Raw genomic sequence first — 56,890 nt, forward strand, 5'->3', positions numbered from 1 at the left:
AGGCGTTGGTCTCGGCGCCGGTGCCCGCCGTGGTCGGCACGGCGATGATCGGCAGGCCGGCGCGGCGGAACTCGCCGCGGTAGTCCAGGTCGCGTCCGCGCTGCGGGTTGACCGCGGCCAGCGCGATGCCCTTGGCGGCGTCCATGGCCGATCCGCCGCCCAGCGCCACCAGCAGCTCGGCCCGCGCGTTCTCGGCGGCGACCGCGCCCGCGCCGATGTCATCGGTGGTCGGGTTGGCGTGCACGCCGGTGAAGACCGCGACGTCCCCGTCCGGGAGCGCGTTCCGTACGGCGTCGAGCACGGGGGTGGCGGCGATGCCGGCGTCGGTCACCACGAGGACTCGGCGCGACCCGGCGAGTTCGCCGAGGGCGCGGACCTTGCCGGGCCCCAGGTGGGCCGCGGGCATCGGAGTGAGGGCGAGTTCGTTCATGGTCATGCTCCCTGGGGTGCGAGCCGCAGGGGGACCTCCATCAGGTCCTCCCAGAGCTTGACGGGCGTCATCTCGCCGGCGAGGTCGCCGTAGCTGCGGCGCGCCCGCCGGTAGACCTGCTCGACGAGGGCCGCCAGCTCGGCCGGGACCTTCACCTCGCGCGCCAGGTCGTTGGCGAGACCGAGGTCCTTGCAGGCCAGCGCGATGGCGAAGGAGTCGTCGTAGTCGCCGTCGCGCAGCACCGACAGCATGTCGCGGTCCAGGAAGTTGCTGGCGGCGGGGCTGGCGAGCAGCGCGTCGCGCAGCACGCCGACCTCGACGCCGGCGCTGGTGCCGATGGACAGCACCTCGCTGGTGGCGACCAGATGCGCGAACCACAGCAGGTTGATCATCAGCTTGACGGTGTAGCCGGCGCCGTGGCCGCCCACCCGCATGACGCGTTCGGGGTCGCCGAGGACGTCGAACACGGGCCGGACCCGCTCGTACACCTCGCGGTCGCCGCCCACGAAGATCTGGAGCGTTCCGGTGCGGGCCCCGGCCGCCATTCCGGAGACGGGGGCGTCGAGCACGTGTACTCCGCGCCCCGCGGCGGCCTTGCGGACCCGGTCGGCCACCTCGGGCACCGAGGTGGACATGTCCACCCACACAGCGCCCTCGCCGAGGGCGCCGAGCAGTCCGCCGGGGCCCAGCAGCACGGACTCGACGTGCCGGGGCGTGGGCAGCATCGTGATCACCACGTCGCGGCCCGCGCCCGCCTCGGCGGGGGCGGCCGTCCAGACGGCGCCCATCCGCTCGGCCTCGGCGGCGGCCTCGCGCCGCGCGTCGTGCACCGCCACGTCGTATCCGGCGGCCAGGAGGTTGCGGCACATGGGGCCGCCCATGTTCCCCAGGCCGATGAATCCCAGTCTCATGTGTCCCCCGCGGGCTGCTCGTTCATGTTGATCCAGGTGGTCTTGAGGGCGGAGTAGGCGTCCAGCGCATGCAGGGACTTGTCCCGTCCGCTGCCGGAGTCCTTGAACCCGCCGAACGGCGTGATCACGTCGCTCGCGTCGAAGGTGTTGACCCACACGGTCCCGGCGCGCAGGGCGCGGGCGACCCGGTGCGCCGTGGACAGGCGGCCGGTCCACACGCTCGCGGCCAGCCCGTAGCGGGTCCGGTTCGCCAGCCGGACGGCCTCCTCCGCCGAGCCGATCCCCGTGGCCGTCAGCACCGGTCCGAAGATCTCCTCCTGCGCGACGCGGCAGTCGTTGTCGACGTCGCGCAGCACGGTCGGGGCGACGAAGTAGCCCCCGGACTCCGCACGGACGCGGTCGCCGCCGGTGACGAGCCGGCCGCCCTCCTCCCGGCCGAGCGCGACGTACCCGACGACCTTGTCCAGCTGCGCCCGGTCGACCATCGCGCCCATCTGCGTGGCCGGGTCGAGCGGGTCGCCGACCCGGATCCCCTCGGCGATCTTGGTGACGCGGGCCAGCAGGTCGTCCATGATCCGGGTGTCGGCCAGCAGCCTCGACCCGGCGTTGCAGGTCTGCCCGGCGTTGTAGAAGATCCCCCAGGCGACGGCGGAGGCCGCCGCGTCCAGGTCCTCGGCGTCGGCGAGGACGATCTGCGGCGACTTGCCGCCCATCTCCAGCGCCACCTGCTTGCCGTTGGAGTGCGCCGCGTACTCCAGGAACCGGTGCCCGGTCGCCGTGGAGCCGGTGAAGGCGATCTTGTCCACCTCCGGATGGCGGCCGAGCGCCGCCCCCGCCACCGGTCCGAGCCCCGGGACGACGTTGAGGACGCCGTCGGGCACCCCCGCCTCGGCCGCGAGCTCGGCCAGCGCCAGCGCGGTCTGGCTGGACTGCTCGGCCGGCTTGAGCACCACCGAGTTGCCCATCGCCAGCGCCGGGGCGATCTTCCAGGAGGTGATGAGCAGCGGGTAGTTCCAGGGGACGACCGCACCGACCACCCCGAGCGGCTCCCGCGTGATCAGCGCGAGGGCGTCGGCGCCGGTCGGGGCGATCTCGCCGTAGCGCTTGTCGATCGCCTCGGCGTACCACTGGACGCAGGCGGCGGCGCCCGGCACGTCCACCCGCAGGGACTCGCCGATGGGCTTGCCCACGTCGAGGGTCTCCAGCAGGGCCAGCTCCTCCAGGTTCGCGCGGATCAGCTCGGCGAACCGCAGCAGGACCTCCTTGCGGTGGCGCGGGCTCGCGCCCGCCCAGCGGCCGTCCTCGAACGCGCGCCGGGCGGCCCGCACCGCGCGGTCCACGTCCTCCTCGCCCGCGGCGGCGATCCGCGCGAGCTCGCGCCCGTCGCGGGGACCCGTCTTGGTGAAGGTCCCGCCGTCGGCGGCCGGCGTGAACGCGCCGTCGATGAACAGCTCCCGCCGCAGGGGCGGGTTCGCCGCCCGCTCCTGCCAGGTCCCGTACGTGTGCTCGTGCGCTGTCACGGTCGTTCCCCTCTCAGCCGCGGGCCAGCCGGCGCACCGCGGCGTGGTCGATCTCGGCCCCGAGCCCGGGCGCGCCGGGGACCCTCATGCGGCCGTCGCCGTCGACGCCGACCGGTTCGGTCAGGAAGAAGTCCCGCCGCTCGGGCGTCCAGCCCGGCGGGTCATAGGGGAACTCGACGAACGGCCCGCCGCCGACACCGGCCACGACGTGCAGGTTCGCCAGGACCCCCAGCCCGTTGCTCCATGTGTGGGGGGTGAACCAGCGGTGCCGCGCGAAGGCCAGTTCGGCGAGGGTGCGGGCGCGCAGCATCCCGACCGACAGGACGACGTCGGGCTGGTAGACGTCCAGCGCGTCGGCCTCCAGCAGGTGCAGCAGCTCCGGCATGGTGCGCACCATCTCGCCGCCGGCGACGCGGACGCCCGTCTGCGCCCGCACGGTCCGCACGCCCTCGATGTCGTACTGCGGCAGCGGCTCCTCCAGCCACTGCACGTCCAGCTCCGCCAGCTCGGCGGCCACCCGGCGCACCGACGCCAGGTCGAGCGCCGGTGCGATGTCGCCGGACATCCGCCACGACTGGTTGAGGTCCACCATGAGCGCGATCTCGTCCCCGACCGCCTCGCGGGCGGCGCGGACGGCGGCGATCCCCTCCGCCAGGCGCTCCCGGGCCACCCTGATCTTCATGGCGCGGAAACCGGCCTCCTTGGCCGCCAGCGCGGCCTCGGCGCGTGCGGCCGGGGGGCGCAGCTCGCCGAACGAGGCGTACGCGGGCAGCCGGTCCGTGGCCCCGCCGAAGAGCGCTGCCACCGGAAGGCCGCTGACCTTGCCGATCACGTCCCACAGCGCGGCCTCCACCGGCCAGTAGCGGCCCGCGTGGAAGTTGATCGTCTCCAGCGTCTTGACGTGGTTGACGATGGCCAGCGGGTCCCGGCCGACGAACAGGTGCTCGTGGCCTTCGAAGCCGTCCATCGTGTCGCCGGAGCCGTAGCCCACCACGCCCTCGTCGGTCTCGACGGTGACCAGGGTGGCGTCGAAATGACCGCGCGGGACGGGGTCCCAGGCCGCGTAGAACGGCGGGTCCAGCGGCAGTCGCATCCGGTCGAGCCGGATACCGGTGATCTTCACTCGTCCCCCGAGGGTGTGTAGAACGGGTTGGCGGGCGAGTGCCGGGCTTCGAGGGCCTCCTCGACACCCGGCAGCCCGGCCGCTCCCGCGCGCAGCGCCGCCCCGGTGGCGGCGCGGTTGTTGGCGTAGACCAGGTCGGCGTCGGCGGCCTCCGGGTTGACCCAGACGGCGGCGACCAGCACCAGGTCGTCGACCGCCTCGGCGGGGACGACCTGCTCGGCCACCGCGTCCATGACCCCCGCCGCCACGCCCGCCTGGGCCGCTCCCCACGTCAACTCGGCGTGGGCGACGGTGTCGGTGGCGGCCTTGTTCACGAACAGCGTCATGGGCTTGGCCGGCACCCCGGGCTTCAGCACGGCGACAAAGGGGACGTGGCCGGCGCGGGGGGTGGCGAGGGCCGTGGCCCAGGCGGTTCCCGCCGGTCCGGAGCGATGCCCGAGGACGGTGTTGATGTGGGCGGCCTCGGCGCCCTCCCCGACGAAGCTCTCGCCGATCTGCACGGCCGTCGCCGGGCGGGGCGCGCGGTCGGGGGCGCGGTCGGGGGCGTCCGTGCTCGTCACTTGAGGAACCCCTGCTCGTCGAGCCAGTCGTTGGCGGCCTTCTCGGGCTCCAGCCCCTCCGCGTCGACCTGGGCGTTGAGCTTGCGCATCACGTCGTCGGTGAGCTTGGCGGCGACCGGGTCGAGGTACTGCTGGATCTGCGGGTACTTGGCGGCGGTCTCCTTCCGCAGGGTCAGCGCCGCGTTGTAGACGGGGAAGAAGCGCTTGTCGTCCTGGAGGACGGTCAGGCCCATGGAGGCGATCCGGCCGTCGGTGGCGAAGACCTCGCCGAAGGTGCAGGTCTTCCCCTTCTTGGTCTCGCTGTAGATCACTCCGGTGTCGACCGACTTGACGCCGCCCTTCGGCACGTCGAGGCCGTAGGCCTTGGACATGCCGGGCCATCCGTCGTCGCGGGTGGAGAACTCGCTCTCGATGCAGAAGGTGGCGTCGGCCGGCTTCGACCGGGCCAGGGCCGCCAGGTCGGAGAGCTTCGTGACGCCGAGCGCCGCGGCCTTGTCCTTCTGGACGGCGAAGGCGTAGGTGTTGTTGAGCGGCGCGGGCTTCGTCCAGACGATCCCGTTCTTCTCCAGGTCCTCGCGGGCGACCGCCTCGTACTGGCGGCCGGAGTCGGGGATCGGTTCGGTGTGCTTGAGGTAGGTCACCCAGCCGGTGCCGGTGTACTCCCAGTACATGTCGATGTTCTTGGAGGTCAGCGCGGTACGGGTGTTGGTCGAGCCCTTGATGTTGGTCTTGTCGTTGACGGTGGCGCCGTGGGCGCGCAGCAGCGCGATGGTGATCTTGCCGAGCACGATCGACTCGGAGAAGTCCTTGGAGCCGACCGTGAAGGTCGCGCCCTTGAGCTCCTGCCCGAGGCTGCCCTGCTCGACCTCCGCCGACGAGCCGCAGCCGGCCAGCGCGGTGACCGCGAGCGCGGCCGCGGCCGCGGGGACGGTGAGGCCCCGCATCCTGCTGATTTTGGACATCACGAACTCCCGAGGGGTGATGGGGGGTGGGGTGAAGGGTGGAAGTTCCGGGCGCCGCGTCCGGGCGCCCCTCGCGGTGCGGGGTCTCAGACGCCTCCGGGACGCAGCAGGTCCTCGGCGACGCCGCCGGCCCAGTCGACCAGGAACGCGATGGCGGCGGTCAGGATGCTGCCGGTGACGAGGACGGGCGTCCGGTCCAGCTTGATGCCGTTGACGATGATGTCGCCGAGGCCGCCCGCGTTGACGAAGGTGGCCAGCGTCGCCACGCCCACGGCCATCACCAGCGAGGTGCGCAGGCCGGCCAGGATCACCGGGATCGCGAGCTTGAGCTCGACCCGGCGGAGGACCTGGGCGCGGGTCATGCCCATCCCGCGGGCGGCCTCGATCAGGGTCTGGTCGACCTGCTGGACGCCCACGATCGTGTTGCGGAGCACCGGCAGCACGGCGTAGGCCACCAGGCCGATCAGCGCGATCCGGAACCCCACCCCGAACTTGATGGTCAGCAGGACCAGCAGGCCGATCGCGGGGGTGGCCTGCCCGAGATTGGCCAGGCCGAGCACGAGCGGGCTCAGCCAGCGCGCCGCCGGGCGGGACAGGGCGATCCCCAGCGGGATCGCGATCAGTACGACCAGCAGCACCGCCATGCCGGTGAGACGCAGATGCTCGCCGACCCGGGCGGCGATGTAGCCGGCGTTCAGCGTGCGCCGCTCGATCGAGTCCAGGGAGAGGTTCGACACCCACAGGTAGAGGACTCCGAGCACCGCCGCCAGCAGGAGCGGGGTGAGCAGGAACCGCGGCGCGGCCCTCCGCACCCCGGCGCCCCGCCGCGGGGCGCGGGCGACGGCGGCCGTGCCGGCCGACTCAGCGAGCACCGGGCACCGCCTCGTCCTCGCGTGCCGGTGCGACCGCCGCGCAGATCTCCTCGTACGACAGGACGCGGCCCGCGCAGGCCACCTGCCGCGTACCGTTCGCGATCATGATGTCGAGCGCCTCGCGGAGCGTCGCGGTGGCACCGACCTCGGGAAGCGCTCCGGCCGGGTTCTCGGACGGGGTCCCGGCCGGCGGGAGAGCGGCGCCGTTCCCGGCGAACTCGCCGACGCTGACCAGCGCGAGCCGCTTGAGCGTGGTGTCGCCGCCGATGAAGCCGGCCACGTAGTCGTCGGCGGGGTCGGCCAGGATGCGCGCCGGGGTGTCGTACTGCGCGATGCGGGAGCGCTCGCGGAACACCGCGATCCGGTCGCCGAGCTTCACGGCCTCGTCGAAGTCGTGCGTCACGAAGATGATCGTCTTGCGCAGTTCGCGCTGCAGCCGCAGGAACTCGTTCTGCAGCCGCTCGCGGGTGATCGGGTCGGTGGCGCCGAACGGCTCGTCCATGAGCATGACCGGCGGGTCGGCGGCCAGCGCCCGCGCGACGCCGACGCGCTGCTGCTGGCCGCCCGACAGCTCGCGCGGGTACCGGCGGGCGTACCGGGCGGGGTCCAGACCGACCAGGTCCAGCAGTTCCTCCACCCGTGCCCGCACCTTGGGCCTCGACCAGCCCAGGAGGCCGGGCACCAGCGCCACGTTGTCCGCGATGGTCAGATGCGGGAACAGGCCGATCTGCTGGATGACGTACCCGATCCGGCGGCGCAGCCGGTCGGGCGGCATCCCCAGCACGTCCTCGCCGCCGATCCGGACCGAGCCGGAGGTCGGCTCGATCAGCCGGTTGATCATCTTCATGGTGGTGGTCTTGCCGCAGCCGGACGGGCCGACGAAGGCGACCAGCTCGCCCGCCGGGACGACCATCGTGACGTTGTCGACCGCTGGATCGTCCTGGCCGGGGTACCGCTTGGTGAGCCCGTCCAGTTCGATGCGGGCGCCACCGTTGCCGCTGTCAAGCACGAAGCCCCCTCGGGGTGGTGAGTAGGCGTACGACGAGGTAGAAGAGGTCGAAGGCGAGGGCCAGGACGACCACGCCCAGGGTTCCCGCGAGCGCGGCGTTCAGCGAGTTCACCGAGCCGAGCCGGGCGAGCCCGTCGAAGATCTGGTTGCCGAGCCCGGGGCCGGCGACGTAGGCGGCGATCGCGGCGATACCGAGGATCATCTGGGTGGACACGCGGATCCCGGCCAGGACGACCGGCCAGGCCAGCGGCAACTGGACCTTGGCCATCACCCGGGCCGCGCTCATCCCCATCCCTCGGCCCGCCTCCACCACGGCCGGGTCGACCGAGCGCAGCCCGACGATCGTGTTGCGCACGATCGGGAGCAGCGAGTACAGCACCAGCGCCACCAGGGTCGGCTTCCAGCCCAGTCCCAGGAACGGGATGAGCAGGCCGAGCAGCGCGAACGAGGGGATCGTCAGGAAGCCGCCCGCGGTGCCGACCGACAGCGCGGCCAGCCGGGGCCGGCGGTAGGTCAGCACGCCGATTCCGACGCCGATCACGGTGGCGACGAGGATCGACGTCGCGACGACGAGCGCGTGCTGGCCGGCCGCCCGGGCCAGCTCGTCCCCGCGGGACGACACGTATTCGCCGAACGTCATGCGCTACCTCCTGTCCTTCCGAGGGAGGTTTCGGCCGGGTCTCTCCGGCTCGCTGGCATGACCGTAGGACGGTGTTCATTTTGCTGCAATACTTGTTGCGCCAGCCGCAACAAAGATCTCGATCGGAGAACCCCCTTGGCCCTCCCCCCGCACACGACGCCCTCTCGGGACCCGGCCCCGTCCACCGGACTCCGGCGTGACCTGGAGATACTCGACCTGCTCGCCCAACCCGAGCACGCCGCGCGCGGTCTCGGCGTCAGCCGGATCGCCCGGCTGCTGGACCGGGAGAAGAGCCAGGTCTCGCGCGCCCTCAAGGTCATGGAGGCCGAGGCCCTGGTCGACCGCGACCCCGACTCGCTGGAGTTCCGCCTCGGCTGGCGGCTGTACTCACTCGCGGCCCGCACCACCGAGGCGCGTCTGACGCGTACGGCCGGGCCCTACCTTCGCCGCCTGGTCGCGGGCCTCAACGAGACCACCCACCTGTGCGTGCTGCGCGGCTCCGCGGTCCTGACGCTGCTGTCGGTGTCGCCGTCCCACGCCTTCCGGGGGCTGGGCTGGGAGGGCGTGACGGTACCGGTGCTCATGACCTCGGCCGGGCGCGTCCTGGTCTCCGACTGGGCGCCCGACACGCTGCGCTCCTGGGCGGCCTCCTGGCTCGACGAGCCTGGCCATGCGCAGGCCAGGCTGCGGATCCAGGCCGCCGACGACCTGCTGCGCGAGGTCGCGGCCATCCGCAGGCGCGGCTACGCGTCCGTGGACGAGGAGTTCGAGGCGGGGCTCGTCGGCGTCTCCGCCCCCGTGCGGGACTTCCGCGGCACCATCGTGGCCGCGATCAACGTGTCGGCGCCCAAGGCGCGCCTTGGCCCCCATCTCGACGAGGCCGGACGCCGCACGCTGGCGGTCGCCCGCGAGCTGTCCGCCGAGCTGGGCCACGAGCACGCTCCGGGAGTCGTCTAGCGCTAAGACGGACCGCCCCGGCGGTTCTCACTCCAGGTCGTCGAACTGGTCGAGGATGCCGCTGAAGTCGGCGCCGGTGAGGGGCTGCTCGGTCCAGATGGTCTTGCCGTGGGGGGTCTGACGGGTTCCCCAGCGCTGGGTGAGCTGGGCGACGAGCAGGAGGCCGCGCCCTCCCTCGTCGAGGAGGCGGGCGCGGCGCAGGTGCGGGGCGGTGCTGCTGCCGTCGGAGACCTCGCAGATGAGCGTCCGGTCCCGGATGAGGCGCAGCTGGATCGGGCCGCTGGCATAACGGATCGCGTTGGTCACGAGCTCGCTGACGATGAGCTCGGTGACGTAGGCGGCCTCGTCGAGGCCCCAGCGCGCGAGCCGCTCGCTCACCTGGTCGCGGGTCTCGGCGACGACTGCCGGGGTGGCCGGCAGCTCCCAGGATGCGTACTGGTCCTCGCTCAGGGCGTTGGTGCGGGCGATGAGCAGCGCGGCGTCGTCCACGGGGAAGTCCGGCAGGGCGGCCTTGAAGACGCCGTCGCATGTCTCGTCCAGGGACGCGGACCGGCGGCTCAGCGCCTGCCGCAGGCGTTCGAGCCCGGTGTCGGGGTCGTGGTCGCGGGACTCGACGAGGCCGTCGGTGTAGAAGGCGAGGATGCTGCCCTCGGGCAGTTCGACCTCCGTGCTCTCGTAGGGCAGGGCGCCGACGCCGAGGGGCAGGCCGACGGGCAGGTCGAGGAAGTCGACCGAGCCGTCCGGGGTGAGGAGCGCGGGCGGCGGGTGCCCGGCGCGCGCGAGCGTGCACCGGCGGGAGATCGGGTCGTAGACGGCGTAGAGGCAGGTGGCGCCGACCTGGTCCTCCGCCTCATCGTGATCGCCGGTGGCCTCCTCGGCGGAGAACCGGCTGACGAGGTCGTCGAGCCGGGTGAGGAGCTCGTCGGGGGACGGGTCGACGTCGACGAGGGTGCGCACGGCGGTCCGCAGCCGGCCCATGGTGGCGGAGGCGCGGATGCCGTGGCCGACGACGTCGCCGACGACGAGGGCCACCCGCGCGCTGGACAGCGGGATGACGTCGAACCAGTCCCCGCCCACGCCGAGGTTCGACCTGGCGGGCAGGTAGCGGGTGGCGGCCTCCACGGCCGACTGCTCGGGAAGGCCGTGCGGGAGCAGGCTGCGCTGGAGTGCGAGGGCGGTGGTGCGTTCGCGGGTGTAGCGGCGGGCGTTGTCGATGGACACGGCCGCCCGGGCGGTGAGTTCCTCGCCCAGCAGCACGTCGTCCTGCTCGAAGGGCTCCGCGGCCTCGCCGCGGACGAACGCGGCGACGCCGAGCGTGACGCCGCGGGCGCGTATCGGGACGGACAGGACCGAGCGGAGCCGGTACCTCTCGATGGCCTCCGCCCACGCGGGGTTGCGGGAAGTCGCCTCGACGACCTCGGGATCGTCGACGCTCATCAGGACCGCCTTGCCGGTGGCCAGGCACCGCGCCGGCGGCCACGGTTCGGGACGCAGGTCGAGGCCGCCCGGCCTCGCCTCGGGTTCGGTGCCGAAGGCGGCCCGGTACGCCACGCTGCGCAACGCGATCCGGCCGGTCAGCGGCCCCGGGCCCGGTTCGTCGCCGACGAGCACCCCTTCGAGCATGTCGACGAGGATGAGATCGGCGAAACGGGGCACCACCAGGTCGGCCAGCTCCTGGGCGGTCCTGGTGACGTCCAGGGTGGTGCCGATACGGGCGCTGGCCTCGCTCAGCATGGTCAGCCGCTGCCGCGCGCGGTACTGCTCGGTCCTGTCGAGGAGGCCCACCCCCACGGCCTGCGTCCGGCCCTCCTCGTCCTTCAGGGGGAACAGGAAGACCGACCAGTTGCGCTCGCGGGTCTGGCTGGGAACCCGCCGGTAGTACTCCTCGTGCACGGACTCTCCCGTGTCGAGGACGTGGCGGACGTGCTGCTCCATCAGCCTCCAGAAGGGCCCGGGCAGGACGTCGGTGAGGAGGCGGCCGCGCAGTTCGTCTTCCGAGACGTTGATCCTCCGGCACATGAGGTCGTTGACCCTGACGATCCGCAGATCGCTGTCGTGGATCGACATGGCGAAGCCCGACTGGGTGAACGCCAGGTCGAGGAAGCCCGCGTCATCGGCCGCACCGGCCATGGCGACGGGAGGGTCCGTCTCCTCTTCGCCGCCTCCTGAGCTGGTGTGCGCGTCCATAGTTTCGCGTCCGAGTTCGCGGGAGGTCTTCCCAGGGTGCCGCGGCCCCACGTCCAGCACTCCTTCCCGGGCAGACGGATTGCAACGGGTGCCGCATGGAAATTGGGGTTCCGTTTGCGATCCCCTTGCCGACCTCGCCGATCCGCCGAGCCCTACCCGGCCGGACGGATCGTCGCCCGGTCGATGACCTCGCCGTCGGCGGCCACGGCGGTGAGCTGGAGGGCGCCGGCGCGGAGTTCGACCGCGGTGAAGTGGTAGCGCTTGGCGGCGGCGACCCGCGGGGGCGTGGCGCAGCCGGTGCGCAGGTCGTAGAGGTGCTGCCCGCCGCCACCGGTCACCACGTAGGTGACCCCCTTGGCGGAGACGAACCTCTGGTAGTTGTGGTCGTGGCCGTTGAGCACCAGCGCCACCCGGTGGCGCTCCAGGATCGGCACCCACCGCTCGTCGACCGTGGGGGTCGACCCGTGCTGGGAGCACGACCAGGCCGGCTGGTGGAAGACCGCGACGCGGAACCGCGGGCCGGGCTCGGCCAGACGCGATTCGAGCCAGGCGCTCTGGGACGCGTCGGGGTGGTCGGCGTCCATGAAGAGGAACTGGAGGCCCGGCAGCCTCTTCTCGTACGGCAGGGCGGGCAGTCCGAGATGGCGGAGCTGGTCGGCGCCACGGCCGTCGCGGACGTCGTGGTTGCCAAGCGTGATCCACATCGGGCGGGTCGCGCGGAGCGCCGCGTAGGGCGCGTCGAGCCTCGTCCGGAACAGGGCGGGGTCGCCGTCGGGGTAGACGTTGTCCCCGGTGCCCACCAGCGCGTCGATGCGGTGGCCGGCCGCCGCCCACCGCAGCATGGCGTCCGCGACCTCGCGCTGCCGCGCGCCCCCCGTCCCGAAGTCGCCGAAGGCCGCGAAGCCCGCCGCCGCGCCCCCGGACGGCGCCGGCGTGATGCTCCGCGACCGGCCCGGCGTCCCCGCGCCGGGTGCGTGCCCGTTCCCGCCGCAGGCGCCCGCCAGCAGGACCGCGGCGGCCAGGCCGGCGGCCGCGGACGGGACCCTGCGCGGGCGGGCGGTCACGGCGTCTAGTCTCCGTCGGAGTCCTTGCTCCCGGTGCCCGCATCGTGCCAGACCGCCTTGGCGCCGCTGTGCCCGATCCGGGCCACCTGGACGCCCGTCGCGACCGACGTGCCCACCGTGAGGACGATGGCCACCACCGTCACCGCCCCGGTCCAGCGCGGCGGCCGATCCGCGTTCCGCCGGGCGTAGAGGCCGACGCCGATGAGGAGGGCGAGGGCCACCCAGAGCCCGGCCGCCAGGGGGAGCAGGGTGTCGCCCAGTTCCGCGTGCTTTTCCACGAGGGAGGATCGGCCGACCTGGTCTTCCAGGTGCTCGCCGCTTTCGGTGGCCACGGGGATCGTCAGGACGGCGATCGTCGCGACGCCGAGAATCCACGGCCCCAGCAGCCGCCGCACCTTCGGCCAGAGGGCCGCCAGCATGGCGGCCAGCACGGTCAGCGGAACCAGAAAGACCACGATATGGACGACGAACGGGTGGAGGGGCAGACCCAGGAGGGTGTTCGGCATGGTGGGCCTTCCGGGAGATCGTTGATCAGCACAAGCTAGCGGGGGGCCGGGTGCGCCACTACCTTCGCCGAGCGTTTCAGAGGGTTTTCATAGGGACCCTCCTCGACGTGTCCCAAGGCCGGGGTATCGGTCAATGTGAGGTGGTTCTCTCCAAGGCAAAAGAAATAAAGGAGCAGGTCGGCGAGACACTTCACCATGCACGGTTTGGAAAACGGACCGCAAATCCCTGATTCAGCTCGGGTGTCCTGCCGCCGGCCTCTCAGGTGCCCGCCTCGTCCTCCCTCTCGTCGAAGGCGTCGCGGGCGCGTTCGATCTCGGCCATGTGCTCCGAGGCCCACGCCAGCAGCACGTCGACGGGATGCCGGAGGGTCTTGCCGAGCGGCGTGATCCGGTACCTGACCGCCACCGGGCGCGTGGAGAGGACCTCGCGTTCGACCACCCCGTTGCGCTCCAGCCGCCGGAGGGTCGCGGTCAGCGACTTCTGGGTGACCGCGGGGACGGCCCGGCGCAGCTCGTTGAAGCGGCAGGGGCGCTCGCAGAGCTCGTTGAGGACGCTGAGCGACCACTTGTCGAGCACCTGGTCGAGCAGCTCGCGGTGCGGCGCGTCGATGCGCAGTTCGTCGTCGGTATCCATGCCGAAACCTGGTCTCGTTGAAGTGCCTTTTGGTTACTAAGTAGCTTACAGATACCTGAAACGACGAAGGAGAGAACCATGACCGTCCAGTACCTCTCGCCCGAGGGCATGATGCGGCCGACCCCGTACCACCACGTGGCCGTCGGGACGGGGGCGAGGCATGTGCACGTCAGCGGGCAGATCGCGCGCCTGGCCGACGGGACGCCGGTGGCGCCCGGCGACCTCGCCGGGCAGGTCGCCCAGGCCCTGCGGAACACCGCCCTCGGGCTGGCGGGAGCGGGCGCGTCGTTCGCGGACGTGCTGCGCCTGACGTTCTACGTGACCCGCTGGAGCCCGGAGAAGATCGGTGACTTCATGGCCGGCGTGGAGGGCGTCGCCGAGGAGATCGGGCTCCGGCTGCCCATGCCGCCGGCGTCCCTCATCGGCGTCGAGCACCTCTTCGAGGACGACGTGCTCGTCGAGGTCGAGGCCACCGCGATTCTCGACTGATCCCGGGCGGTCGGCGCACGCGGCGGAGCGCGAGCACGCGCTTGCACTGGGGGACGGGGGCCTGCTCTACTGGCGGTGTCATGGGGACGGCCCACTCAACTCAGCGTTCGCGTGGCCCGGAGCAGACCCGGAGGGCGATCACCGAGGCCCTCCTCGATCTTCTGCGCGAGTCCGGCCGGGTGCCGACCGCTGCCAGCATCGCCACCCGGGCCGGAGTGTCCCGCCGCAGCGTCTTCGTTCACTTCTCCGATCTGGACGAGCTGTACGTGGAGGCCGGGCAGCGGCAGGCCGAACGGCTGCTCGCCACGGTCGAGCCGATCAGCCCCGACCTCCCGCTCCCCGAGCGCATCGAGCGGTTCGCCGGCCAGCTCGAACGGATCTACGAGACCATGACGCCGGTCCGGCGCGTCTCCATCGCGGCCTCCACCTCGGGGGTGGTGGCCGGGCTGATCAACGAGGGCGACGAGTGGCTGCGGGGGATGCTCCGCGAGCTGTTCGCGGCCGAGTTCGCCGGACGCGACCCGCTGCTTCCCGACATCGTGGACGCCGCCGTCAGCTGGGGCGCCTGGTACCACCTGCGGCGGCTGAGCCTGGAGGACAGGCGCCGCTGCTTCCGCGAGCTGCTCACCACACTGATCCCCGCCTGACCTCCGCCCCCCGGCCTGACCTCCGCCCCGGGCCGTCAACTCGCTCCTCGGGTTCCCTCCGCCTGCGCGTACGCGTTCCGGCGCTTTTCCGTGCGCGCACTGGCAACTTTGCACTCTGAGTGCAATAGTGGGTCCATGCTGATGCGATATGCGGAGCGGATGTGGCACGGCGAGGTCGGGATGGAAGGGTTCTTCAACGGCGACGTCCCCACGGGAGTGGCCTTTGAAATCGCCGGCGGGGTCGCCGTGGTGCCCGCGTTCGCGAACGTCACCGCCTTTCGGACGAGCGAAGGGCTGGTGCTCTTCGACACCGGGGCGCCGAACACGGCCAGGAGCAACTATCAGGCCATTCGGGACTGGTGCCCCGACCCGGTCCGCTATGCCGTCTACTCGCACGGCCACATCGACCATGTCTTCGGCGTCGGCCCCTTCGACGAGGAGGCCGACCGCGGCGACGGGGAGCGTCCCGTCGTCATCGCGCACGAGGCCGTCAAGGCCAGGTTCGAACGCTACGCGCTGACCAGGGACTACAACCGGGCGGTCAACGCGCGGCAGTTCGCGAACCCGAGATTCCGCTGGCCGGAGGATTTCCGCTACCCCGAGATCACCTATCGGGACGAACACCTGCTGCGCGTCGGCGACCTCACCTTCGAGTTGCGCCACGCGCGCGGCGAGACCGACGACCACACCTGGGCGTACGTCCCCGAGCGGAACATCATCCTGGCCGGCGACCTGTTCATCTGGAACTCCCCCAACTGCGGCAATCCGCAGAAGGTCCAGCGGTATCCGGCCGAGTGGGCGGCCGCGCTGCGGGCCATGGCCGAACTGGACGCGTCGCTGCTGATCCCGGGACACGGCGCCCCCGTCGCCGGGAAGGACCGCGTACGCACGGCGCTGACCGATGTGGCGGAGTACCTGGAGTCGCTGGTCTCCCAGACCCTGGAGCTCATGAACGGCGGCGCGCGCCTGGACGAGATCATCCATGCCGTGCGGGTTCCGGAGAAGCTGGCCGCCAAGCCCTACCTGCGCGCCGCGTACGACGAGCCGGAGTTCATCGTCCGCAACATCTGGCGCCTCTACGGAGGCTGGTGGGACGGGGACCCTGCCGCGCTCAAGCCGCCGCGGGCGGACCGGCTCGCCTCGGTGCTGGCGGAGCTCGCGGGCGGTCCGCACGGCCTCGCCGCCCGGGCCCGCCGCGCGCTGGACGACGCCGAGCCGCGCATCGCGGCGCGCCTCATCGAACTGGCGCGCCAGGCCGCCCCGGAGGACGGAGAGGTCGCGGACGCGTACCGCCAGATCTTCACCGCGCTCGCCGACTCGGCCACCTCGCTGATGACGCGCGGTATCTACCTCGCGGCCGCCAAGAGCTGAACGCCGCCCCCCGCAGCGCGAAGGCGCCGCCCCCAGGTCACGGGGGCGGCGCCTTCCGCCATCGGGGCCGCGGGCTCGCCGCCGGGCCTGCCGGCCGGCCGCCGCGGCCGCCGACTCACCACCGCGGCTACCGGATCACGGCGTCGGTGACGACCTTGGACGCCTCGGCGGGGCCGAACGTCGGCGGCTTGGGCCGCGGTTCGGTCTTCCCGAGGCGCACCACGACGGTCCTGGTTCCCGGATCGATCTGGATGAGCTGGTTGCCGAGCCCGAGGGCCCAGTACATCCGGGGCGGAGCGCCCGGCACCATGGGGCCGCGCGCGGCCTCCGGCGCCCGCGCTCCCCCGAGGTCGGTCGCCGCGACCGGACCCCGGATGGTTCCGGGCCGGTTGAGCCACCAGAGGTATCCGTAGGCCGCGTTCAGCTTCGTCGACGGGCGGCCGGTGGCCGCTTCGACATAGGCGGCGGAGACGATCTGCCGGCCCTGCCATTTCCCGTTCTGGAGCATCAGCTGCCCGAACCGGGCCATGTCACGGCAGGTGGAGGTGATCCCCATGAAGGTCTGCGTGTTGCCGGCACGGTCGGTGCCCATGGCGGTGCGGCTCATGCCCAGCGGGTCGAACAGTCGCTCCTCGGCGAAGCGGGTGACGTCCTTGCCGGTGGCCTCTTGCAGGACGCGCTGCAACGTCTGGATCGCGGAGTTGTTGTACACCCAGACCTCGCCGGGCTCGTGCTGCTGTTTCAGGCCGATGGCGAACTTCGTGCGGTCCCGGGACCGGAGCAGGCGCCGGTAGTCGGTCTGGAAGCTCCATTCCCGGCCGGAGACGTTGCTGAGGAGGTCGCGGACCGTCACCTCCTCCGCGGGGGTCCCCTTCCACTCGTCGATCCATTTCGACGCCCTGTCGTCCAGGCTCAGGGCGCCGTCGTCCTGGGCGATCCCGACGAGGACGCTGGTGAACGACTTGGTGGCGGACCATACCGGCTGCGCCTTCTCCCGCCGTCCCTCGGCGAAATACCACTCGCCGGCCAGCTTTCCGTCGCGCGCGACGGCCAGGCAGTCCGACTTTCCCTTCTTGGCCACCGCCGCCACGTTCTCCAGCTTCGCCGCGTCCAGGCCGGCGGCCGCGGGCGCCGTCGTCTCCCATGGAGACGGATCGGCCCCCCTGGTCGCCGGATCGGCAGGTGTTCCCGCGTCGCCGCCGCCGAGTCCGGTCGAGCACGCGCCGGTGAGGAGCGCGGCGGTGAGGGCTGCCCCGAAGAGGCGGTTCGTTCTTCCCGACATCTGGATCATCCCGCGCTCCCGGTGTGCTGCACGGCGCCCCGGACGTCCCGCAAGGCGGCGAGCCCGACTCGTTCGGCGGTGGGCATGACCGGGGCATCCGCGAGCAGCCAGCGGAACAGGACCCATCCCTCGGAATGTCCGGCGGTGTCCAGCCAGTTCGGCACGCCGGGATCGGTTCCGGAAACGACGACTCGGACGTTCCCCTCCGGCCCGGACGCCGCGGTGCGGGCGTTCAGCGACGTCCGCCGCGTCCGGTGGTCCAGGGACTGTCCCCATCGGTTCGCCAAGTGGACCCCCCAGTAGCGGCATTCCGGAGGCCGCACGTCGATGACGAGCGCCTCCCCTTCGTCGAGCGAGTACCAGCAGACCACGTAGTCGTTGTCCGGCGTGCGGTAGGGACCGTGCTCGCCGGTCGCGACGAAGCGGTTCGGCGTCGCGCTCATCCCGTCCGCCCGCTGCGCCGCCAGCGACGCCGCCGCCTTGACGAACCTCGCCGTCGTGCGCGCGGCGCGGGCGAAGCCGTGATCGTCCAGCGGCGGATCGGGGGCCGGCTCGTCCAGTGCCTCGATCCGGTACCGCGCGGGCACCTCCGCGTCCCGGTCGAGGAAGTACTGCCGGGCGATCACCGCCCGGGAGCCGGCGTCGGCGCGGAGCCAGTCGCCCGGGACCTCCTCGGGCGAGAGGATCACCTCGAAGTCGCCGCCGGGCGAGAACCGGATGTCCCGGTCGGACAGGTTGACCAGCCGGGTCGTCCCGTCCCGGCCCATCGCGGAGTACACGCAGAACGCGAGGTAGGCGGACGTCCCGCGGTTCCCTCGGATGCGGTACCGCGAGGCGCCGCCGAGCACCGCGATGTCGTAGTCGGTGTCGGGGTTGTCGAAGAAGAACTTGCGCACGGGTGTGATGCCCGGGAGGAAGACCGGATGCCGGGAGCGCCGCAGCGACGCCCGTTCGAACTGGTCGGTCAGGACGTTGAGGAGGTAGCCGAATCCCTCCGCCACGTCGATGGCCGGCATGCCGTCCGCCGGTCCCGCCACCATCTCGCCCGCTTCGGCGAGCGTGTCCAGGAGCTCCCGCCAGGCCGCGATGCTCTCGATGGGACGGGAACCGTCCGTCGTGGGAGGTGGTTCGGTCACTGGTGTGCTCTCTTTCGTACGGGCAACGGTGCGGTGCGCGTCGTCATGCGTGCTTCTCGGGCTCGGGTGCGGGCTCGCGCGGGGCCGGAATTGCGGCGTCCGGGCGGGGGCGCCGCGCGGCTCGGGCCATGAAGTAGGCCGCCACCAGGAGCGCCGCGCCGAGGCCGGCCGAGGCGAGCGGCAGCACGACCCTGAGCAGCACGATCGTGCGGGCCGTCCGGTCCGCCCGGATCGCCCGGTCCCGCCGGTCGGCGTCGGACAGCCTCAGGACGAGGTCGGCGACGACCAGCCGATCGACCCCGTCCTTGGTGCGGAGCAACGTCCGGCTCTCCTGCCGCTGGTCGATGCGGGTGCCGGTACGCGGGTCGACCCAGGCCGTGACCGTCCCCTCGTAGACCTTGTCCACCGCGACGTCGCCGCGTTCGGCGTCATAGCCGGGGAATCCGGGGCGGGGCTTGTCCAGGTCGAGCAGCGACGCCGGGACCCGGGTGGGGGACGGGCCGACCACCGTCGGTTCGGTGCGCTGGACGAACTTGTAGACCCTGACGCCCTGAACGCGCTCGACGCCGGCGAAGACCATCGCCCGGCGCGTCCGGGTCTTGGTGTCGAAGACGTGGTAGGTCCGCTTCCGCACGCCGATCGGCCAGAAGGGCCCGATCCCCGACTGCCGGACGCGCGTGTCGCCGTCCACCGCGGCGCCGCGCGCGTTGACCAGCCGCGCCGTCCGGCGGTCGAAGGCCACCCGCTGCGACTGGATGTCGATCTCGGTCCCGGTGTCGGCGTCCCCGATCCAGGTGAAGGAGTCCCAGACGGCGGTCCTCCCGTCGCTCGCGCGCACATCGCCGCGGAGCGTGTTGACGGCCGTGATCCGGGCGCCGCGCCTGACGGTGCCGCTCCTGCCGTCCAGGTACGTGGCGTCCTCGGCGTGCAGCGTCGTCCGCTGGTAGACGTCCGCGGGCGCGACGATGATCCGCGGCGCCACCTGGAGGCGCAGGAGCGGCGCGAGGGTGAGCAGGAACGCTCCGGACGCGACGGCCGCCGGGCCGAGGGCGCGGGGCGGCCTCATCCCGCCGCCCCCCGTCCGGGGCGCGCGGCCCGCCCCGTGGTCATGAGCTCGCATCTCGACATGGAACCGACTATTGCACTCCCAGTGCAAATGCGCCACTATTCATCGCAAGGACCTCACCGAAACGGCTGCCGAGCGCGGACCGGCCCGGCTCGAAGGCGGGGGCGGAGGGTGCCTGATCGCCATGCCCGCGGAGTATGGGAAAGGCAAATGATCAAGGACTACTTCGACATCCGCCGAGCGGGGAGCCCGGCGCCGAATCGGCGTTCCCCCCGTCCGCCGGACGGCCGCGCGCCCTACGGCTGGAAACCCCTGGCGGTCATCGCGACGGCCGGGTTCATCGACCGTTTCGAGCATCAATTGCTCCCCGGCGTGCTCCCTTTCATCCAGGACGAGTGGGGCCTCAGCGACACCACCGCGGGGCTGCTGCCGCTGGGCGGGGCGCTGGCCGCGATCACCCTGACACCGCTGGCCGGATACCTCACCGACCGGTACCGCCGCACCCGCATCCTCACCGTCATCGTGCTGTGCTGGGCGGTCGCCACGCTCGCCTCCAGCCTTGCGACCGGGTTCGGGATGTTCTTTCTGATCCGGTTGCTGCTGGCGAGTTCGGAAGGCTTCTACGGCCCTCTCTCCGGCAGCCTCCTGGCCGATTTCTATCCTCCCCAGAGCCGGGCGAAGGTCTATGGCTGGAGAGGGCTGACCCCCTATCTCGCGGGCGTCGGCGTGGTGGTGGGCGGGGTGCTGGCCCAGCATTTCGGCTGGCGCGCCGCCTTCGTCATCGCCGCCATTCCGGGCCTGGTCGTCGCGGCGCTATGCGCGCGTTTGACGGAACCGCCGCGCGGCCTGCTCGACCGGACGGCCGGCACCGTCCCGCGCCCGCTCGACGGGGCGCCCGGCACCGCGCCGGACCCGCTCGACGCGATCGCGGGCGAGGACGATCGGCCCCCTGCCCCGGAGGGCGGTTCGGACGCCGCCCCCACCGGACGGCGCGAGCATCCGCGCTTCCGCCGGCAGCTCCGGCAGGTGCTGGGGACCCCGACGATCGCCCTGCTCTCGGCCGCCCTGGCGGCCCTGGCGTTCGGGCTCTCCGGCATCTCCTACTGGACGCCCAGCCTCATCCACCGCGACCACGGCGTCGCCGAGGGCCTCGCGGCGTCGGTGAGCGGCGCGGTGACCGTCGTCGGAGTCGTGGCGGGCGTGACGGCCGGAACCTGGCTCGGCCGCCGCTGGAACGACCGGCGCGGCGGCGGCCGGCTGCTGGCCGGAGGCACCGGGATCGTGGTCGGGGGCGGCTTCCTCGTCGCGGCGATCTCGATGCCCTCGGTCTGGGCGCTCGCGGTGCTCCTCCTGCTGTCGAAGGCGGCCATGGCGATGGCGATCCCCAACCTCACCGCGTCCATCGCCGACGTGCTGGCCGCGACCTCGCGCGGTCTCGGCTTCGCCGTCGTGCACGTGTTCGGCGCGTTCGGCGTCGCCTTCGGACCGCTCGTGGTCGGGGTGGTCTCGGACGCGACCGGCTCCATGGTCTCGGCCATGTACGGCCTGGCCGTCCCGCTGCTGCTGGGGGGCCTGCTGACGATCAGCGCGCGGCTGACCTTCGAACGCGACCGGGGCCGCGCCCCCGCACTCTGACCCCGCCCACTGCGACCACGTCCAATCCGGCATCCCACGCCCGATTCCCCTCCGAGCGCTCGCACGCCGTACGGCGTGCCGAGCCCATCTCGTCCTGCCTGGAAGGCCCCGGCCTCCAGGCGGGCCCACCCCCGAGGAGGCAGTCAGATGGAGAATCCGCTACGAGGAACCAACCCGAAGACGGCGGCGATCAGAGGTTCGATCCTCGTCCTGATCACCGCGGTCGCCATGCTCGTCGGGCCGACTCCCGGCGCGCTCGCGGCGGCGCCCACGCCGCCCCCGCAGCCCGCGTCCGGCCCAGGGGGCGCGGACTACCGGTGGTCGGCCACCACCGTCCGCAGCGTCACCTTCACCGACCACACCAAGGACTACTGGGTCTTCGGCCCCTCAGGCTGGCAGGGCGGCGGAACCGCGCCCTCGGCCGCGCCGCTGGTCGCCTTCCTGCACGGATGGACCGCCGACGACCCGAAGTACTACCAGGACTGGATCGACCACCTCACCCGCAAGGGCAACGTGGTCGTCTTCCCGCGCTTCCAGACGAGCGCGCTGACCCCGCCGAAGGAGTTCGCGGCCAACGCCATCTACTCCATCAAGGACGCGCTGGCCAAGTTCCCCGCGGACGCGCCCGTCAAGCCCGACACCTCCGGGGGCATGACGCTCGTCGCCCACTCCTACGGCGGGCCGACCGCCGCCAACATCGCCGCCCGCTGGTCGGCGGAGGCGCTCCCCCGCCCTAGCTCGATCATGTTCGCCATGCCCTACGACAGGTCCATCGACGCGTCCCTGGCGGGCATCCCGTCCACGACCAGGATCGACTGCGTCGTCGCGGACGAGGACACGACGGTCGGCCGCACCGGCTGCGACGCGATCTGGGACCTGACCGGGCACGTGCCGGCGAGCAACCGCAACTACCTGTGGATGTTCAGCGACGCCCACGGGTCCCCGGCGCTCACCGCCGACCACCGGGTGCCGAGCAGCAACAACAGCGCGTCCGTCCTCGACGCGCTCGACTGGAACGGCCTCTGGAAGCTGGGTGACGCCCTGCGCGACTGCGGACTGTCCGGCACCTACTGCGACTACGCGCTGGGCGGCACGGCGCGCCAGACCTCGCTCGGGACGTGGAGCGACGGCGTCCCGGTCCGCCCGCTCGCGGTCTCCACCACCAAGCCCGCCTGCCCGGCCGGCAGTGGCGCCAAGGGCTGCTGACATGCCGGCCAAGCATGTCGGCGGGGCGGCTCTGGCGGTCCTGCTGCTGGCCTCCGTGGCCGCGTCATCGCCACCTGCTCCGCCTCGCCGGATGGACCGGCCCGCCTCGGTTTACGGGGCGGGCTGGTCCACCGCCCACGCGGACGCGGGGAACACCGACTACTCGCCGGTGGTCGGCGCGCGGAACCTGACCCCGGCGTGGCAGCGCGGCTTCTCGGGCAGCATCTATCTGGGCGCGACGAACGATGCCGCCGGCCGGGTCTACGTGACGACGAACGGCACGGGATGCCACCTGCACGCGCTCGACACGGCGACCGGAAAGACGGCCTGGTGCTCCGGTGAGGTCGATCGCGAGGCCATCGCGTCGTCCGCCCTCCTCGACCGGGACGGGCGGATCTACCTGGCTGACGGCAAGGCGATGCACTCCTTCGACGCCGACGGGAACCTCCGCTGGGAGACGCCCATCGTCGGAACGCCGCTCTCCGCGCAGTTCACCCCCGCGGGCAACCTCGTCTTCATCACCCACATCGGACGCGTCTACGTACTGGATCGGGAGACCGGCGAGCCCGTCCTCCCGCCCGTGGAGCTCATCCCAGGCGCGCCCGACACCGACGACACACGGGCCTGCATGCGGGGCACGGCGGAATGCCCGTCCTCCAACACGCTCGCGGTCGATCTCGCCACCGGACGCATCTTCTTCACCTTCTGGGACAAGGGCGCCCCGGCCGCCGACATACGGGCGATGCAGCTGACCGAGGGAGACGACCCGTCGATCCGGCCGTTGTGGAGGAACGAGTCGCTGCCCGGCGGGAGCGCGACGAGCCCGGACCTGTCCGCGGACGGATCGCGCCTCTACGTCGGCGACAACGAGGGCGGAATCCACGCGCTGGACACCGCGACCGGCGACACGATCTGGAGCCATGACACCGGCTACGCGGCCGGCGGCAGCTCGTCGCTGTCCCCCGACGGCCTCATCATGCCGGCGGGCGGCGGGGACGGCGCCCTGATGGCGATCAGGGACGCCGGGGACCGGGCCGAGCGGGTCTGGACGAAGGAGGGCCTGGTGAACCGCGGCATCCCCGTCCAGGCCGCGGGAGGGGTCGCCTACGCGACGGTCTCGGCGGCGCTCGGCAACGACCTCGTCGTGGTCGACACCGCGACCGGTGCCGAACTCGACCGGGAGCGGCTGCCCGGGGCGACCCTCTTCTCCGTCGGCACGACCGTCGCCCCCGACGGGACCGTCCTGGTACCGACCATCACGGGAGAGCTGTTCGCGTTCCGGCCCGGCTGATGCCGGGACGCCGCCGTCCTCGGGCCCGTCCGCGCCATGCCGCGCGGGGGCCCGAGGGCGCGGCTGCTACGCCTGGTCCTGGGGCGGGGGTTGGGCGGCGCGTTCCCGGCGCAGGCGGGCGTTGATGCGCTGGGCCTCGGCCAGCTGGTCTTCCAGGATGATGATGCGGCAGGCCGCCTCCAGCGGGGTGCCCTGGTCGACCAGGTCGCGGGCGCGCTGTGCCAGGCGCAACTGGTAGCGGGAGTAGCGGCGGTGGCCGCCGGACGAGCGCTGCGGGACGATCAGCCGGGCGGTGTCCAGGCTGCGGAGGAACGCCGGGGTGACGCCCAGCATCTCGGCGGCGCGGCCCATGCTGTAGGCCGGGTAGTCCTCGTCGTCGAACTTGTCTTCGAGCCCGCCGGACTCTAACGGCGTGGACGCCTGCGGTCCGAGCGGGTCTGGCTGGTCGCCGGTCCGGGCCGGCTGGGGTGCTTTCACAGAACCTTCCGTACTGCCGTGGGATCGGCAGGCGGCGACGCGACAGGGGCCCCGGCGCCAGACTGCGGCGCCGGGGCCCAGAGGTACAACACCATCCACCGGCGCTAGTGAGCCGGTCTTCCGCGTCGGCCGACCACATGCCCGTCGGGACGCGGGGATCGCGAATGCGTGACCGTAGACCACCGTCCAATCTGTGGAACTCCGGTACCCGCGCGGCGTGACTGGAGCCTGCTGCGGGCGATCCTGATGGCGCCGAAACCTCCCTTCCTCGACATCACTACCTGTACTGCGTGCACTACCTGTACTGCGTGTACTGCGTGTTTTCCGTGTTCTTCTGCTTCCGGCGGCTCTGCGGCCACCGGCCCGACCGGCTGCCAGGGCCCCTTTCACTGCGTCGGCCCCGGCACGTCCGGTCGGCGTCATCCACACCTTCCGGCAGTTCGTCCTCTGCCGGTTCTCATGGACCCGTCTCTCTTCGATGACAGGAACACTACCCCACGTCGGTTCGAAAATCTACATCGGCCACTACAGAGTTTCGTAGATCACAACTTGCCGGTTCCTGTCGCCCATGGAGACGCCTTCGGCTGGCGGAGGGACGGAGACCAGGCGGGAGCGGCCTCGGCCTCGGGCGGCCCCCGGAGACGCGGAGCGGGGTGCGGCCGTCGCCGGTGAGGGGACTAGAGGTCTTCGCTCGTCCAGCTCCAGACGCCGTTCTCGTGCTGGGCGCGGACCAGGCGCGCGCCGCTGGAGTCCGCGAGCTCGGCGATCAGCCGGACCAGCCGGCGGTGGAAGTCGGCGGGCGGGCGGCCGCCGCCCGACGAGCCCTCCAGCAGCGTCACGTTGACCTTCGCCTCGTCGCGGAGCTGCACGGTCAGCCGGCCCGTCCTGTCCATCCGGAGTATCACGATGGCGTCGGCACGGATCATGTCGCCGCCGTCGGCCGCCGAGATCCACACTTCGCTCATGAGCGTTCACTGCCCGGATCGGGGGCCCGTACGCTCCACGGCGCACGTCTTCACGGAAAGGCGTAGACTCCTGGTGGACGAGGGGTTCTCGATGCGGGCGGCCAAGCCGGCGTCCCCCTGTCTCCCCGCTACTCGGTCTCCTTCGAGGCCAGACAGGTCGGCGCCCATGACGCCGTTCCATCGTCCGACCCGAACACGGACGCCCGTTCTCAGCGCCGAGCCCGCCGAGGCCCCCGAGCCCGCCGCGGTCACGCGCCCGCCGCGGCCCCGGCCGAGCCCGTCCGGCTCCCGCCGCCGGCCCGTCCATGGCCTGCGCGCCACGCACACTCCTGATCGGAGCCCCAGCATGCAGACCGCAGACACCGCCTCCCCCGAGGCCGGGCTGCACCGCGAGCAGTTCGCGGAGCACACCGTCATCACCATCACCGGCGATCTCGACATCTCCTCCGCGCCGGCCCTGCGCGGCCGTCTGGACGTCGCCCTGCGGGACGCCGGCCCCCACGTGGTCATCGACCTGTCCGGGGTGACGTTCTGCGACGCGTCCGGGCTGGCCCTGCTCACCGGAGCCCGCCGCAGCGCGGAGCCGGCGGGCACGGCGATCGTCCTCGCCGGTCCGCGCCCGCACATGGTCAGGCTCCTGCGCGTCAGCGGGCTGTCCCGGGTGTTCGCCGTCCACCCCTCCGTCGACGCCGCGCGCGCCTCCGGGGCGGGCCCCCGATCGGCCGCGGCCTGACCGGCCCGGGCGGAGAGCGAGGACGGGATGGCGACATGACGGCCGAGGACCCGATCGGCTGGGGCGCCGCCGGAACCGCGCCGAGCGAGGCGGACCGGCGGCGGCTCGCCGCCACGTTCGACCTGATGAACGCGGTGGTCCTGGAGGGGACCGGCCCGGCCGGCATGCTCGCCCTCGTGGCGGCGCGCGCCCGTGAGCTCGCGCACGTCCCGCTGGCGTTCATCGCCCTGCCCGGTGAGGACGGCAACACGCTGCGGATCGAGGTGGCGGACGGCCCCGGCGGCGACCGGGTACGCGGGCTGACCGTGCGGCGGGGACGGTCGATGCTCGGCCGCGCGTTCACGTCCCGGCGGGCCGTGTCCGCGCGGATCGCCGCCGACCAGACGCTCACCGGCCTCCCGGCCGGTCCCATCCTGATCCTGCCGCTCGACACGGGCGAGGCCACCCGGGGAGTGCTCGCCGTCCTCGGGCGGGTCGGCGCGGAGCCCTTCAGCCCGGCGACCGCGCGCCAGATGCTGCTGTTCTCCGATATGGCCGCCCGGCTGATCGAGGTGGCCGGGGCACCCCGTCCGAGCGCCCCGCCGGGGGCCGCCGGGGAGGTAACCGCCGTACCCTCCGCCCGGCCGGCCTCGTCCGCCTGAGGGCGGTTCGGGGGGCGGGCCTCACCCGCCCGGAAAACCGGCGCCCGCTCGCGAAGAGCGGCCCTGCGGGCCTATCGGGGGCCGGACGGCGACGCTCGCCGATTCCCTGGATTCGGGCTGTGCCGCGCCGCGCGCGCGGCGGTTTCTCAGAGCCTGAAAAGCTTGGTGAACGGTGAGAGAATCTTCACTTTCTGGTTGCCGAAGTCGACCAGGACGGCATTCCCGGGCTCGACCTCCAGGACGCGGCCGAGGCCGTACTTGTCGTGCGTGACCTGGTCGTCGAGGGTGAACTCCTTGGCCGGCGGAGCGGCGGCCGGAGGTGCGAAGGGGCTGGTGGGCAGGTGTCGCCGTCTGGCGGAGCCGGTGCGTTTCACCTCCTCATTATGCGCGTACCGGACGGTAGACCGGAAGGCTTCCCGAAGGTCGGCCAGGTAAATCCTTACGCGGGGGGCGCCCTGCACGGGATTCCGGTCGGCCCGGCGAATCCTGTGGTAGCGTGGTGGGCAGTTGCGGTTCCCATAGACATGTGCGTGCGCCTGTTGGATCTGACCTCAGGCGCACTTTTGTTTTTTCTGGATCTTCCGGATGGGCCATCGCGGCGTCCGTCCGCGCACGGTGTGCGGACGGGAACCGACCCCCTGAGGGAGACATCATGGCCACCGGCACCGTCAAGTGGTTCAACGCTGAAAAGGGCTTCGGCTTCATCGAGCAGGACGGCGGCGGCGCCGACGTCTTCGCCCACTACTCCAACATCGCGGCCCAGGGCTTCCGTGAGCTCCAGGAGGGCCAGAAGGTGTCGTTCGACGTCACGCAGGGCCAGAAGGGCCTGCAGGCGGAGAACATCGTCCCCGCCTGATCGCCGCGTAGGCGGTGCGCGGTCCCGAGGGCCGCGCACCGCGTCGCTTTTTCGGGGCGCCTGATCCGCGCCCACCTCTCCTGCGGTCCGCGGAAGAACCTCCGCCGGGCCGCTTTTCGGTTCGTTCTTGAGAATCCTCCGCCCGGGCTCCCGCCGAGCCCGCGGTCCAGCATGACGGAGCACTTCCTCGACACGACCGTCCCGAAGGAAGGCTTCACCATGCCCCGCGCCCCCCGAGGCTCCCGGCCTCGCCCCGCACGCCGTCCGGCGAACCGCCGGCGTCCCACCGCCGAGGCCGCGCCTCCGGCCCCGGCTCCCGAGTCGACGCCCGGCGCCGCTCCCGTGGAGTCGTTCGCCGAAATGCCGATGCCGGCGCCGATCCAGAAGACGCTGGCCGGCCAGGGCGTGACCGCCCCGTTCCCGATCCAGGCCGCGGCCCTCCCGAACGCCCTCGCGGGCCGGGACGTCCTCGGCCGGGGACGCACCGGGTCCGGCAAGACGCTCGCGTTCGGGCTGGCGCTGCTCACCCGCACCGCCGGGCACCGCGCCCAGCCCCGCCGTCCCCTCGCCCTGGTCCTGGTCCCCACGCGGGAACTCGCGCAGCAGGTCACCGGCGCGCTCGAGCCGTACGCGGAGGCCGTGGGCCTGCGGATGACCACCGTGGTCGGCGGCCTGGGCATCACGCGCCAGGCGAACGCGCTCGCCCGCGGCGCGGACGTCCTGATCGCCACCCCCGGGCGGCTCGCCGACCTGATCGAGCGCGGCGACTGCCGGCTCAGCGACGTGCGCATCACGGTGCTGGACGAGGCCGACCAGATGACCGACCTGGGCTTCCTGCCGCAGGTCACCCGGCTCATGGAGCAGACCCCGCCGGACGGGCAGCGGATGCTGTTCTCCGCCACGCTCGACGGCGGCGTCGACCGGCTCGTCCGCCGGTTCCTCAGCGACCCGGTCACCCACTCGGTCGACCCGCCGGCCGGCGCGGTCACCGCCATGGAGCACCACCTGCTGCACGTCAGCGAGGACGACAAGCACGAGACGACCGTGCACATCGCGTCCCGCGAGAGCCGCGTCATCATGTTCGTCGGCAAGAAGCACGTCGCGGACCGCCTCGTCCGCAAGCTCACGGCCCGCGGGGTCAGCGCCGCCGCGATGCACGGCGGCAAGTCGCAGTCGCAGCGCAACCGCGCGCTGGACGGCTTCCACCGGCAGGACGTCACCGTGCTGGTCGCGACCAACGTCGCCGCCCGCGGCATCCACATCGACGAACTCGACCTCGTCGTCAACGTCGACCCGCCCGCCGACCACAAGGACTACCTCCACCGCGGCGGCCGCACCGCCCGCGCCGGAAAGGCGGGGACCGTGGTCACGCTCGTCCTCCCCGACCAGCGCCGCGAGATGGACGACCTGATGGCCAAGGCCGGGATCACCCCGAACACCGCCCGGGTGCGCCCCGGCGACGCCGACCTGGCGCGCATCACCGGCGCCCGCCCGCCGGCCCGCGCCGCCGCGGCCCCGCCCGCCGCCGCACCCCGGAAGCCGCGTCCCGCCGCCTCCGGCTCCCAGCGCGCACGCGACCACGCCCCCACCGGGTCCCGCAGGCCGCGCCGCCGCCCGTCCTCCCTCAACACCTGACGCGGACACTCGCGCTTCGTTCGGCGACCACCAGAGCCGTTCGTCCGTGAGAGCCCGCCGGGACCTGGTCCCGGCGGGCGCCACCGCCGGGACCAGGGGTTCACGGGGCGGGCGGACCCCGCTCGTCGGCGGGCTCGGGCCCCGGGGTCCAGGCGAAGGCGAGGGAGCCGCCGGTGAGGGCGAGAAGCATGCCGATGAGGAAGCCGCCGAAATTGGTGTAGAGAAACGAGGCCAGGGCGGCGAGCGTGATGACGACGGCGAGCAGGACGTGGTGGCGCGGCCGGCACCACAGCAGCAGACCGGCGGCGGTGATGATGCCGCCGAGCAGGAACCCGGCCAGTCCCGCGGTGCCGGGCAGGGACAGCACGGTGTACAGGTCGGCGGGCAGCAGCAGGATGGCCGCGCCTCCGGCGGTGGCCAGCAGGCCGCCCCAGAACGGCCTCTCGCGGCGCCAGTCTCTCCAGCGCCGCCGGTGGACCCGCAGGCTTCTGTAGAGGCTGGGCGGGGTGGCGGTCTTCAGAAGCACTCCTTGACCTCCCGTCCCATGGTCATGGTGATCCCGGCGAGTTGCAGGCCGCTGGCGGTGACCCAGCGGACCTGTCCGTGGATGCGGAGCCTGAGGTCGGTGGCGGTGATGGGCAGGGTGCCGGGCGGCCCGGTCTGGACCGGGATGTCACCCAGCCCCCTGACCTTCGTGGTGCCGCCGCGGCCCAGAGCGATCGCGCCGTCGGCGACCTCGACATCGTCGATGGATTCCAGGGCCAGCTGGAGTTCGCTGAGCCGCAGCCGCTGACCAGGCTCGGTGGTGATGCGCATCGTCCGGGGCCCCAGGGGGCTGGAGACCTTGCCCGAGGCGCAGATGCCCTCGCCCCAGGTGTCGCGCAGCGCCACCGCGACCACGGTGCGCCGGTCGCCGTCGCGGGTCTGGAAGAACCTCGGGAAGGACCCGCCGGCGTTGGTGGACAGCCGCGCGATGCTCAGCTTGATGTCGGTCTTCCCGCGCAGCGCGGCCGATACCGGCAGAGCACCCGTCAGCATCCCGACGGCCATCACGGCGGCCACGGCCAGAGCGGGCACCTGGATCGCGGCGAACCGCCGCCACCGGGTCCGGCCCGCGCCCCGGGCGGCGCCGGGGGTGGACGAGGCATGACGGCGCCGCCACCGCAGGTCGATGAACCACACCCCGCCACCTTGGACAAATCAAGCTCTAATGTCAAGGCCACGAACATGACTGACCAAGATGTCCGACCTTTGCGGCCGGTGTGTTCGAACGCTGGACATTCGGCTTGTAAGTGTCGTCGATGTGAACACTCCGCTCCGGGTCGACTTCCAGAGCCGCATGCGCCTCCAGCTCCGCCGCGACGCCCTGGACACCGCGTACAAGCTGATGACCGACCGTCGACGTGGACCCGGACGTCCTCTACGCCGGGGCCTCCTCCACGCCCAGGTATCCGCCCGTGTAGTCGATCAACTCTTGGACATGCGCGGCGATGCGCCGGGGACATCCGCGGTCGTCCGCCCGCGCGGCGTCCGGTGTCATCGCCCGAGCGAGGCGCGGGACGTCGCGGGTCCCGATCTTGGGGTGCGGCTCCGGGTGCGGGCACGGCCGGTCGAGCGCCGAGAGGTCGAACGTCCGGAGGCTTTCGCGGTAGAGGGCGACCACGCCGGGGCGGGCGGAGCCCCAGGCGCAGTGCTGGGCCTGGTGGCTCACCGCCAGCGCAAGCGACGCCCGTTCTCCGGGACGCGCCTCGCCGAGCAGCCGGCGTGCCGCCCACAGCGCCGCCGACTCGGCCGTGGGGTCGATGGTGCTGCCCTTCTGCCGCTCGATGTCGGTGATCAACGCGTCGAGGTCGGCCCTGCCGTCCCCCGTCAGCAAGCGCTCGTCCAGGTGCTCGGTGGCCGGGGCCTCGAAGCGCTCCGCCCGCACCTGCGTGAGGTCCTCCTCCGCCTCGGCGGCCAGGCCCGCGAGGAAACCAGGGCAGGCGTAGGCATCGACGTCCTCGTCGGGCGGCTCCCAGGCCGGGTCGTCGTCGGCAGACCACGCCTCCGGATCCCCGATGCGCACGACGACGTCGCCCGCCTCTTCGGGGTCGCCGCCGATCCGCGGATGCTCGTGCTCGCCGGGCGCCGCACAGCCCGCGGCCTCCAGCACCGTCCGGGCACGTCCAGCCGCCTTGATCAGGTCGTCGACGAGCGCGGCATCGGTGACCTGCCACTTGACGTACCAGCGGCTCGCCCAGAGCGCGACGGTCAGCGCCCGCCCGCTCCTGGACGCCGGGTCGCTCTCCACCTCGACGGCGATCCGGCCGAGGAGCTCGAAGGGATTCCCGTGGGGATAGCCATGGAGCATGCTCGCAAGCTCGCGGCCCAGGTCGGCGTAGTCGATCGCTTCCTCGTCGGTTTCCATTGATCAAGGAAATCAGTCCGACCAGGTGCACCGCCCAGAAGTCGCCCGAACGCGGTCCCTCCACGCGCGACACGCGCCACGGCCGGGGCGCGTCGCATCCCTCCAGAGCCGGACGCCCGTGCGGACGCGGGCGGCGGCTGCGGCGGCGCGGCCTTCCGCCCTGGGAGCCAGCGGGTTCGCCCGTACGGGGGAGGCTGCGGGCCGAGAGGTTCGCGATCTTGGAGCGACACCCGAGTCGTACTCACGAGGAGACCGCCGTGGCCCTGACGACCTTCCGCACGTTGACGGCCCTGGGGGCGGTGACGGTGACCGCATGCCTGGCCGTGTCCGCTTCACCGGCTACGGCCACCACCCGGGAGGCGAGCGTGACCGGGGCGGGGCGCGTCTTCTACGCTCCGGCGCCCGACGATGACGTCCGCTTCACCTTCGACGCGCACGCCGTCTCCGCCACGGGTGGGCGGACCCCTCGACCGGTCGATGCCCGGGGCACGGTCCGCGTCTACCACCGGGTGGCCGCCCAGGGCCTCGCCGTCTGGGCCGAAGGCGAGGTGAACTGCGTGATGACCAGCGGCCGGGCCGCGACGCTGACCGCCATTGTCACCAGGACCTCGCCCGAACTCGGCGGCTGGACGGGCAAGCACCTCGGCTTCACCGTCTTCGACGGCGGAGCCGACTCCGGGCGCAGCCACGACCAGATGGGCTCGACGGGCCCGGTTGACACCCTGCCCAAGTGCATGGCCAGCGATGACCCGTACGCCCCAGTCATGGCGCCCGCCCCGTTCTTCACGCTGCAAGCCGGCGACTACCGCGTCAAGCCCGCCTGACAGTCTCCATCTCCGGCGTCGCCCGCTTCGCGGCCAAAGCCCGGGCTTCAGGCATCAGGAACGACGCCAGACGGTGCCGATCTGGGTGCCGGCCCACATCGTGGTGGTGTGCGGGACGCGGGTCATCGAGTACGCGGTCACGGTGACGGGCGGGGTGGCGCGGGTCCAGGACGCGCCGTCGAAATTCAGCAGGTGGGCGGGGTCGCGCGGGCTGGACAGCCAGACGCCGCCCTGCCCGTCGGCGGCGATCGAACCGAGGAACCCGACCGCGGACATCAGCCCCACCTCGCCGACCGGGTCGGACGGGCCGGGGATCGCGTGCACGGTGAACGCGGAGCCGTCCCAGTGGTGCAGGGTCGGCGGCGGGAACAGCGGGTTCTGTTCGAGAGCGTAGAACCAGACGTCGTCCGGAGCGACGTACTCGATCTGCAGGATCCAGTGGGGCCATTGCGAGTCCCACGGCATGCGCGTCCAGTCCGTGCCGTCGAAGTGCCACAGCGGGGTCGTCGTGGTCTGCGAATTCCCTATGCCACCGGCCCAGACGTCCGAGGCGCTTCCGGCGGCGATGGCGTTGAGCCCAGAGGACTCGGGCAGGGTGAGCGTGTTCGTCCACTGTCCGTGCCGCCGGACCGACACCGTGGCGGCGTCCCCGCTGAATCCGGTCGCCCACAGTCCGCCGGTCCGGTCCAGGTCGATGGCCTGGAGTCGCTCGCCCGCGGGACCTGCAACCGTCGTCCAGTGGTGTCCGTTCCAGTGCAGCAGGTCGGTGCGCTCCTGAGCGTTCCGGCCCGCGGCGATGGCCCAGGCACTCGCGGCGTGCCGGGCCCGGACGTCGTTGACGACGGCGAGCCCCTCGGGCAGCACGGCCCGCGTCCAGCCGCGCGGGGTCCCGTGCAGCATGACGGCGCGCGCGTCCGGCTGGAAGGCGTTCTCGGTGCCGCCGGCGAAGACGTGCCACCGGTCCGGTGCGGCGATGCCGAACAGCTGGCTCCGTCCAGCCGGCGGCGGGACGGGCACGTCGACCCACTCCCCCGGCGGCGGAGCGGCATGCGCGGCCCTGCCCAGCGGCCCGGTGACAGCGGCCCCGAGCAGCGCGGCGCCTCCCAGCGCGAAGGCGCGACGCGGCAGAAGGGGGTTCGTCTGGGGAAGATCCACGGTGCCTCCTCGAGCGGCGGACGATTACGCCAATATTTGGTGGCACGATTTGTGGATCCACCGTCTGTCCTCTTACGGCCACCAAATCCCGCCAGTGTCAACTGGCACACCCGCTCGCTCAGACGGGCGGGGCTACTCGCTTGGCGTAAGAGGTGATGGGGGCGGTCTCCATGCGCTCGACCCCGTCAAGGGATCCGATCCGGTCACTCAGGTACGGGTAGAGGGCGTCCTCGTCACGGCAGACGGCGATGGCCAGGAGGTTGTGCGGACCTGTGGTGGCGCCGACGAAGGCCGCTTCGGAGTCGGCGGCCAGGGCCCGCGCGGTGGAGGCGAGCCGGGACGGCGCGACCGACAGCCAGATCAGGCACTGGGTCGGGAAGCCCAGTGCCACCGGGTCGACCTCGACATCGAAGCGGAGCGTGCCCGAGCGGCGCAGCTCCTCCAGGCGCCGCCGGACCGCCGACTCCGACCAGCCGACGCGGCTCGCCAGACTCGGATAGGCCGCACGCCCGTCGGCGGCCAGGACGGGAAGCAGCCGGCGGTCGAGATCGTTCAGGGCGACCGGGCCGGTGGAGCCGCCCGGCGACGGCCGGAGCGCGGAGACCTGGTCGCCGGTGAGCGCCGACGTCCGGCCGAACCAGCGGCGCTCCATCAGGTGGCGCAGCAGCCGGTGCGCCTCCACGCCGAGGATGCGCGGGTGGCGGGTCAGCCCCGCGAGCGGGGCGGCGCGTCCGGCGGGAACGCGCAGGATGAAGACGATCTCGGTGCCGCTCGACAGCACGGTCACCCAGGCGGTGTCGGGACGGCGCGCCAGCTCCCCGGCGAGCGCGGCGGCGCCGGAGGGCAGCACACGGAGCCGGACGAGCCACTCGGCGCGGCCCGCCCCGCGGCTGTCCACGACGGCCGTGACCCGGGCGGCGCCGGAGGCGCGCAGCCGCGCGAAGCGGCGGGCGGCCGTCCGGTCGGACACGCCGAGGACCTCGGCGATCCTGCTGAACGGGGCGCGCCCGTCGAGGTGGAGCGCGTGCAGCAACTGCAGGTCGAGCTGCCCGAGCGTGACCGAATCCACCGGATGATGGTAGGCCGGTGTCGGATCACGGCGTTCCGGGCGCTCTCTGGTGACCTGGCGCAGACGGGTGCCGCAGCATCGGCGCATGACCCACGACATCCAAGGTTTCCACCACACGGGCATCGTCGTCCGCGATCTCGACGCGCTGGAGCGCACCTACGCCTCGCTCGGCTTCACCCTGAGCCCCCGGTCCCGGCACCTGCTGAACGAGCGTCCCGGGGAGCCGCCCGTCCCGGGTTGCACGGCCAACCGGTGCGCCCTCTTCGGCGGGGCCTACATCGAACTGCTGGGCATCGTGGACGACTCCGCACCCGACCCCTGGCACACCAGGGCGATGGTCGACCAGCACGAGGGGTTCCGGCTGCTCAACTTCGACACCGGCGACGCCGAGGCCGCGAACCGGCGGCTCACCGCCGCCGGTCTGCGCACCTCCGGCGTCCTGGACCTGGAGCGCGACGTCGACACCGAGGACGGGATCCGCACCATGCGCGCCCGCGCCGTCCACCTCGACCCGCGCTCGACGCCCGAGGGCTACGTGGGGATCGCCCAGCACCTCACCCGCGAGTACGTGCACCAGGCGCGCTACCTGCGCCACCCCAACGGCGCGCGAGCCCTGGAGGCGGTGCTGATCGTGGTCGACGACGCCGAGTTCGACGCGGTCGTGTCCCGGTACGCCGCCGTAGTCCAGGCCTCGCCCGCGCGGCGGGGGCATCTGACGGTGGTGGAGATGCGAGACGGCCGCCTGGAGATCATCCGTTCCTCGGACGTGGAGCGGGCACTGCCCGGGGAGCCCGTCCCGGCCGCGTCCTATCCGGCCGCCATGACCGTCGCGGTCGACGACGTCGCCGCCGCGCGCACGCTCGTCGAGGACAACGGGACCGCGACCCGCACGGTCGACGGCGGGTTCTTCGTCTCCGCCCGTGACGCCGGCGGCGCCGGCCTGACCTTCGTCGCCCGATGATCGTCGAAACGGCCGCGGGCCGGGTGCGCGGCGTCCGCGAGGGGTCGCTCACCGCCTTCCGCGGCATTCCCTACGCCTGCGCCGACCGGTTCGCCGCGCCCGAGCCGGTGCGGCCCTGGCCCGGGGTACGGGACGCCTCGACGCCGGGTCCGGCAGCCCCGCAACCCCCGTCCCGCCTCGAACGGGTGATGGGCCGCTTCGAGATGCCCCAGTCGGAGGAGGAGTGCCTGACGCTGAACGTGTGGGCGCCGCCGGGCGATGCCCGCCCGGTCCTCGTCTTCCTGCACGGCGGCGGCTTCACCAGCGGGTCGGGAGGGCTCGACTGGTACAGCGGTACCGAACTGGCCGCTCAGGGGGACCTGGTGGTCGTGACCCTCAACTACCGCCTGGGCGTGCTCGGCTTCCTGCGGTCGCCCGGGGTGAGCGACGGGAACCTGGGCCTGCTCGACCAGCTCGCCGCGCTCCACTGGGTGCGCGACAACATCGCCGCCTTCGGCGGTGATCCCGGCAACGTGACGGTGGCGGGCCAGTCGGCCGGCGCCCAGTCGATCCTGGCGCTGCTGTCCGGCGGCCGGGCCCGCGGACTGTTCCGGCGCGCGATCCTGCAGAGCACGCCCGGCGGCATGCTCCCCGCTCCGCCGGACGAAGCCGAACGGACCGGTGCCCTGCTGCTGGACGAACTCGGCATCGACCCCGCATCCGCGGACCGGCTCGCCACCGTCCCCGTCGCCGACCTGCTGGCCGCCCAGGGCGCCGTCGCCCGCCGCACCGCCGTCCCGCTCAGTGCCGTACCGCCGTTCCAACTCGTCGCCGACGGCGACCTCGTGGCGGCCGACCCCGTGGCGGAGGTCGGCGAGCGCGCCGCCGACGGCGTGGCGCTCATGATGGGCACCACCCGTGACGAGGCGGCGGCGTTCTACGCGCTCGACGACCGGGTGGCCGCGCTCGGCCCCGACGAACTCGCGCGCATCGCCGCCCGCTGGTTCGGCGACCCCGGCCGCGCGGCACCGGAGGGCCGGACGGCCGCCCGGGTCGCCATCGACCTCGCCACCGACCAGCTGTTCCGCGAACCGATGCTCCGCCTGGCACGCGCGCTGACCGGCAACGGAGCCGCGCCATGGCTGTACCGCTTCGACTGGCACCCGCCGCACGGCCCCTACGGCGCGTGCCACTGCATCGAGCTGCCCTTCGTCCTCGGCACCGCGGAGTCCTGGCGCGACGCGCCCATGCTCGACGGCGACCCGCCGGCCGGACTCGTCCGGAAGGTACGCCGCTCCTGGGCCGGCTTCGTCCACCAGGGCGACCCCGGCTGGCCCGCGGACACCACTCACCACTTCAGTTGACGACCGCGTGTTCTCGGGCGAACGGCTGCGCCCACCGAGCGAGTCGAGTGCCATATCCGGTCATGTCCGGTGGCGGTAGGTTTCGATCATGGGGTGGGACGGTGAGGGGGTGCTGGCGGGGCGGTACCGGAAGCTGGGGCTTGTCGGGCGGGGCGGGATGGGGTCCGTGTGGCGGGCCTATGACATCGAGCTGGAGCGCGAGGTCGCCGTCAAGGAACTGCGGGTGCCCGAGCATGTCAGCGAGGCCGAGAGGGCCGTCTGGTACGCGCGGATGGAGCGGGAGGCTCGCGCCGCCGCCCGGCTGCGGCATCCGGGGATCGTCACCGTCCATGACCGCGTGGTGGGTGAGGACGGGCGTCCGTGGATCGTGATGGAGCTGGTCGGGGGGCGGTCGCTGGAGCAGCTGCTGGCCGAGCGGCGGCCGCTTCCAGGCCCGCGGGTCGCCGCGATCGGGCTGGCCATGCTGGACGCGCTGTCGGCCGCGCACGCGCAGGGCGTCGTGCACCGCGACGTCAAACCGGCCAATGTGCTGCTGGACGGTGACCGGGTCGTCCTGACCGACTTCGGCATCGCGGCGGTGGAAGGCGACGCCACACTCACCCGGTCGGGTGCGGTGCTGGGGACGCCCGCCTACATGTCTCCCGAACAGGTGCACGGGGAGAGCGCGTCTCCTGCCTCGGACCTGTGGGCGCTCGGTGCGACCCTGTACGCGGCGGCGGAGGGCCGTCCACCGTTCACCGCGCCCACGCACGGCGCCCTGTTCATCGCCATCGCCACCAAGGAGCCCGCCCCGCCCCAGTGCGGCGGGCCACTCGCAGAACTCCTGAACGGCCTGCTCCGGAAGGATCCCGCCGCCCGGCCGTCTCCCGCGCAGGCCCGCGAGCTGCTCAACGCCGTGACCGCCCCCGGTTACCGGCCTCCCGCCCAGGACGGGGCGCACGACCTGGGCTCCGCGACGCGCGCCGACACTCTTCACGGGGCCCGCGGCGGCCGTGACCGTCCGGTCGCCGTTCGGGGGGCCTTCGCCTGCGCCTGGCTCGCGGTCGCCGGCACCCTTCTGCTGCCGCACGAGTTCCAGGACGCGATCGGATTCGCGATCCTCACAGAATCGGCCCCGCCCTGGTCCGTGGGGCTGCTGGGACTGGCGATCATCCTTTCGATCGGGCTGCGGAGATTCACCCGCCGGCCAGTGCTCGTCCTCGCCGCGGTGGCCGTCCTCAACGTGGCGCTCATCCTCGTCGCTCCGGTGGACGACAACCACGTCCTGGCCGAAATGATGTCCAGACCCTCCAGGCACGCGGAGATCGGATACGCATGGGCCGTCGGATGGCTGGCGAGCGCGGGCGCGCTCATGTTCGCCTTCGGGGGGACGAACGGCTCGCTGGCCTCCCGGATACCCTCCCCCGAAGCGCGTCGGGCGGTACTCGGGACGGCCGTCATCGTCGAGGGCGCGGTGGCGGTGCTGTGGCCGGGGCTCGTCTTCCGGCTCCTGGGCATGGACATGGACGTTGAACTGGACCTGGTCGGCGTCAGCGGCTCCCACGCCTGGGTCTTCGGCGCCTCTCTCGGCCTCGCCTTCGCGGCCTGGCTCGCCGTCCAGGCCTATATCTGGTCGGGCAGGCGCGGGATCGGCCTCAGCCCGTGAACGCGGTGCGGCTGCGCATCCTCTTTGCCGCCGCATTCGGGGATGGGCGGTGCGGTCATTCGGGCGAGGCCTCCTATCGGGTGACCTTGTCCGCAAGAAAAGGCGTCGGCGGGTGGGGCGGGGATGAGAGGTTTCGGCAGCCGTGGGAGTGAGGGCCAGGTGGCCGCAGCGAAGTCAGGACCCGGCGCGGCGCGTCCGTCAGGGCATGCGCCGCAGGCCCGGATCCGAATTCCCGGCACGACAGGGCGCCGTGGCCGACGCGCCCGGGGCCGTGGGAGGTTCTCGGCGGTTCCTCGGAGAGGGGCCGGGACACGCGGGGAATGGTGCGTCGCCTGGTCCGGTGGGGCGACATAATGGCGCGGACTGTCACGAACCAGGTGCGCGCGACGAACCCCCGCGGGACCGGCGAATATGCGGTCGCCGGACGGGAAGACGATCTCTGGTACGTGGCGGTGGACGGGACACCCAGGGGGAAGGCAGGGGGCGGGTCCGCCGTGACGCATGCAGAAAAGGGATGTCCCGGACAGCGAGGAACGGTTCCGCGTAGGTTTCGGACCCCGGTCGCGTTGGCGTTGCTGGCGGTGCTCGTTCTGGCCGCGTGCTCGACCTCCCACCGCGCGGTCACCGAAAGGCCGGGCAAGGCGGCTGCGGCAACGCCGGAGACTCCGGAAACACCCGAGAACGCCAAGCCCGGGACGGCGGACTGGCAGGTCCGCCGCAAGGGCGCCGAGCACGAGATCGAGGGGTACGCCGACCGCGTGAGCGTGCTGCCGGGCCAGTCGTTCCGGCTGTTCGTCTCGACCACGACGTCCGGGTTCACCGCCGAGGCGTTCCGGATGGGCTGGTACGGGGGCGCGAACGCGCGGCGCGTGTGGCGGTCCGGGCAGGTGCCCGGCGTCCGGCAGGCGGCGGCCCGGATCGGCCGTAAGACGCGCACCGTGTCGGCGCCGTGGCGGCCGTCGCTCACCGTCGCCACGGCCGACTGGCCGGCGGGCAGCTACCTGATCAGGCTGACCGCCGCGTCGGGCGCGCAGCGGTTCGTGCCGGTGACCGTCCGCTCGACGGACACCGCGGGACGGGTCGTGGTGCTGAACGCGACCACCACGTGGCAGGCGTACAACAAGTGGGGCGGCTACGACCTGTACGGGGGGCCGTCCGGATTCTCCGACCGGTCCTACGCGGTCAGCTTCGACCGCCCCTACGACAAGAACGGCGCGGGCAAGTTCCTGACCTACGAGCTGCCCGCCATCGCCCTGGCCGAGAAGGCGGGCGTGCCGCTGGCGTACGCGACCGACAACGACCTGCACGCCGACCCCGGCCTGCTGGGCAGGGCGCGCGGACTGCTCACCCTCGGGCACGACGAGTACTGGTCGACGGCCATGCGCCAGCGCGTGACGCAGGCCCGCGACCAGGGCGTCAACATCGCCTTCCTCGGCGCCAACGCGGTCAACCGGCACATCCGGTACGAGGCCACACCGCTCGGCGACGACCGGCTGGTGGTCTGCTACAAGGACTCCGCGACCGACCCCGTCTCCCGGACGAACCCGGCCGAGTCGACACAGGACTGGCGGCTGCCGCCGAAGCCGCGGCCGGAGAGCGACCTCATCGGCATCCAGTACATGTGCTTTCCGGCGGAGGGCGCGTTCACCGTCCACCGGCCCGACTTCTGGCTGTTCCGCGGCACCGGCGTGCGCGCGGGCACCCGGTTCCCCGGCATGGTCGGCCCGGAGGCCGACGCGATCGCCCCCGGCGGGCCGACACCGCCGACACTGGAGATCGTCGGACGCTCCCCGATCAGCTGCGGGACCGGCACGGCGGTCGCGCACGCGTCCTACTACACCACCCGCAGCGGCGCGGGGGTGTTCGCCACCGGCACCATGCGCTGGGTCTGCGCGATGCGCGGCAAGGCCTGCGGGCACGGCGTCGACGAGGCGGGGCGCGCCTTCGTCACCCGGGTCACCGACACGCTCGTCCGGGCGATGGCCGCCGGCCCGCTCGGCCGCAGCCACCCGTCCCGTCCCAACACCAAGCAGCTCACCGCCGCCCCCTGAACAGGCCGCCGACGGCCCGGTCCGGTCGGCCGGCGGCTGGATCAGGCAACCCCGTCCACAGGGTGTGGACGGGGTTGAGCGTAAGGGCCGACGCCGCCAGCGGGGGGTTCGTCAGGGGCGGTGGAGGGTGTCCTTGAGGCCGCTCGTCCAGTGGACGGTCAGGGTGTTCGCGTGGGCGGCGGCGGTTCCGGCGGTGCGCTTTCCGGTGCCTTTTGTGCAGGTCAGCTTGATGTGGCCGGACGCGTTGACCGTGCCCGTGCAGAAGTCCGGCGCGTTGAGGGCGGCGGCGCCCCGGTAGAGGTGGAGCCGGACGCGGGCGCCGCCGGAGCCCGCCGTCCAGGTGCCGTCCAGAGCGGACTTCTTCTCGGCGCCCGGACGGACGCCGTTCAGCACGACCGCGCCGGGGCCGCCGGACGGAGAGCCCCCGGAGGACGGGCCTCCGGGGGTGCCGGTGGAGGCGGGCCCGCCGCCGGCGGTCGGGGGGATCGAGGGCTCCGATCCGCCGCAGCCGCCGGCGAGCAGGGTCAGGGCGGTCATGCCCGCCAGGGCCCGCCTCCGCATGTCGTCTCCGTTCCTCGAGGCCGGGCCCTCAGCGGCGGGCCGTGACCTTGTAGGTGGCCTTCTTCGGAGCCGGGGTCGGCGCCTTGGCGGCCTTCCGCTGGGTCGTCCCGGCCTTGAGCAGCTGCTTGAGCTTCGTGGCGACCGGGCCGGACGCCAGGCTCTGCGGCGTGTTGCTCGCGTTGATGCCGTTGCCCAGGTTGAGGACGCCGGTCATCTTCATCGAGTTCTGCGACGCGGGCGAGGGCAGGCCCATCATCTGGTTGATGACGCCGTCAAGGATCCCGAACGGACCGCAGCCCTTGGCGGCCGGGACGTCGATGGGCGCCTCCAGGGAGATGGCCCCGGGGACGAACCCGAGGTGCGGGTCGCCGTTCGGCGCCCCGGCCAGGAAGGTCGTCGGCAGGCTCGCGTTGATCGGACCGATGACGCAGGTGGTGCCGAGCAGCGGGTTGTTGAGGTGCACGTTGAGCGGCACCCGGACGGCGAGTCCGGTGTCGGTCAGGTAGAGGTGCACCTTGCCGGCCAGCGTCTGGCTGATCGTGAGGCGGTTGACCTCCCACATCGCGGCGGGCGACTTGCCGAGGATCGGGCCGATCAGGGGCAGCTGCCCGATGAGGCCGCCTTCCACCTCCACCGGCTTGGAGACGAGCTGCTCGCCGACCACGGGCGGGTCGAGGACGAGGTCGCCCGTCTCGTCCGGCGCGCCGAGGGAGCCGGTGATGCGGATGGCGCCGTTCGGCAGGCTCTGGTCGAACGTACCGATCTTGACGTTGCCGCCGGTGGTGACCTGCGTCTGGCAGAGGGTCTCCACGGCGCACTGGTTCTGGAAGCGGGCGCCGGGGACGGGGCTGGAGCCCGGGTTCGGGGAGGGCACCGCCGGGTGGGACGAGCCGGACGGCGGGGCGGCCGGGTCGAAGTGCCCGATCAGGCCGCGGCCGGGCTCGGTGAACCAGAGGTGGCCGCCGGGGCCGCTGATGATGCGGGTCGGCGCCGACAGGGTCGCCGGCAGCGGGTACTCGGCGATCTCGCCGGTGGCGGGGTCGAGGCTGCCGATGTTGCTGGCGGCGGCCTCGGTGAACCAGAGCTTGCCGCCGTGCGCGACGATGCCGGTGGGGTCGGAGTCGGGGCGCCCCGGGGCGTACTCGGCGACCTCGCCGGTGGCCGGGTCGACGGAGCCGATCCTGCCGACGCCGGGCTGGGTGAACCAGACCTTGCCGTCCGGGCCGGACACGATGTCGCCCATGCCCGGGTAGCCCTGGTTGGTGAACGGCGTTTCGTAGGTGGTGACCGCGCCGGTGGCGGGGTCGAGCCGCCCGACCAGGCCGCTGTTGTCGCTGAACCACACCGCCTGGTCCGGGCCCACCGTGACCCCGTACGGGGCGAGGCCCGTCGCGTACGCCGTGACGTTCCCCGACGGGTCGACGCGGCCGATCGTGCCGGAGAAGGCGCCGGTGACCCACACCGACCCGTCCGGGCCGGGCGCGATTCCGGCGATCTGCGCGTTGGCGAAGTTCACGTCGCCGGTCGTCGGCAGTTCGAAGAGCGTCGCGGCGCCGCTCGACGGGTCCACGCGCCCCACCCTGGGGACGCTGTAGGACAGGTCGGTGAACCAGACGGCGCCGTCGCTCGCGGCCGTCATCGCGTCCGGAATGCCGAGCCGGCCCTGCGAGTTCTCGCTGACCTTGAACTCGGTGACCTTGCCGTCGGCTCCGACGCGGCCGATGCCGCCGGCGTTCGCGGCGTACCAGACGGTGCCGCCCGGTCCGGCGGCGAGGCCGACCGGCGCGACGTCCGGCACCGGCAGCGCCACCTCGGTCACCTGGCCGTCGGCCGACGCCGACGGCATCGCCGCGAGCGGGCTCAGCCCGAGCACCGCGGCGAGGGCGATGGATCCCGCCCGTGTACGTCGATGGCGCATGCCATCGCCTCCTATGGTTCCTCATCCCCGAAAGCCGACAGGAGTAGCGGTGATCGCGAAGGATCACGGTGATCGCGAAGGATCACAGGGGGCCAATAGAAACTCTTGAGTGTCCAGAGTCAAGCAAGATCGCGGGAAGGGGCCGCAACCGGCCAAGCGGTCCACCGGAACGTTCCGGAGCACATCGACCGCCCGGACCACGGCCCGGCGGGCGGGGCCGTGGTCCGGAAAGGCGGCGGGCCGGAAACGCGTCGGCGTTTCCGGCCCGCCGGGGGTGGGCGCGGAGGGCTGCGGGGCGGGTCGGCCTCCGCGGATCATGTGCGCCGGATCAGCGCGTCACGGCTCAGGTGACGTTGATCTGCGGGAAGGTCCCGCCGCTGTTCTTGACGATGTACGCGCCGCTCAGCGAGGCGGTGTCGCCGCTGTTCGCGATGCCCAGGCAGCCGGAGGTGACGTTGCTGATCGTCAGGCTGGCGCCGCCGGCGGTCAGCTTGCCGGTGCTGTTGGTGTAGGAGCCGGACGCCGTGCCGTTGATGTCCATCTGGCAGAGGCCGAAGGCCGCCGAGGCGTGCGCGGAGATGCCGCTGATGCTGCCCGGGGTGACACCGCCCGACGTGGTGCCCGTGACGTTCACCTTCCACGGGAGGGCCTTCGTGGTCACGGTGAAGGTGAAGCCGCCGCCCTTGCAGTTGGTGAACCCGATCGAGCTGAGCGAGCCGACCTGGAGCGGCGAGCCGCCGCTCGTGGTCCCGTTCGGGATGCTGCCGGCGCCGGTGGACGCGGTGCAGGTCACCGCGATGCCGGTGGTGGTGTCGGTGATGACGAGGTTGCCGGAGTTGGCGGCGGTCACCGAGCCGCCGTTGGTCACGGTCGCGGTGAGGGTGGCGGCGCTGGCCGCGGGAGCGAGGAAGAGCGCGAGAGCGGACGCGCTCGTGGCGGCGAGGGCCACCGAGGTGATCTTACGCACGGGGAATGACCTTTCCTGGGGGTGGGACCGGGTGCCTGGGGACGGGCACGGGCCTTCCTGCGTGGGTGGTGTGAGCTCACCATTCACCTACCAGCCAGTACGGTAAGCGGAGATTTTCACGGCCGACAAGGCTCGGAAGCGGGGACGACGCCGATTCCGGCAAGGTCTGTCAACGGCTGAGTAAAACGCGCCGCGCGGTTTGTTCGCCGATGAGGAGGCGGTGGTCGGCGGTCAACGGTCCGACCGGAAAGCGCCATGGGGCCGCGCCGATATCCGTGCCCCCGTCAACTCTCCGCGACGTATGCCTGTCAGTGACCATATTCCTTTTCGCGGCACCGTTCCGAGGCCTTTTCCGACTAGACACCCCTGGGTATTTTGAACGGCATGTCGGTTCCGGTTGGACAGGCCGCTCCGGCGCGCGGCGGGGACGGTGCGAACATCCGTCCCGAGCCGGCGCCTCCCGAACTCGTCGAGGTCCTGCGCTCGGGGCTCCCCGGACTGGCCGAGGAGATCTACACGGCCGTCCGCACCACCGTCCCCGACTACGCGGTCGCGGACGGCGGCCCGCCCAGCCCGGAGCGGGTGGTGCGGGAGACCATGCGCACGTACATGGCGCGCTTCGCCGACCCGGCCGAGCCGCTCGACGGCCTGCTGGAGCTGCTGCACTCCTTCGGGCGCAAGGAGGTCACGGGCAACCGCAGCCTGGAGTCCCTGCACGCCGCGATCCACATCGCCTTCGACACCTCCTGGCACCGGATCACCGAGGTGTGCGTCCGCAACAAGGTCTCGGGCGCCGATCTGGCCCGCGTCGCGGAATTCCAAATGGCCTTCATGGACCAGATAATCGAGCCGATCGTCGAGGCTTATCTGGACCAGAGCCTTAAGGCGCCGGTCGACCTCGTCCATTCCCGCAGGCTGCTCATGCAGGGCCTTTCCACGCGTCCGGTCGCCTCCCGCGAGACCGTCGAGCACCTCGCGGCGAGACTCGGGTGGAACGTGCCGGAGACCGCGACGCCGGTCGCGGTCCGCCGCGGCGCGCGGTGGCGCCCCGCCGCCGAACGCAGCGACGTCCTGTCCGCCCTCGGCGGGTCCGCGCCCTGGCTGCTCGTGCCCGGCGAGGTCGACGAGGCCCGGCGCGCGCTGCTCGGCGCGGCGCTCGACCGCGGGCCCGTCGCGGTCGGCCTGACCGTGCCGCTGGACGAGATCCCCGACGCGCTGCGCTGGGCGCGCGGCGTGCTCGCCCTCGCCGAGGACGGCGTGATCGACGCGCCGCCGCTGATCCGCGCCGAGGACCACCTCCTCGACCTGTGGCTGACGTGCGATCCGCCGCTCGTGGAGGAGCTCGCGCGGCGCAGGCTCGGCGGCCTGGCGGACCTGCCGGAGGCCAAGGGGCGCGCGCTCACCGAGACGCTGCGGGTCTGGCTGGAGCAGTGGAGCACGGCGGCGGACGTCGGGCGCCGCCTGCACCTGCACCCGCAGACCGTCCGGTACCGGCTGCGGCAGATCAGGAAGGAGGTCGGCGGCCCGCTGGACGATCCCGAGACGCGCTTCGTCCTGGAGGCCATCCTCAAGGCCCGCCGGCGGACGCCGCCGGAACGGCCCGCTTCCTGACCTCAGCCTCCCGACCCCCCGCCCCCCACCCCCAGGGAGCCCGTGCGATGCCGAGGCCGCTCTCACCACCGGAGTCCGACGATCTGCGCAAGCTCGTCGCGGCGCTGTCGCCGGACGTCCGGACGACCGTCGTCCCGGGCCTCGTCGACGAGATCGTGGAACGCATCCGCGCCGCGATCCCCGCCTACGCGCGGCCGCCCGGAAGCGCTTACAACCGCGTCCTGCATACCGCCGTCGAACGAAACGTCCTCGGCTTCCTGGACTGGCTGGCCGACCCCTCCCGACCGCTCGACCGCCGGGACGAGCTGTGCCGCAAGATGGGCGCGTTCGAGGCGATGGAGGGGCGCCCGCTCACCGTGCTCCAGTCGGCCTACCGCGCCGCGACGCAGGTGGCGTGGTCCCGCATCCGGGCGATGCTGGACGACCGGGTCGCGTCCGTCCTCGCGGTGTCCGCGCTGGCCGAGGCTGTCATCGACTACATGGACGAGGCGGCGGCCCTGTCCAGGGAGGGCTACGAGAAGGCCAAGGCGGAGGAGTGCGGAGGACGCGCCGCCGCCCGGCTGGCCCTGCTGCGCGCCCTGGTCGCCCCGGCGCCGTCCGTCGAGCCTGACCCGGCCGCCGACTGGCCGCTCCCGGACGAGGTCACGCTGGTCGCCTTACCCGCCGGGACGCTCCCGGTCAGCCCTCTCCTGGACGCCGACGTCCTGCTGGACCCGGAGGACCCCGCGCCGTACCTCCTCGTCCCCGGCCCGCTCACCGGCGAACGGCGGGCGATGCTCGAAGCCGCCCTGGCCGGGGACCGCGCCGCGGTCGGCCTGACCGTCCCGCGCGCCCGCGCCGCCGACTCGCTCCGCTGGGCCAGGCGCCTGCTCGACCTGGGTGACGTCCTGCACGACGGCACGCTCACCCTGTGCGAGGACCACCTGATGAGCCTGTGGCTGCTGGCCGACGGAGCGCTGATCGACCAGATCACGCGCCGCGGCCTGGCGCCCCTCGCCCCGCTCAGCGACCGGCGCAGGCAGCCGCTGGTCGACACGCTCGCCGTCTGGCTGCGCACCCGCGCGCCCGCGACGCGGATCAGCGAGGAGCTCGGCGTGCACGTGCAGACCGTCCGGTACCGGATGCGCGTCCTGGAGCACCTCCTCGGCGACGAGCTCGCCGACCCCGGCACCCGGTTCGCCGTCGAGACCGCCCTGCGCGCCCACCGGCTCCGCGCCCGCGGCGCCGGCGACCGGCCGGTGCCCTGCCCGCCCGACACCGGAGACTGAGCCGGGGACGCGCCGCCGGCCCGCCACGGAACTTGATCAACGGTTGACCGCGGGCTGCCTTTCGGCAGCCGACCGGCCGGGAAGTGTGCCCAGTGCATGCCCGGTGGGGCGGCCTCCCGATGGTGCTCTGCCGCCGAGGTCTCCGACGACGGGGAAGGGAGCGCGGTGGAGACGACAGCGGTGCTGGACCGGTGGCAGTTCGGCGTCACCATCGTCTACCACTTCCTGTTCGTGCCGCTCACGATCGGACTGGCCTTCTTCGTCGCCGCGATGCAGACCGCCTGGTACCGCACCGGCAAGGAGCACTACCTGCGGATGACGCGGTTCTTCGGGAAGCTCTTCCTGATCAACTTCGCGCTCGGGGTGGTCACCGGGATCGTGCAGGAGTTCCAGTTCGGCATGAACTGGTCGGTCTACTCCCGGTTCGTCGGGTCGGTGTTCGGGGCGCCGCTGGCGATCGAGGGCCTGGTCGCGTTCTTCCTGGAGTCCACCTTCATCGGGCTGTGGCTGTTCGGCTGGGACCGGCTGTCCCCGCGCGTGCACCTCACGATGATCTGGCTCGTGGTGGCGGGCACCTGGTCGTCCGCCTACTTCATCCTGGCGGCCAACACCTGGATGCAGCACCCCGTCGGCTACGCGATGAAGGGCGGGCGCGCCGAGATGACGTCGCTCGGCGACGTCCTCCTCCAGCCGCTCCAGATCACCCACTTCTTCCACACGATCGCCGCGTCGCTGGTGACGGCCGGGCTCCTGGTCATCGCCGCGTCCGCGTACCGGCTGCGCAAGGCCCGGCGGGAGGGCGTCGCCCCGGACGACGCGGACGTGACGCTGTTCCGGGCCGCCGCGCGCGGGGCGCTGTGGGTGACGGCCGTCGCGTCCGTCGTGGTGATCGGCGTGGGGCACTTCCAGGCGCAGATCCTGGTGAAGCGCCAGCCGATGAAGATGGCCGCGGCCGAGGCGCTGTACGAGACGCAGGCGCCCGCGCCGCTGTCCCTGCTGGCGATCGGGCCCTGGGAGAAGCACCCGGAGCGCACCAACGTCGACATCGTCATCCCGCACGGCCTGTCGGTGCTGTCCACCAACAGCTGGAACGGGCGGATCCGCGGGATCGACGACGTCCAGCGCGAGTACGAGGCGCGGTACGGCCCCGGCGACTACACCCCGATCATCGGCAGCATCTACTGGTCCTGGCGCGTGATGATCACGGTCGGGTTCCTCGTGCTGCTGTACAGCGCCGCGTGGCTGTGGATCGTCTTCCGGCGCGGCTGGGCGTGGTCCCGCTGGTTCGCCTGGACGGCCTACGCGTTCCTCGCGCTGCCGTTCCTCGCCAACACCGCCGGCTGGCTGGTCACCGAGATGGGCCGCCAGCCGTGGATCGTCCAGGGCCTGCTCAGGACGCACGACGCGATCTCCCCGATGGTCGGGACGGGCCACGTGATCGCGACGCTGGCCGGCTTCGCCGCCGTCTACGGGGTGCTCGCCACGATCATGATCTGGCTGATGGTCCGGGCGATCCGGATCGGCCCGGAACGTCCCGCCCCCGACCTGACCCGCGAGGACGCGCTGCCGCCCATGCTCCACTGACCGTCCGGCGCCCGGCCCTCAGGAACACGGCCCTCAGGAACCCGGCCCCGCGTTTGGAAAGGTGCGTCACACCATGGAGACCGCAGGGCACTTCGACCTCCAGACGCTGTGGTTCGTGCTGATCGCGGTGCTCTGGATGGGGTTCTTCCTGCTGGACGGCTTCGACTTCGGCGTCGGGATGCTCTACCCGTTCGTCGGCCGCGACGACCCGGAGCGGCACGCGCTGCTCGCCACGATCCTGCCCGTGTGGGACAGCTACGAGGTGTGGGTCATCGTGGCGGGCGGGGCGACGTTCGCCGCGTTCCCGGGCTGGTACGCGAGCATGTTCTCCGGCTTCTACCTGGTGTTCTTCGGGATCCTGGTCGCGCTCATCGTGCGGGGCGTCGCCATCGAGTACCGCAACAAGCACGACGACCTCTCCTGGCGCCGCCGCTGGGACGTCGCGCTGCCGATCTCGTCCCTGGCCATCCCGTTCCTGCTCGGCGTCGTGTTCGCCGCGATCACGCGCGGGGTGCCGATGGACCCGCGCGGCGACGTCACCGGCGGGCAGGGCGTGCTGTTCACCGGCTACTCGGTGCTGGCCGGGTTCACGCTCGTGGCGGCGTTCGCGCTGCACGGCACGCTGTTCCTCGCCTTCCGCACCGAGGGCGGCCTGGAGGGGCGGGTACGCCGCTTCTCCCTCGCGATCTACCCGGTCGCGGCGGTGCTGCTGATCGTGTTCACGGTGTGGACGGCCGTGCAGGCCTCGTCGTCGGCGCCCTACACCGTGCCGGTGTACGTGCTGCTCGGGCTGAGCCTCCCGGCGGCCGCGGCGTCCGGGCCGCTGATCTGGCTGAAGCGCCCCCTGGCCGCGTTCGCGGGGACGTCCGCCGCGGTCGTGCTGCTGGTCGCCGCGCTGTTCGCCCGGCTGTACCCGCGGGTCATGGTGTCGTCCACGGCCGGCTCGCCGAGCCTGACGATCTACAGCACCGCGTCCAACCACTATTCGCTGGTGGCGATGACGATCATCGCCGGCGTGTTCGTGCCCGTCGTGCTCGTCTACCAGATCTGGGCGCTGTGGGTGTTCCGGGCACGGCTCTCGCGGGAGGACTTCGCGCGCCCGCCGACCCCGCTGCACATGATCACGAAGGGTCGGCGGCCGGGCGGCTCGTCGTCCGGCGGCGCGGCCGCCGAGGGCGGGGAGTAGGCCGCGGATGCGCGCGTTCGACCCCTGGCTGCCGCGGGACGTCCCCGGCGTCCGCCGGTTCCTGGCGGCGGCGGGAGCGGTCGCGGCCTGCTCGGCGGCGCTCACGATCGCGCAGGCCGCGCTGTTCTCCCACGTCGTCGTCGCCGGCTTCCTCGGGGGCCGCGACGTGCGGGACGTCCTGCCCGCGCTGCTCGGCTTCGCGGCGGTGGGCGCGGCGCGCGCCGCGCTCGGCTGGACGTCGGAGACCGGCGCCCGCACGGCCGCGTCCCGCATGGTCCGCGAGCTGCGCGGCCGGGTGCTGCGCCGGATCGTGCGGGCGCGCCCGGGGCGCGTGCCGTCCGGCGAGGCGGTGACCGCCACCACGGACGGCGTCGAGGCGCTGGAGACCTACGTCGCCCGGTTCCTGCCGCAGCTGATGACGGCCGCGCTCGCGCCGCCCGCGATCCTCGCCTGGGTCGCCTTCCGGGACGTCGCGTCGGCGCTGGTCATGGCCGGGACGCTGCCGCTCGTCCCGCTGTTCGGGGCGCTGATCGGCCGCTCGACCAGGGCACGGACCCGGGAGCGGTGGCGGGCGCTCGCCCTGATGAGCGGGCACTTCCTCGACGTGGTGAACGGGCTGACGACGCTGCGCGCCCACCGCCGGGGCCGCGCTCAGGCGTCCGCCATCGCCGCGACCAGCGACCGCTACCGGCGGGAGACGATGCGGGTCCTGCGCACGGCCTTCCTGTCGGCGTTCGTGCTGGAGCTCGCCGCGACCCTCGGCACGGCGCTGGTCGCGGTCGGCATCGGTCTGCGGCTGACGACCGGCGCCATCGGCCTTGAGGCGGGCCTCGCGATCCTCGTCCTCGCGCCGGAGCTGTACGGGCCGCTGCGCGGGCTCGCGGCCGAGTTCCACGCGGGCGCGGACGGGCTGACGGCGTCGCGGCGGCTGTGCGCGCTGCTCGCGCTGCCTCCCGCCGTGCCGGCGCCCGCGCGCCCGCGTCCGGCCGCGTTCGGGACCGTCCGGCTGGTGGGCGTCACCGCCGGATACGACGGCCCGCCCGTCCTGACCGGGATGTCGATGGAGATCCGCCCAGGGGGGCGGACGGCGCTCGTCGGGGACAGCGGCGCGGGCAAGAGCACCCTGCTGGCGCTGCTCCTGCGGTTCGTCGAGCCGTCGTCCGGGCTCATCACCGTGGACGGGACGGACCTCGCCGCGTTCGACCCGGACGAGTGGCGGCGGCTGGTCGCCTGGCTGCCGCAGCGCCCCCGGCTGCGTCCCGGCCCGGTGGCCGAGGCCATCGCCCCGGCCGAGCCCGGCGGCCTGAGCCCGGAGGCCGCGGCCGAACTCGCCGGCGCCGCGGGCCTGCTGAACCGCACGGTGGGCGAGGCGGGCGCCGGACTCTCCGCAGGCGAGATACGCCGCGTGGCCCTGGCCCGAGCACTGGCCCGCCCCGCCCCACTCCTCCTGCTGGACGAACCCACCGCCCACCTGGACCCGACCACCGCCCAACACGTGACCGACGCGCTCCTGGCCCTCAGCGACCGCACGCTGGTGATCGCCACCCACGACCCACGCCTCGCCGAAGCCGCAGACCAGCTGATCGCCCTGACCCCCGCCCCCACCGGAGCCCTCACGTGACCGGCCGCGCGCCGGTCGCCGGGCGCGAGCCGCGATCGGCCGTGGACACCGCCGTTCGACAAGACCAGTCCCGCTACCGGAGGCCTCGCATTGATGGGCGCCCACTGGTCGTAGGACACGAGCCGCGACCGCTCGCGGACGCCGCCCGAGAGGTCGCCCCGGCCCTGCCTCGTGCGGGAGCTTTCGCGTGAGCCGGGGGCCGGTGCGGGAGTTGATCGGTGCTGCGCGGCCGGTGGCGCATCGGTTCGCCGGGGCGGCGCTTTGCGGGGGGCTCGCGTTCGGGTCGGGGGTCGCGTTGATGGGGACCTCCGGGTATCTGATCTCCCGGGCGGCGCTGCGGCCGGAGGTCGTCGCGCTGGCCGTGGCGATCACCGCGGTGCGGGCGTTCAGCCTGTCGCGGGCCGCGTTCCGCTACGCCGAGCGCCTGGTGTCCCACGACGCGAGCTTCCGGCTGCTGCGCGAGCTGCGGGTGCGGTGGTTCCGGCGGCTGGAGCCGCTCGTCCCGGCCGGGCTGCCGGGGGCCAGGTCGGGCGACCTGCTCAGCGGGTTCGTCGCCGACGTCGAAGCCGTCCAGCACCTGTACCTGCGCGGGTTCGGTCCGCCGGTCGTCGCGCTGGTCGTGGGCGCGGGAACCGTCGCCGCCACCGCGTGGCTGCTGCCCGCCGCCGGGCTCTGGCTGGCGCTGGGGCTGCTGCCCGCCGCGCTCCTCCTGCCCGCCGCTGCCGCCGCGCTCACGCGTGCCGCCGCGTCCCGGCGGGCCGAGGGCCGCGCGGCGCGCAACGCCGAGACCGTGGAGCTGCTGCACGGCGCACCCGATCTCGTCGCCTTCGACCGGGTGGACGACCAGCTCGGCCGGATCGGCGCCGCCGACGCCGTACTGGCCCGGATCGCGCGCCGCGACGCCCGCACCGCCGGGTTCACCTCGGGGTCGGTCACCCTGCTCACCGCCGCCACGACGCTCGCCGTCCTGGTCGCGGGGCTGCACGCCGTCCACCGGGGCGCGCTGCCCGGCGTCCTGCTCGCCGCCCTCGCGCTGGCGGCCGCGGCGGCGTTCGAGGCCGTCCGGCCGCTGCCGGAGGCGGCCCGCGACCTGCTCACCGCGCACGGCGCCGCCGCCCGCCTCGGCGCGCTGACCGCCCGCCCGGCGCCCGCCGCCGACCCGCCGCGCCCGCTGCCCGCGCCGCGCGGCGACCTCCTCCGGGTGCGCGGCGTAAGGGCCCGCTACGCCGCCGGCTCGCCCTGGATCCTGGACGGCGTCGACCTCGACCTGCGTCCCGGCGACCGGGTCGCGCTGCTCGGCCCGAGCGGGGCGGGCAAGAGCACCCTGGCGCACCTGCTGGTCCGGTTCCGCGACCCCGACGAGGGCCGCGTCACCTTCGACGGCCACGACCTGCGCGACCACGCGCAGGACGACGTCCGGCGCGCGATCTGCCTGGTCGACCAGCACGCCCACCTGTTCGCCACCACGATCCGCGCCAACGTGGCGCTCGCCAAGCCGGACGCCGAGGAGTCCGAGATCGTCGGAGCGTTGCGCCGCGCCCGCGTCTGGGACTGGATCGCCGGCCTCCCCGACGGGCTCGACACCCACGTGGGCGAGCACGGCGTCCGGGTCTCCGGGGGCCAGCGGCAGCGGATCGCGCTGGCACGCGCCTTCCTGTCCGGCGCGCGGCTGCTGGTCCTGGACGAGCCGACCGCCCATCTCGACCCCGCCACGGCCCGCGACCTCCTCACCGACGTGCTCGGCGACCCGTCGGGGCCGGGCATCCTGCTGATCACCCACGCACCGCCGCCGCCCGGAGCCGTCGACCGGGTCCTGCACCTGCGCTCGGGACGCCTCCACGAGCCCGGCGCCTGACCGTCAGGGTGCGGCGTCCGGGTCGCGGTCCCGGGCTGCGCGAAGGACGTCGTCCAGGTCGCGGAGGCGTTCGAGTTGCTTGACGGCGCGGGCGGTGCGGTAGTTGTGCGCCAGCCGTTCGCGGTGGCGGTGGACGAACTCCCAGTAGCCGGCGGTGAAGGGGCAGGCCCGCTCACCGGTGCGTTCGGTGGGCCGGTAGGCGCAGGGGCCGCACAGGTCGCTCATGGTGTTGATGTAGGCGCCCCCGGACGCGTAGGGCTTGGTGGTGATGCGGCCGCCGTCGGCGTACTGCGACATGCCGATGACGTTGGTGAGCATCACCCAGTCGTAGCCGTCCACGAAGCAGCGGTGGAACCAGTCGGTCACCGCCGCCGGGTCCCAGCCGCGCTGGAGGGCGAAGTTGCCCAGGATCATCAGCCGGGGGATGTGGTGCACCCAGCCCCGGTCGCGGACCTGCGCCAGGGTGGTCGACAGGCAGCGCGCCCGGACGGCCCCGGCGTCCAGGGAGGCGAACCACTCCGGCAGCGGCGCGCGGTGCCCCAGGGCGTTGGACTCCCGGTAGCGGGGCCCGAAGTGCCAGTAGAGGTTCCACATGTACTCGCGCCACCCGGCGACCTGCCGGATGTAGCCCTCGACGGAGTTCAGCGGCGCCTTCCCCGAGCGGTAGGCGTCCTCGGCGGCCTCGACGCACTCGGCGGGGTCGAGCAGCCCCAGGTTGAGCGAGGCGGACAGCAGGCTGTGGCTCATGGCCCAGTCCTCCGCCAGGACCGCGTCCTCCCAGCGGCCGAAGGTGGACAGGCGCTTGTCCACGAAGGCGCGCAGGGCACGCTTGGCCTCGGTGCGGTCGGCGGGGAACAGCCGCGGCCCGTCCCGTCCGACGAACGCGACCTCGCCGTTCCGCTCCCAGCGGTCCAGATCGGCCCTGACCTGCTCGTCGATCTCGTCTTCGCGCGGCCGGTAGGGGGCCGGGACCGGCAGTTTCGCCTCGCCTTTGGGCGGGGGCTCGCGGTTGTCCTTGTCGAGGTTCCACTGCCCGCCTGCGGGCTGGTCGCCGTCCATCAGCAGGTCGTGGTCCTGGCGCACGTGCCGGTAGAAGCTCTCCATCCGCAATTGCCCGCCGCCAGAGGACTCCGCCCACCGGGCGAACTCCTCCGGCTGGACGAGGAACCCGCGCGGCGGCAGCACCTCCGCCTGCCGGAGGCCCTGCACGAAGCGGAGGGCCGCGTGGGACGTCGGGTGGTGGACGGTCACCGGGGCGTCGCCCACGGCTTGGGCCAAGCCGTCGCGGTAGGTCTCGGCCTTGACGTAGCGGACCCGGTCGCCGAGTTCGGCCGCGCGGTGCCGCATCGCGGACAGCACCAGATGCGCCTTGGCGCGGTGGAAGCGGCGCCGCCGGAAGACCGACCGCGACTCGATCATCACGATCTCGGCGTCCGGGCGCAGGAAGCGCGGGCCCAGCTGGTCCCCGAACAGCCAGTGGAATCCGGTGTCTGAGTGAGCCACGCGGATCCTCCCCCTGGACGCCTGGACTCCCGCTCAGTGTGGCGCACGGCCCGCCGCGGGCGAAGGCGGCGCGCGACCGCACCCGCCCTTTACCGGCAGGGCCGACTCACGAAGGTCCGGCGACCCGCGGACCTTCGTCCCTAATCGGACGAATGGCCTGCTGTACAGGCTGTTTCACATGAAGGCGGACGAGAGAATCGCGACCGAGACCCTGCGTCGGCTCTGCTCCGGAGGGCCGGTGACATCGGTCTACTTCAACCTGACCACGCCTCCCGGGGAGGAGGACGCCGCGCTGCGCCGGGAGCTGACGGCCAAGCGGCTGCGGGCGCAGGGCGCGGACGAGGCCGTCGTCGACGCGCTGGACCGGCTGATCGCCCGGGCGGAACCGGGATCCGGCGCGGTCGCCGTCTTCGCGGTCGACGGCGAGCCGGAGCCCACGGTGGTCGAGATGCCGGGCGCCCGGCCGCGCGACCTCGCCGTCCACGCGCCGCTGCCGTGCCTGGTGCCGCTGCTGGCGTGGCTCCAGGAGCGCCCGCCGTACGTGCTGACCCTCGTCGACCGCAAGGGCGCCGACATCGAGACCTACCGGGGCGGGACGGCGACCGCGACCACGAGGACGATCGACGGCCCGGACGACGAGATCGTGCGCAACGCTCCCGGCGGCTGGTCCCAGATGCGCCACCAGCACCGCGCCGAGGACTCCTGGGAGCACAACGCGACCATGGTGGCGCACGCGCTCGCGGACGATCTGGCCGATTCCGGTGCGCGCGTGCTGCTCCTCGGCGGCGACGTGCGCGCCATGCAGTACCTCACCAAGCACCTCCCCGAAGGCGTCCGCCAAGAGGTGACCGTGGGCCACGTCTCCGGCGGACGGGGACGGGACGGCGCGTGGCAGCACCGCAAGCAGCAGGTCCGGGAGCAGGTGAGCGAATGGGCGGACGAGGAGACCCGCAAGCTGCTGAAGCGGCTGGACGAGGGGCGGGGCCCGTCCGGTCTGGCAGTCGAGGGCGCGGTCCAGACCCTGCGGGCGCTCGCCCGCGGGCAGGTCGGCACGCTGCTGGTGGCCGACGACCCCGCCGACCGGCGGACGGCCTGGTTCGGCCCCGCGCCGACGCAGGTGTCCGACCGGCGCACGTCCCTCGTCGCGTCGGGCGCGACCCCGGTGGTGCGCGGCCCGCTGGCCGACGTCGCCGTCCGCGCCGCCCTGCTGACCGGGGCCGAGGTGCACGTCCTGGAGCCCGGGACGCCCGGCGGTCCCTCGCAGGGCCTCGGAGCCCTGTGCCGCTATGCCTGAAAGCCCGTTATGCCAGGAGATCCGCGGCGCGCTCGCGAGGCCGCAGGACACCGCGCCGGTCCGGACGTGGGCGCGGCCCGCCGCCGCGCCCCGGAGGGGGATGTGAGGGAGCGGAGGCCATGCGCGTCAACGACGAGGTCGGCGCCCTGCTGGACGAGTACGCCGACCTGCTGGCGATCACCGGCGGCGAGGCGTTCAAGGTGCGGGTGTACCAGAAGGCGGCGCGCTCGGTGGCGGGCGACCCGGTGGACCTCGCGGGCCTGGACGCCGCCGGGCTGCGGGGCATCCCGAACGTGGGCAAGTCGATCGCGGCGAAGATCGACGAGTACCTGACCACCGGGAGCATCCACGAGCTGGAGGAGCTGCGGGCGCAGATCCCGGTGGGCGTCCGGCAGCTGACGCTCGTGCCCACGCTCGGCCCGAAGAAGGCGATGGTGCTCTACCACGAGCGCGGCATCGACTCCGTGGAGGCGCTGGCCGGCGCCCTCGACACCGGTCGGCTGCACGGCCTGCCCGGCTTCGGCGCCAAGACCGAGGAGAACCTGCGGCACGGGATCGAGATCCTGCACAAGGCGGGGCAGCGCGTGCCGCTCGGGACCGCGATGGAGCTCGCCGAGGCCATCGTGGCCGAGCTGTCGGCGGTCGCCGGATGCGAGCGCTGCGCGTTCGCCGGGTCCCTGCGGCGCATGAAGGACACGGTCGGCGACATCGACGTGCTGGCCACGTCCGACCGCCCGGACGCGCTGATGAGGTCCTTCGTCGGCCTGGCCCTGGCCGAGCAGGTCATCGCGGCCGGGGACACCAAGACCTCGATCCGCACCGGCGCCGGCCTCCAGGTGGACCTGCGGGTGGTGCCGCCCGAGGACTGGGGCGCGGCCCTGCAGTACTTCACCGGGTCCCGGGCGCACAACATCCGCACCCGGGAGATCGCCGTCCACGCCGGGCTCAAGCTGTCGGAGTACGGGCTGTTCGACGTCGGGACCGGGGCCAAGCTCGTGTCGGCCGCGGAGGACGAGGTGTACGCCAGGCTCGGGCTGCCGTGGATCCCGCCCCCGCTGCGCGAGGACGCCGGGGAGATCGAGGCGGCCATGCGCGGGGAGCTGCCCGTCCTGGTCGCCGAGGCCGACATCCGGGGCGACCTGCACACCCACACCGACCTGTCGGACGGCCTGGCGAGCCTGCCGGACATGGTCGCCGCCGCCGCGTCCCGCGGGTACTCCTACTACGCCGTCACCGACCACGCGCCCGGCCTGGCCATGCAG

At 73.0% G+C, this 56,890-nt stretch carries 52 protein-coding genes (2 of these 52 only partly in view); 24 read left to right on the forward strand and 28 right to left on the reverse strand.

Annotation, left to right across the window (positions count from 1 at the left end; translation table 11 throughout):
• The 9 genes from ABWI07_RS15980 to ABWI07_RS16020 form a co-directional block, all read right to left on the reverse strand.
• A protein-coding gene (locus tag ABWI07_RS15980; RefSeq protein WP_353818990.1) for an iron-containing alcohol dehydrogenase family protein crosses the window boundary here: on the reverse strand, positions 1-430 show its beginning. 707 nt of this gene lie to the left of the window's left edge; the window shows 430 of its 1,137 coding nt (coding positions 1-430); the start codon lies at positions 428-430; its stop codon lies beyond the left edge, outside the window.
• Positions 431-432: 2 nt separating this feature from the next.
• The gene (locus ABWI07_RS15985) at positions 433-1,341 is read right to left on the reverse strand and encodes an NAD(P)-dependent oxidoreductase (protein WP_149259879.1); all 909 of its coding nucleotides are present in this window, start codon (positions 1,339-1,341) and stop codon (positions 433-435) included.
• Positions 1,338-2,861 carry an aldehyde dehydrogenase family protein gene (locus ABWI07_RS15990; RefSeq protein WP_353818992.1) on the reverse strand — a complete coding sequence of 508 codons (1,524 nt, stop codon included), beginning with the start codon at positions 2,859-2,861 and terminating at the stop codon, positions 1,338-1,340. The genes ABWI07_RS15985 and ABWI07_RS15990 overlap by 4 nt, the downstream gene beginning before the upstream one ends.
• Positions 2,862-2,874: 13 nt before the next feature.
• Positions 2,875-3,984, reverse strand: a complete 1,110-nt coding sequence (locus ABWI07_RS15995; RefSeq protein ID WP_149259880.1) for a mandelate racemase/muconate lactonizing enzyme family protein — start codon at positions 3,982-3,984, stop codon at positions 2,875-2,877.
• Entirely contained in the window at positions 3,981-4,544 is a 564-nt protein-coding gene (gene fae, locus ABWI07_RS16000; protein ID WP_200841921.1) for a formaldehyde-activating enzyme, read from the reverse strand. The genes ABWI07_RS15995 and fae overlap by 4 nt, the downstream gene beginning before the upstream one ends.
• Complete coding sequence (locus ABWI07_RS16005; RefSeq protein ID WP_200841922.1) at positions 4,541-5,506, reverse strand: glycine betaine ABC transporter substrate-binding protein; 966 nt, start codon at positions 5,504-5,506, stop codon at positions 4,541-4,543. The genes fae and ABWI07_RS16005 overlap by 4 nt, the downstream gene beginning before the upstream one ends.
• Before the next feature lie 86 nt (positions 5,507-5,592).
• A complete protein-coding gene (locus ABWI07_RS16010) occupies positions 5,593-6,378 on the reverse strand; it encodes an ABC transporter permease (RefSeq protein WP_200841923.1) in 786 nt (261 codons plus the stop codon).
• Positions 6,368-7,387 carry an ABC transporter ATP-binding protein gene (locus ABWI07_RS16015; RefSeq protein ID WP_353818993.1) on the reverse strand — a complete coding sequence of 340 codons (1,020 nt, stop codon included), beginning with the start codon at positions 7,385-7,387 and terminating at the stop codon, positions 6,368-6,370. The genes ABWI07_RS16010 and ABWI07_RS16015 overlap by 11 nt, the downstream gene beginning before the upstream one ends.
• Complete coding sequence (locus ABWI07_RS16020; protein WP_149259881.1) at positions 7,380-8,027, reverse strand: ABC transporter permease; 648 nt, start codon at positions 8,025-8,027, stop codon at positions 7,380-7,382. The genes ABWI07_RS16015 and ABWI07_RS16020 overlap by 8 nt, the downstream gene beginning before the upstream one ends.
• A 135-nt stretch (positions 8,028-8,162) precedes the next feature.
• Between ABWI07_RS16020 and ABWI07_RS16025 the strand changes: the two genes are divergently transcribed.
• Positions 8,163-8,984 carry an IclR family transcriptional regulator gene (locus ABWI07_RS16025; protein WP_235036857.1) on the forward strand — a complete coding sequence of 274 codons (822 nt, stop codon included), beginning with the start codon at positions 8,163-8,165 and terminating at the stop codon, positions 8,982-8,984.
• Positions 8,985-9,011: 27 nt separating this feature from the next.
• Here ABWI07_RS16025 and ABWI07_RS16030 read toward each other — a convergent pair whose 3' ends face one another.
• From ABWI07_RS16030 to ABWI07_RS16045, 4 genes are all read right to left on the reverse strand, one after another.
• Positions 9,012-11,222, reverse strand: coding sequence for a SpoIIE family protein phosphatase (locus ABWI07_RS16030; protein ID WP_353818994.1), 2,211 nt, complete (start codon positions 11,220-11,222; stop codon positions 9,012-9,014).
• Between the two features lie 101 nt (positions 11,223-11,323).
• On the reverse strand, positions 11,324-12,235 hold the full coding sequence (locus ABWI07_RS16035; RefSeq protein WP_353818995.1) for a metallophosphoesterase family protein: 912 nt from the start codon (positions 12,233-12,235) through the stop codon (positions 11,324-11,326).
• A 5-nt stretch (positions 12,236-12,240) separates the two neighbouring features.
• Positions 12,241-12,741, reverse strand: a complete 501-nt coding sequence (locus ABWI07_RS16040) for a DUF2231 domain-containing protein (RefSeq protein ID WP_149259884.1) — start codon at positions 12,739-12,741, stop codon at positions 12,241-12,243.
• A gap of 259 nt (positions 12,742-13,000) precedes the next feature.
• On the reverse strand, positions 13,001-13,375 hold the full coding sequence (locus ABWI07_RS16045) for a winged helix-turn-helix transcriptional regulator (protein WP_149259885.1): 375 nt from the start codon (positions 13,373-13,375) through the stop codon (positions 13,001-13,003).
• Between the two features lie 78 nt (positions 13,376-13,453).
• On the opposite strand from ABWI07_RS16045, the gene ABWI07_RS16050 reads away from it, so the two are divergent.
• From ABWI07_RS16050 to ABWI07_RS16060, 3 genes are all read left to right on the forward strand, one after another.
• Positions 13,454-13,864 (forward strand): RidA family protein, encoded by a 411-nt coding sequence (locus tag ABWI07_RS16050; protein WP_149259886.1) that lies wholly within the window; start codon positions 13,454-13,456, stop codon positions 13,862-13,864.
• Between the two features lie 80 nt (positions 13,865-13,944).
• The gene (locus ABWI07_RS16055; RefSeq protein WP_353818996.1) at positions 13,945-14,511 is read left to right on the forward strand and encodes a TetR/AcrR family transcriptional regulator; all 567 of its coding nucleotides are present in this window, start codon (positions 13,945-13,947) and stop codon (positions 14,509-14,511) included.
• Between the two features lie 135 nt (positions 14,512-14,646).
• Positions 14,647-15,882: an alkyl sulfatase dimerization domain-containing protein gene (locus ABWI07_RS16060; RefSeq protein WP_149259888.1), complete on the forward strand. Its 1,236-nt coding sequence runs from the start codon at positions 14,647-14,649 to the stop codon at positions 15,880-15,882.
• A 127-nt stretch (positions 15,883-16,009) separates the two neighbouring features.
• On the opposite strand, the gene ABWI07_RS16065 is transcribed toward ABWI07_RS16060, so the two are convergent.
• Genes ABWI07_RS16065 through pgfA form a run of 3 tightly spaced genes read right to left on the reverse strand, consistent with a single transcriptional unit; the run spans position 16,010 to position 19,420 of the window.
• Positions 16,010-17,164: a serine hydrolase domain-containing protein gene (locus ABWI07_RS16065; protein ID WP_353818997.1), complete on the reverse strand. Its 1,155-nt coding sequence runs from the start codon at positions 17,162-17,164 to the stop codon at positions 16,010-16,012.
• Between the two features lie 5 nt (positions 17,165-17,169).
• Positions 17,170-18,300: a DUF1254 domain-containing protein gene (locus ABWI07_RS16070; protein ID WP_353818998.1), complete on the reverse strand. Its 1,131-nt coding sequence runs from the start codon at positions 18,298-18,300 to the stop codon at positions 17,170-17,172.
• Between the two features lie 43 nt (positions 18,301-18,343).
• Positions 18,344-19,420, reverse strand: coding sequence for a cell envelope lipid trafficking protein PgfA (gene pgfA, locus ABWI07_RS16075; RefSeq protein WP_353818999.1), 1,077 nt, complete (start codon positions 19,418-19,420; stop codon positions 18,344-18,346).
• A 156-nt stretch (positions 19,421-19,576) separates the two neighbouring features.
• Here pgfA and ABWI07_RS16080 point away from each other — a divergent pair, with 156 nt between their 5' ends.
• The 3 genes from ABWI07_RS16080 (at position 19,577) to ABWI07_RS16090 (ending at position 23,498) form a co-directional block, all read left to right on the forward strand.
• Positions 19,577-21,001 (forward strand): MFS transporter, encoded by a 1,425-nt coding sequence (locus ABWI07_RS16080; protein ID WP_353819000.1) that lies wholly within the window; start codon positions 19,577-19,579, stop codon positions 20,999-21,001.
• A gap of 147 nt (positions 21,002-21,148) precedes the next feature.
• The gene (locus tag ABWI07_RS16085; RefSeq protein WP_353819001.1) at positions 21,149-22,207 is read left to right on the forward strand and encodes an alpha/beta hydrolase family protein; all 1,059 of its coding nucleotides are present in this window, start codon (positions 21,149-21,151) and stop codon (positions 22,205-22,207) included.
• Position 22,208: 1 nt separating this feature from the next.
• A complete protein-coding gene (locus tag ABWI07_RS16090; protein WP_353819002.1) occupies positions 22,209-23,498 on the forward strand; it encodes an outer membrane protein assembly factor BamB family protein in 1,290 nt (429 codons plus the stop codon).
• Between the two features lie 66 nt (positions 23,499-23,564).
• Here ABWI07_RS16090 and ABWI07_RS16095 read toward each other — a convergent pair whose 3' ends face one another.
• Positions 23,565-23,849 (reverse strand): MerR family transcriptional regulator, encoded by a 285-nt coding sequence (locus tag ABWI07_RS16095; RefSeq protein ID WP_149260171.1) that lies wholly within the window; start codon positions 23,847-23,849, stop codon positions 23,565-23,567.
• 803 nt (positions 23,850-24,652) lie between these two features.
• Positions 24,653-24,940 carry a hypothetical protein gene (locus tag ABWI07_RS16100; RefSeq protein ID WP_160160936.1) on the reverse strand — a complete coding sequence of 96 codons (288 nt, stop codon included), beginning with the start codon at positions 24,938-24,940 and terminating at the stop codon, positions 24,653-24,655.
• A 346-nt stretch (positions 24,941-25,286) separates the two neighbouring features.
• Between ABWI07_RS16100 and ABWI07_RS16105 the strand changes: the two genes are divergently transcribed.
• Positions 25,287-25,673, forward strand: coding sequence for an STAS domain-containing protein (locus ABWI07_RS16105; protein WP_353819003.1), 387 nt, complete (start codon positions 25,287-25,289; stop codon positions 25,671-25,673).
• Between the two features lie 35 nt (positions 25,674-25,708).
• Complete coding sequence (locus tag ABWI07_RS16110) at positions 25,709-26,314, forward strand: GAF domain-containing protein (RefSeq protein WP_149259897.1); 606 nt, start codon at positions 25,709-25,711, stop codon at positions 26,312-26,314.
• 146 nt (positions 26,315-26,460) lie between these two features.
• Here ABWI07_RS16110 and ABWI07_RS16115 read toward each other — a convergent pair whose 3' ends face one another.
• Positions 26,461-26,688, reverse strand: a complete 228-nt coding sequence (locus ABWI07_RS16115; protein WP_149259898.1) for a hypothetical protein — start codon at positions 26,686-26,688, stop codon at positions 26,461-26,463.
• Positions 26,689-26,966: 278 nt separating this feature from the next.
• On the opposite strand from ABWI07_RS16115, the gene ABWI07_RS16120 reads away from it, so the two are divergent.
• Both ABWI07_RS16120 and ABWI07_RS16125 read left to right on the forward strand, forming a co-directional pair.
• Positions 26,967-27,170, forward strand: a complete 204-nt coding sequence (locus tag ABWI07_RS16120; protein WP_067460243.1) for a cold-shock protein — start codon at positions 26,967-26,969, stop codon at positions 27,168-27,170.
• Between the two features lie 171 nt (positions 27,171-27,341).
• Positions 27,342-28,805, forward strand: a complete 1,464-nt coding sequence (locus ABWI07_RS16125) for a DEAD/DEAH box helicase (protein ID WP_502912827.1) — start codon at positions 27,342-27,344, stop codon at positions 28,803-28,805.
• Positions 28,806-28,905: 100 nt separating this feature from the next.
• On the opposite strand, the gene ABWI07_RS16130 is transcribed toward ABWI07_RS16125, so the two are convergent.
• The 3 genes from ABWI07_RS16130 to ABWI07_RS16140 all read right to left on the reverse strand — a co-directional run bounded on the left by ABWI07_RS16130 (position 28,906) and on the right by ABWI07_RS16140 (position 31,212).
• Positions 28,906-29,331, reverse strand: coding sequence for a DUF6114 domain-containing protein (locus tag ABWI07_RS16130; RefSeq protein ID WP_353819004.1), 426 nt, complete (start codon positions 29,329-29,331; stop codon positions 28,906-28,908).
• A complete protein-coding gene (locus ABWI07_RS16135) occupies positions 29,322-29,987 on the reverse strand; it encodes a DUF6230 family protein (protein ID WP_353819005.1) in 666 nt (221 codons plus the stop codon). Before ABWI07_RS16135 ends, ABWI07_RS16130 begins: the two co-directional genes overlap by 10 nt.
• A 238-nt stretch (positions 29,988-30,225) precedes the next feature.
• Positions 30,226-31,212 (reverse strand): hypothetical protein, encoded by a 987-nt coding sequence (locus ABWI07_RS16140; RefSeq protein WP_353819006.1) that lies wholly within the window; start codon positions 31,210-31,212, stop codon positions 30,226-30,228.
• Between the two features lie 257 nt (positions 31,213-31,469).
• Here ABWI07_RS16140 and ABWI07_RS16145 point away from each other — a divergent pair, with 257 nt between their 5' ends.
• The gene (locus tag ABWI07_RS16145; RefSeq protein ID WP_149259902.1) at positions 31,470-32,036 is read left to right on the forward strand and encodes a hypothetical protein; all 567 of its coding nucleotides are present in this window, start codon (positions 31,470-31,472) and stop codon (positions 32,034-32,036) included.
• A 54-nt stretch (positions 32,037-32,090) separates the two neighbouring features.
• On the opposite strand, the gene ABWI07_RS16150 is transcribed toward ABWI07_RS16145, so the two are convergent.
• Both ABWI07_RS16150 and ABWI07_RS16155 read right to left on the reverse strand, forming a co-directional pair.
• Positions 32,091-33,191, reverse strand: a complete 1,101-nt coding sequence (locus ABWI07_RS16150; RefSeq protein WP_353819008.1) for a hypothetical protein — start codon at positions 33,189-33,191, stop codon at positions 32,091-32,093.
• Between the two features lie 118 nt (positions 33,192-33,309).
• Entirely contained in the window at positions 33,310-34,260 is a 951-nt protein-coding gene (locus ABWI07_RS16155; RefSeq protein WP_353819009.1) for an AsnC family transcriptional regulator, read from the reverse strand.
• 85 nt (positions 34,261-34,345) lie between these two features.
• On the opposite strand from ABWI07_RS16155, the gene ABWI07_RS16160 reads away from it, so the two are divergent.
• The 4 genes from ABWI07_RS16160 to ABWI07_RS16175 all read left to right on the forward strand — a co-directional run bounded on the left by ABWI07_RS16160 (position 34,346) and on the right by ABWI07_RS16175 (position 40,260).
• Positions 34,346-35,221: a VOC family protein gene (locus ABWI07_RS16160; protein WP_353819010.1), complete on the forward strand. Its 876-nt coding sequence runs from the start codon at positions 34,346-34,348 to the stop codon at positions 35,219-35,221.
• Positions 35,218-36,564, forward strand: coding sequence for a carboxylesterase/lipase family protein (locus tag ABWI07_RS16165; RefSeq protein ID WP_353819011.1), 1,347 nt, complete (start codon positions 35,218-35,220; stop codon positions 36,562-36,564). Before ABWI07_RS16160 ends, ABWI07_RS16165 begins: the two co-directional genes overlap by 4 nt.
• An 88-nt stretch (positions 36,565-36,652) precedes the next feature.
• Positions 36,653-38,209 (forward strand): serine/threonine-protein kinase, encoded by a 1,557-nt coding sequence (locus ABWI07_RS16170; RefSeq protein WP_353819012.1) that lies wholly within the window; start codon positions 36,653-36,655, stop codon positions 38,207-38,209.
• A 566-nt stretch (positions 38,210-38,775) separates the two neighbouring features.
• On the forward strand, positions 38,776-40,260 hold the full coding sequence (locus tag ABWI07_RS16175; protein WP_353819013.1) for a N,N-dimethylformamidase beta subunit family domain-containing protein: 1,485 nt from the start codon (positions 38,776-38,778) through the stop codon (positions 40,258-40,260).
• A 111-nt stretch (positions 40,261-40,371) separates the two neighbouring features.
• Here the strand turns inward: ABWI07_RS16175 and ABWI07_RS16180 are convergent, their stop codons facing one another.
• From ABWI07_RS16180 to ABWI07_RS16190, 3 genes are all read right to left on the reverse strand, one after another.
• Entirely contained in the window at positions 40,372-40,821 is a 450-nt protein-coding gene (locus ABWI07_RS16180; RefSeq protein WP_353819014.1) for a hypothetical protein, read from the reverse strand.
• 28 nt (positions 40,822-40,849) lie between these two features.
• The gene (locus tag ABWI07_RS16185; RefSeq protein ID WP_353819015.1) at positions 40,850-42,739 is read right to left on the reverse strand and encodes a Vgb family protein; all 1,890 of its coding nucleotides are present in this window, start codon (positions 42,737-42,739) and stop codon (positions 40,850-40,852) included.
• Between the two features lie 343 nt (positions 42,740-43,082).
• Complete coding sequence (locus tag ABWI07_RS16190; protein WP_353819016.1) at positions 43,083-43,706, reverse strand: PraA/PraB family alkane oxidation protein activator; 624 nt, start codon at positions 43,704-43,706, stop codon at positions 43,083-43,085.
• Between the two features lie 384 nt (positions 43,707-44,090).
• On the opposite strand from ABWI07_RS16190, the gene ABWI07_RS16195 reads away from it, so the two are divergent.
• The 6 genes from ABWI07_RS16195 to cydC all read left to right on the forward strand — a co-directional run bounded on the left by ABWI07_RS16195 (position 44,091) and on the right by cydC (position 52,831).
• Entirely contained in the window at positions 44,091-45,317 is a 1,227-nt protein-coding gene (locus tag ABWI07_RS16195) for a PucR family transcriptional regulator (RefSeq protein ID WP_353819017.1), read from the forward strand.
• Between the two features lie 47 nt (positions 45,318-45,364).
• Complete coding sequence (locus ABWI07_RS16200; protein WP_149259913.1) at positions 45,365-46,585, forward strand: PucR family transcriptional regulator; 1,221 nt, start codon at positions 45,365-45,367, stop codon at positions 46,583-46,585.
• A 165-nt stretch (positions 46,586-46,750) separates the two neighbouring features.
• Positions 46,751-48,169, forward strand: coding sequence for a cytochrome ubiquinol oxidase subunit I (locus ABWI07_RS16205; RefSeq protein ID WP_235036858.1), 1,419 nt, complete (start codon positions 46,751-46,753; stop codon positions 48,167-48,169).
• Positions 48,170-48,242: 73 nt separating this feature from the next.
• The gene (gene cydB / locus ABWI07_RS16210; RefSeq protein ID WP_353819018.1) at positions 48,243-49,355 is read left to right on the forward strand and encodes a cytochrome d ubiquinol oxidase subunit II; all 1,113 of its coding nucleotides are present in this window, start codon (positions 48,243-48,245) and stop codon (positions 49,353-49,355) included.
• Between the two features lie 7 nt (positions 49,356-49,362).
• Positions 49,363-50,976: a thiol reductant ABC exporter subunit CydD gene (gene cydD / locus ABWI07_RS16215; RefSeq protein ID WP_353819019.1), complete on the forward strand. Its 1,614-nt coding sequence runs from the start codon at positions 49,363-49,365 to the stop codon at positions 50,974-50,976.
• Positions 50,977-51,178: 202 nt separating this feature from the next.
• Positions 51,179-52,831 (forward strand): thiol reductant ABC exporter subunit CydC, encoded by a 1,653-nt coding sequence (gene cydC, locus ABWI07_RS16220; RefSeq protein WP_353819052.1) that lies wholly within the window; start codon positions 51,179-51,181, stop codon positions 52,829-52,831.
• 3 nt (positions 52,832-52,834) lie between these two features.
• Here the strand turns inward: cydC and ABWI07_RS16225 are convergent, their stop codons facing one another.
• On the reverse strand, positions 52,835-54,334 hold the full coding sequence (locus ABWI07_RS16225; protein WP_353819020.1) for a cryptochrome/photolyase family protein: 1,500 nt from the start codon (positions 54,332-54,334) through the stop codon (positions 52,835-52,837).
• 238 nt (positions 54,335-54,572) lie between these two features.
• On the opposite strand from ABWI07_RS16225, the gene ABWI07_RS16230 reads away from it, so the two are divergent.
• Both ABWI07_RS16230 and polX read left to right on the forward strand, forming a co-directional pair.
• The gene (locus ABWI07_RS16230; protein WP_353819021.1) at positions 54,573-55,628 is read left to right on the forward strand and encodes a baeRF2 domain-containing protein; all 1,056 of its coding nucleotides are present in this window, start codon (positions 54,573-54,575) and stop codon (positions 55,626-55,628) included.
• 119 nt (positions 55,629-55,747) lie between these two features.
• Positions 55,748-56,890, forward strand: the 5' portion of a protein-coding gene (polX, locus tag ABWI07_RS16235; RefSeq protein ID WP_353819022.1) for a DNA polymerase/3'-5' exonuclease PolX. Its footprint extends 576 nt past the window's final position; the window shows 1,143 of its 1,719 coding nt (coding positions 1-1,143); the start codon lies at positions 55,748-55,750; the stop codon falls past the right edge of the window.

The sequence above is a fragment of the Actinomadura sp. NPDC000600 genome (assembly GCF_040492135.1).
Taxonomy (GTDB): Bacteria; Actinomycetota; Actinomycetes; order Streptosporangiales; family Streptosporangiaceae; genus Spirillospora.

Excerpts from the sequence above, each read along its gene's own strand:
- ABWI07_RS16165 (WP_353819011.1), top strand. The coding sequence starts at position 35,218 with ATGATCGTCGAAACGGCCGCGGGCCGGGTGCGCGGCGTCCGCGAGGGG.
- ABWI07_RS16085 (WP_353819001.1), top strand. The coding sequence starts at position 21,149 with ATGGAGAATCCGCTACGAGGAACCAACCCGAAGACGGCGGCGATCAGA.
- ABWI07_RS16140 (WP_353819006.1), bottom strand. The coding sequence starts at position 31,212 with ATGGAAACCGACGAGGAAGCGATCGACTACGCCGACCTGGGCCGCGAG.
- ABWI07_RS16055 (WP_353818996.1), top strand. The coding sequence starts at position 13,945 with ATGGGGACGGCCCACTCAACTCAGCGTTCGCGTGGCCCGGAGCAGACC.
- ABWI07_RS16120 (WP_067460243.1), top strand. The coding sequence starts at position 26,967 with ATGGCCACCGGCACCGTCAAGTGGTTCAACGCTGAAAAGGGCTTCGGC.
- ABWI07_RS16005 (WP_200841922.1), bottom strand. The coding sequence starts at position 5,506 with ATGTCCAAAATCAGCAGGATGCGGGGCCTCACCGTCCCCGCGGCCGCG.
- ABWI07_RS16020 (WP_149259881.1), bottom strand. The coding sequence starts at position 8,027 with ATGACGTTCGGCGAATACGTGTCGTCCCGCGGGGACGAGCTGGCCCGG.
- ABWI07_RS16105 (WP_353819003.1), top strand. The coding sequence starts at position 25,287 with ATGCAGACCGCAGACACCGCCTCCCCCGAGGCCGGGCTGCACCGCGAG.
- ABWI07_RS16200 (WP_149259913.1), top strand. The coding sequence starts at position 45,365 with ATGCCGAGGCCGCTCTCACCACCGGAGTCCGACGATCTGCGCAAGCTC.
- ABWI07_RS16040 (WP_149259884.1), bottom strand. The coding sequence starts at position 12,741 with ATGCCGAACACCCTCCTGGGTCTGCCCCTCCACCCGTTCGTCGTCCAT.
- ABWI07_RS16080 (WP_353819000.1), top strand. The coding sequence starts at position 19,577 with ATGATCAAGGACTACTTCGACATCCGCCGAGCGGGGAGCCCGGCGCCG.
- ABWI07_RS16170 (WP_353819012.1), top strand. The coding sequence starts at position 36,653 with ATGGGGTGGGACGGTGAGGGGGTGCTGGCGGGGCGGTACCGGAAGCTG.
- ABWI07_RS16090 (WP_353819002.1), top strand. The coding sequence starts at position 22,209 with ATGCCGGCCAAGCATGTCGGCGGGGCGGCTCTGGCGGTCCTGCTGCTG.
- ABWI07_RS16195 (WP_353819017.1), top strand. The coding sequence starts at position 44,091 with ATGTCGGTTCCGGTTGGACAGGCCGCTCCGGCGCGCGGCGGGGACGGT.
- cydB (WP_353819018.1), top strand. The coding sequence starts at position 48,243 with ATGGAGACCGCAGGGCACTTCGACCTCCAGACGCTGTGGTTCGTGCTG.
- pgfA (WP_353818999.1), bottom strand. The coding sequence starts at position 19,420 with ATGCGAGCTCATGACCACGGGGCGGGCCGCGCGCCCCGGACGGGGGGC.
- ABWI07_RS16065 (WP_353818997.1), bottom strand. The coding sequence starts at position 17,164 with ATGTCGGGAAGAACGAACCGCCTCTTCGGGGCAGCCCTCACCGCCGCG.
- ABWI07_RS16110 (WP_149259897.1), top strand. The coding sequence starts at position 25,709 with ATGACGGCCGAGGACCCGATCGGCTGGGGCGCCGCCGGAACCGCGCCG.
- ABWI07_RS16180 (WP_353819014.1), bottom strand. The coding sequence starts at position 40,821 with ATGCGGAGGCGGGCCCTGGCGGGCATGACCGCCCTGACCCTGCTCGCC.
- ABWI07_RS16100 (WP_160160936.1), bottom strand. The coding sequence starts at position 24,940 with ATGAGCGAAGTGTGGATCTCGGCGGCCGACGGCGGCGACATGATCCGT.
- ABWI07_RS16125 (WP_502912827.1), top strand. The coding sequence starts at position 27,342 with ATGACGGAGCACTTCCTCGACACGACCGTCCCGAAGGAAGGCTTCACC.
- ABWI07_RS16060 (WP_149259888.1), top strand. The coding sequence starts at position 14,647 with ATGCTGATGCGATATGCGGAGCGGATGTGGCACGGCGAGGTCGGGATG.
- ABWI07_RS16045 (WP_149259885.1), bottom strand. The coding sequence starts at position 13,375 with ATGGATACCGACGACGAACTGCGCATCGACGCGCCGCACCGCGAGCTG.
- ABWI07_RS16185 (WP_353819015.1), bottom strand. The coding sequence starts at position 42,739 with ATGCGCCATCGACGTACACGGGCGGGATCCATCGCCCTCGCCGCGGTG.
- ABWI07_RS16160 (WP_353819010.1), top strand. The coding sequence starts at position 34,346 with ATGACCCACGACATCCAAGGTTTCCACCACACGGGCATCGTCGTCCGC.
- ABWI07_RS16095 (WP_149260171.1), bottom strand. The coding sequence starts at position 23,849 with ATGGGCCGCGCCGCCGAGATGCTGGGCGTCACCCCGGCGTTCCTCCGC.
- cydD (WP_353819019.1), top strand. The coding sequence starts at position 49,363 with ATGCGCGCGTTCGACCCCTGGCTGCCGCGGGACGTCCCCGGCGTCCGC.
- ABWI07_RS16050 (WP_149259886.1), top strand. The coding sequence starts at position 13,454 with ATGACCGTCCAGTACCTCTCGCCCGAGGGCATGATGCGGCCGACCCCG.
- ABWI07_RS15985 (WP_149259879.1), bottom strand. The coding sequence starts at position 1,341 with ATGAGACTGGGATTCATCGGCCTGGGGAACATGGGCGGCCCCATGTGC.